This window comes from Armatimonadota bacterium (genome assembly GCA_017993055.1).
GTDB lineage: Bacteria > Armatimonadota > UBA5829 > DTJY01 > DTJY01 > JAGONM01.
Genome location: JAGONM010000002.1, coordinates 115,343 through 172,613, shown reverse-complemented (window position 1 = coordinate 172,613; position 57,271 = coordinate 115,343). Strand labels below are relative to the sequence as shown.

At 60.9% G+C, this 57,271-nt stretch carries 55 protein-coding genes and 5 tRNA genes (2 of these 60 cut by a window edge); 29 read left to right on the top strand and 31 right to left on the bottom strand.

Features of this window, described 5'->3' with window-relative positions:
- The 7 genes in view from KBC96_01650 to KBC96_01620 are tightly spaced (at most 50 nt apart) and all read left to right on the top strand, a layout consistent with a single transcriptional unit that may run on beyond the window.
- Positions 1 to 311, top strand: partial view of a VanZ family protein gene (locus KBC96_01650; protein MBP6963087.1) — the 3' portion only. It extends 127 nt beyond the left edge of the window; the window shows 311 of its 438 coding nt (coding positions 128–438); the start codon falls outside the window, past its left edge; the stop codon is at positions 309 to 311.
- Positions 286 to 723, top strand: a complete 438-nt coding sequence (locus KBC96_01645) for a DUF1844 domain-containing protein (protein ID MBP6963086.1) — start codon at positions 286 to 288, stop codon at positions 721 to 723. The genes KBC96_01650 and KBC96_01645 overlap by 26 nt, the downstream gene beginning before the upstream one ends.
- 50 nt (positions 724 to 773) lie before the next feature.
- On the top strand, positions 774 to 1,268 hold the full coding sequence (locus tag KBC96_01640; protein MBP6963085.1) for an HIT domain-containing protein: 495 nt from the start codon (positions 774 to 776) through the stop codon (positions 1,266 to 1,268).
- A 1-nt stretch (position 1,269) separates the two neighbouring features.
- A complete protein-coding gene (locus KBC96_01635) occupies positions 1,270 to 1,926 on the top strand; it encodes a uracil-DNA glycosylase (protein ID MBP6963084.1) in 657 nt (218 codons plus the stop codon).
- A 15-nt stretch (positions 1,927 to 1,941) separates the two neighbouring features.
- Positions 1,942 to 3,282 carry an aminodeoxychorismate synthase component I gene (pabB, locus tag KBC96_01630; GenBank protein MBP6963083.1) on the top strand — a complete coding sequence of 447 codons (1,341 nt, stop codon included), beginning with the start codon at positions 1,942 to 1,944 and terminating at the stop codon, positions 3,280 to 3,282.
- On the top strand, positions 3,279 to 4,187 hold the full coding sequence (locus tag KBC96_01625) for an aminotransferase class IV family protein (GenBank protein MBP6963082.1): 909 nt from the start codon (positions 3,279 to 3,281) through the stop codon (positions 4,185 to 4,187). The genes pabB and KBC96_01625 overlap by 4 nt, the downstream gene beginning before the upstream one ends.
- 32 nt (positions 4,188 to 4,219) lie before the next feature.
- Positions 4,220 to 4,435 (top strand): hypothetical protein, encoded by a 216-nt coding sequence (locus tag KBC96_01620; protein MBP6963081.1) that lies wholly within the window; start codon positions 4,220 to 4,222, stop codon positions 4,433 to 4,435.
- Positions 4,436 to 4,498: 63 nt separating this feature from the next.
- Here KBC96_01620 and KBC96_01615 read toward each other — a convergent pair whose 3' ends face one another.
- The 4 genes from KBC96_01615 to KBC96_01600 all read right to left on the bottom strand — a co-directional run bounded on the left by KBC96_01615 (position 4,499) and on the right by KBC96_01600 (position 8,819).
- Positions 4,499 to 5,392, bottom strand: coding sequence for a deoxyribonuclease IV (locus KBC96_01615; protein ID MBP6963080.1), 894 nt, complete (start codon positions 5,390 to 5,392; stop codon positions 4,499 to 4,501).
- Positions 5,379 to 5,696: a hypothetical protein gene (locus KBC96_01610; GenBank protein ID MBP6963079.1), complete on the bottom strand. Its 318-nt coding sequence runs from the start codon at positions 5,694 to 5,696 to the stop codon at positions 5,379 to 5,381. The genes KBC96_01615 and KBC96_01610 overlap by 14 nt, the downstream gene beginning before the upstream one ends.
- Positions 5,697 to 5,854: 158 nt before the next feature.
- Positions 5,855 to 7,096 (bottom strand): MFS transporter, encoded by a 1,242-nt coding sequence (locus KBC96_01605; protein MBP6963078.1) that lies wholly within the window; start codon positions 7,094 to 7,096, stop codon positions 5,855 to 5,857.
- A gap of 127 nt (positions 7,097 to 7,223) precedes the next feature.
- Positions 7,224 to 8,819 carry a phosphoglycerate dehydrogenase gene (locus KBC96_01600; GenBank protein MBP6963077.1) on the bottom strand — a complete coding sequence of 532 codons (1,596 nt, stop codon included), beginning with the start codon at positions 8,817 to 8,819 and terminating at the stop codon, positions 7,224 to 7,226.
- 314 nt (positions 8,820 to 9,133) lie between these two features.
- Between KBC96_01600 and KBC96_01595 the strand changes: the two genes are divergently transcribed.
- The 4 genes from KBC96_01595 (at position 9,134) to KBC96_01580 (ending at position 14,740) form a co-directional block, all read left to right on the top strand.
- Positions 9,134 to 9,754: a hypothetical protein gene (locus KBC96_01595; GenBank protein MBP6963076.1), complete on the top strand. Its 621-nt coding sequence runs from the start codon at positions 9,134 to 9,136 to the stop codon at positions 9,752 to 9,754.
- Entirely contained in the window at positions 9,742 to 10,353 is a 612-nt protein-coding gene (locus KBC96_01590) for a hypothetical protein (GenBank protein ID MBP6963075.1), read from the top strand. Before KBC96_01595 ends, KBC96_01590 begins: the two co-directional genes overlap by 13 nt.
- A 149-nt stretch (positions 10,354 to 10,502) precedes the next feature.
- Positions 10,503 to 11,099: a hypothetical protein gene (locus KBC96_01585; protein MBP6963074.1), complete on the top strand. Its 597-nt coding sequence runs from the start codon at positions 10,503 to 10,505 to the stop codon at positions 11,097 to 11,099.
- Positions 11,096 to 14,740 (top strand): hypothetical protein, encoded by a 3,645-nt coding sequence (locus KBC96_01580; protein MBP6963073.1) that lies wholly within the window; start codon positions 11,096 to 11,098, stop codon positions 14,738 to 14,740. The genes KBC96_01585 and KBC96_01580 overlap by 4 nt, the downstream gene beginning before the upstream one ends.
- An 18-nt stretch (positions 14,741 to 14,758) precedes the next feature.
- On the opposite strand, the gene tsaB is transcribed toward KBC96_01580, so the two are convergent.
- On the bottom strand, positions 14,759 to 15,538 hold the full coding sequence (tsaB, locus tag KBC96_01575; GenBank protein MBP6963072.1) for a tRNA (adenosine(37)-N6)-threonylcarbamoyltransferase complex dimerization subunit type 1 TsaB: 780 nt from the start codon (positions 15,536 to 15,538) through the stop codon (positions 14,759 to 14,761).
- 143 nt (positions 15,539 to 15,681) lie between these two features.
- Here tsaB and KBC96_01570 point away from each other — a divergent pair, with 143 nt between their 5' ends.
- Positions 15,682 to 16,347: a hypothetical protein gene (locus KBC96_01570; protein MBP6963071.1), complete on the top strand. Its 666-nt coding sequence runs from the start codon at positions 15,682 to 15,684 to the stop codon at positions 16,345 to 16,347.
- Positions 16,337 to 18,283, top strand: a complete 1,947-nt coding sequence (locus KBC96_01565) for a family 10 glycosylhydrolase (protein ID MBP6963070.1) — start codon at positions 16,337 to 16,339, stop codon at positions 18,281 to 18,283. The genes KBC96_01570 and KBC96_01565 overlap by 11 nt, the downstream gene beginning before the upstream one ends.
- A gap of 22 nt (positions 18,284 to 18,305) precedes the next feature.
- Here the strand turns inward: KBC96_01565 and KBC96_01560 are convergent, their stop codons facing one another.
- From KBC96_01560 to KBC96_01535, 6 genes are all read right to left on the bottom strand, one after another.
- Positions 18,306 to 18,482, bottom strand: coding sequence for a hypothetical protein (locus KBC96_01560; protein ID MBP6963069.1), 177 nt, complete (start codon positions 18,480 to 18,482; stop codon positions 18,306 to 18,308).
- 93 nt (positions 18,483 to 18,575) lie between these two features.
- Positions 18,576 to 21,317 (bottom strand): UPF0182 family protein, encoded by a 2,742-nt coding sequence (locus KBC96_01555; protein ID MBP6963068.1) that lies wholly within the window; start codon positions 21,315 to 21,317, stop codon positions 18,576 to 18,578.
- A 141-nt stretch (positions 21,318 to 21,458) separates the two neighbouring features.
- Entirely contained in the window at positions 21,459 to 21,671 is a 213-nt protein-coding gene (locus tag KBC96_01550) for a hypothetical protein (GenBank protein MBP6963067.1), read from the bottom strand.
- 139 nt (positions 21,672 to 21,810) lie between these two features.
- Positions 21,811 to 21,886 (bottom strand) — tRNA-Lys (locus tag KBC96_01545).
- A gap of 91 nt (positions 21,887 to 21,977) precedes the next feature.
- Positions 21,978 to 22,376: an STAS domain-containing protein gene (locus KBC96_01540; protein ID MBP6963066.1), complete on the bottom strand. Its 399-nt coding sequence runs from the start codon at positions 22,374 to 22,376 to the stop codon at positions 21,978 to 21,980.
- Between the two features lie 79 nt (positions 22,377 to 22,455).
- Positions 22,456 to 22,944, bottom strand: coding sequence for a 3'-phosphoesterase (locus KBC96_01535; GenBank protein ID MBP6963065.1), 489 nt, complete (start codon positions 22,942 to 22,944; stop codon positions 22,456 to 22,458).
- Between the two features lie 153 nt (positions 22,945 to 23,097).
- On the opposite strand from KBC96_01535, the gene KBC96_01530 reads away from it, so the two are divergent.
- The 9 genes from KBC96_01530 (at position 23,098) to KBC96_01490 (ending at position 31,913) form a co-directional block, all read left to right on the top strand.
- Entirely contained in the window at positions 23,098 to 24,396 is a 1,299-nt protein-coding gene (locus tag KBC96_01530) for a GGDEF domain-containing protein (GenBank protein MBP6963064.1), read from the top strand.
- A 204-nt stretch (positions 24,397 to 24,600) separates the two neighbouring features.
- A complete protein-coding gene (locus KBC96_01525; protein ID MBP6963063.1) occupies positions 24,601 to 25,332 on the top strand; it encodes a 16S rRNA (uracil(1498)-N(3))-methyltransferase in 732 nt (243 codons plus the stop codon).
- Between the two features lie 270 nt (positions 25,333 to 25,602).
- Complete coding sequence (locus KBC96_01520) at positions 25,603 to 26,433, top strand: prepilin-type N-terminal cleavage/methylation domain-containing protein (protein ID MBP6963062.1); 831 nt, start codon at positions 25,603 to 25,605, stop codon at positions 26,431 to 26,433.
- Between the two features lie 111 nt (positions 26,434 to 26,544).
- Positions 26,545 to 27,267 (top strand): prepilin-type N-terminal cleavage/methylation domain-containing protein, encoded by a 723-nt coding sequence (locus tag KBC96_01515; protein ID MBP6963061.1) that lies wholly within the window; start codon positions 26,545 to 26,547, stop codon positions 27,265 to 27,267.
- Between the two features lie 91 nt (positions 27,268 to 27,358).
- Positions 27,359 to 28,060, top strand: coding sequence for a prepilin-type N-terminal cleavage/methylation domain-containing protein (locus tag KBC96_01510; GenBank protein ID MBP6963060.1), 702 nt, complete (start codon positions 27,359 to 27,361; stop codon positions 28,058 to 28,060).
- Between the two features lie 289 nt (positions 28,061 to 28,349).
- A complete protein-coding gene (locus KBC96_01505; protein ID MBP6963059.1) occupies positions 28,350 to 29,882 on the top strand; it encodes an AAA family ATPase in 1,533 nt (510 codons plus the stop codon).
- Positions 29,883 to 29,891: 9 nt separating this feature from the next.
- The gene (locus tag KBC96_01500) at positions 29,892 to 30,530 is read left to right on the top strand and encodes a dTMP kinase (protein MBP6963058.1); all 639 of its coding nucleotides are present in this window, start codon (positions 29,892 to 29,894) and stop codon (positions 30,528 to 30,530) included.
- Complete coding sequence (locus tag KBC96_01495; GenBank protein MBP6963057.1) at positions 30,527 to 30,856, top strand: cyclic-di-AMP receptor; 330 nt, start codon at positions 30,527 to 30,529, stop codon at positions 30,854 to 30,856. Before KBC96_01500 ends, KBC96_01495 begins: the two co-directional genes overlap by 4 nt.
- A 1-nt stretch (position 30,857) precedes the next feature.
- Positions 30,858 to 31,913, top strand: coding sequence for a DNA polymerase III subunit delta' (locus KBC96_01490; GenBank protein MBP6963056.1), 1,056 nt, complete (start codon positions 30,858 to 30,860; stop codon positions 31,911 to 31,913).
- Here the strand turns inward: KBC96_01490 and KBC96_01485 are convergent.
- The 6 genes from KBC96_01485 to rpmE all read right to left on the bottom strand — a co-directional run bounded on the left by KBC96_01485 (position 31,895) and on the right by rpmE (position 36,529).
- Positions 31,895 to 32,545, bottom strand: coding sequence for a threonylcarbamoyl-AMP synthase (locus KBC96_01485; protein MBP6963055.1), 651 nt, complete (start codon positions 32,543 to 32,545; stop codon positions 31,895 to 31,897). The two genes, KBC96_01490 and KBC96_01485, sit on opposite strands and share 19 nt — an antisense overlap.
- Before the next feature lie 19 nt (positions 32,546 to 32,564).
- Positions 32,565 to 33,413, bottom strand: coding sequence for a peptide chain release factor N(5)-glutamine methyltransferase (gene prmC, locus KBC96_01480; protein MBP6963054.1), 849 nt, complete (start codon positions 33,411 to 33,413; stop codon positions 32,565 to 32,567).
- A 19-nt stretch (positions 33,414 to 33,432) separates the two neighbouring features.
- Positions 33,433 to 34,506 (bottom strand): peptide chain release factor 1, encoded by a 1,074-nt coding sequence (prfA, locus tag KBC96_01475; GenBank protein ID MBP6963053.1) that lies wholly within the window; start codon positions 34,504 to 34,506, stop codon positions 33,433 to 33,435.
- Positions 34,507 to 34,555: 49 nt separating this feature from the next.
- Positions 34,556 to 35,476 carry a DUF1385 domain-containing protein gene (locus tag KBC96_01470; GenBank protein ID MBP6963052.1) on the bottom strand — a complete coding sequence of 307 codons (921 nt, stop codon included), beginning with the start codon at positions 35,474 to 35,476 and terminating at the stop codon, positions 34,556 to 34,558.
- Positions 35,477 to 35,597: 121 nt separating this feature from the next.
- Positions 35,598 to 36,293 (bottom strand): FAD-dependent thymidylate synthase, encoded by a 696-nt coding sequence (locus tag KBC96_01465; GenBank protein ID MBP6963051.1) that lies wholly within the window; start codon positions 36,291 to 36,293, stop codon positions 35,598 to 35,600.
- Positions 36,294 to 36,295: 2 nt separating this feature from the next.
- Positions 36,296 to 36,529 carry a 50S ribosomal protein L31 gene (gene rpmE, locus KBC96_01460; GenBank protein ID MBP6963050.1) on the bottom strand — a complete coding sequence of 78 codons (234 nt, stop codon included), beginning with the start codon at positions 36,527 to 36,529 and terminating at the stop codon, positions 36,296 to 36,298.
- A gap of 251 nt (positions 36,530 to 36,780) precedes the next feature.
- Here rpmE and KBC96_01455 point away from each other — a divergent pair, with 251 nt between their 5' ends.
- The 3 genes from KBC96_01455 to KBC96_01445 are packed head-to-tail and all read left to right on the top strand — an operon-like array spanning position 36,781 to position 39,797.
- The gene (locus KBC96_01455; protein MBP6963049.1) at positions 36,781 to 37,872 is read left to right on the top strand and encodes an acetoin utilization protein AcuC; all 1,092 of its coding nucleotides are present in this window, start codon (positions 36,781 to 36,783) and stop codon (positions 37,870 to 37,872) included.
- A gap of 48 nt (positions 37,873 to 37,920) precedes the next feature.
- Positions 37,921 to 38,412: a DUF1232 domain-containing protein gene (locus KBC96_01450; GenBank protein ID MBP6963048.1), complete on the top strand. Its 492-nt coding sequence runs from the start codon at positions 37,921 to 37,923 to the stop codon at positions 38,410 to 38,412.
- Positions 38,413 to 38,417: 5 nt separating this feature from the next.
- The gene (locus tag KBC96_01445; GenBank protein MBP6963047.1) at positions 38,418 to 39,797 is read left to right on the top strand and encodes an MATE family efflux transporter; all 1,380 of its coding nucleotides are present in this window, start codon (positions 38,418 to 38,420) and stop codon (positions 39,795 to 39,797) included.
- A 16-nt stretch (positions 39,798 to 39,813) separates the two neighbouring features.
- Here the strand turns inward: KBC96_01445 and KBC96_01440 are convergent.
- The 7 genes from KBC96_01440 to KBC96_01410 all read right to left on the bottom strand — a co-directional run bounded on the left by KBC96_01440 (position 39,814) and on the right by KBC96_01410 (position 42,504).
- A tRNA-Cys gene (locus tag KBC96_01440) sits at positions 39,814 to 39,888 on the bottom strand.
- A 3-nt stretch (positions 39,889 to 39,891) separates the two neighbouring features.
- Positions 39,892 to 39,966, bottom strand: a tRNA-Gly gene (locus KBC96_01435).
- Between the two features lie 6 nt (positions 39,967 to 39,972).
- A tRNA-Val gene (locus tag KBC96_01430) sits at positions 39,973 to 40,047 on the bottom strand.
- Positions 40,048 to 40,055: 8 nt separating this feature from the next.
- Positions 40,056 to 40,141 (bottom strand) — tRNA-Leu (locus KBC96_01425).
- 61 nt (positions 40,142 to 40,202) lie between these two features.
- Positions 40,203 to 40,727, bottom strand: a complete 525-nt coding sequence (locus KBC96_01420; GenBank protein MBP6963046.1) for an adenine phosphoribosyltransferase — start codon at positions 40,725 to 40,727, stop codon at positions 40,203 to 40,205.
- A gap of 4 nt (positions 40,728 to 40,731) precedes the next feature.
- Positions 40,732 to 41,526: a carbohydrate ABC transporter permease gene (locus KBC96_01415; GenBank protein ID MBP6963045.1), complete on the bottom strand. Its 795-nt coding sequence runs from the start codon at positions 41,524 to 41,526 to the stop codon at positions 40,732 to 40,734.
- A gap of 90 nt (positions 41,527 to 41,616) precedes the next feature.
- Entirely contained in the window at positions 41,617 to 42,504 is an 888-nt protein-coding gene (locus KBC96_01410) for a sugar ABC transporter permease (protein ID MBP6963044.1), read from the bottom strand.
- A 177-nt stretch (positions 42,505 to 42,681) separates the two neighbouring features.
- Between KBC96_01410 and KBC96_01405 the strand changes: the two genes are divergently transcribed.
- Positions 42,682 to 43,176 carry a hypothetical protein gene (locus tag KBC96_01405; GenBank protein MBP6963043.1) on the top strand — a complete coding sequence of 165 codons (495 nt, stop codon included), beginning with the start codon at positions 42,682 to 42,684 and terminating at the stop codon, positions 43,174 to 43,176.
- A 45-nt stretch (positions 43,177 to 43,221) separates the two neighbouring features.
- Here the strand turns inward: KBC96_01405 and KBC96_01400 are convergent, their stop codons facing one another.
- Entirely contained in the window at positions 43,222 to 43,710 is a 489-nt protein-coding gene (locus KBC96_01400; GenBank protein MBP6963042.1) for an L-2-amino-thiazoline-4-carboxylic acid hydrolase, read from the bottom strand.
- A gap of 201 nt (positions 43,711 to 43,911) precedes the next feature.
- Here KBC96_01400 and KBC96_01395 point away from each other — a divergent pair, with 201 nt between their 5' ends.
- Positions 43,912 to 45,417, top strand: a complete 1,506-nt coding sequence (locus tag KBC96_01395) for a metallophosphoesterase (protein ID MBP6963041.1) — start codon at positions 43,912 to 43,914, stop codon at positions 45,415 to 45,417.
- A 45-nt stretch (positions 45,418 to 45,462) separates the two neighbouring features.
- On the opposite strand, the gene KBC96_01390 is transcribed toward KBC96_01395, so the two are convergent.
- The 6 genes from KBC96_01390 to KBC96_01365 form a co-directional block, all read right to left on the bottom strand.
- The gene (locus KBC96_01390) at positions 45,463 to 47,883 is read right to left on the bottom strand and encodes a S8 family serine peptidase (GenBank protein ID MBP6963040.1); all 2,421 of its coding nucleotides are present in this window, start codon (positions 47,881 to 47,883) and stop codon (positions 45,463 to 45,465) included.
- 195 nt (positions 47,884 to 48,078) lie between these two features.
- On the bottom strand, positions 48,079 to 49,455 hold the full coding sequence (locus KBC96_01385; protein ID MBP6963039.1) for an exo-alpha-sialidase: 1,377 nt from the start codon (positions 49,453 to 49,455) through the stop codon (positions 48,079 to 48,081).
- Positions 49,452 to 50,381 carry a DUF4838 domain-containing protein gene (locus KBC96_01380; protein MBP6963038.1) on the bottom strand — a complete coding sequence of 310 codons (930 nt, stop codon included), beginning with the start codon at positions 50,379 to 50,381 and terminating at the stop codon, positions 49,452 to 49,454. Before KBC96_01380 ends, KBC96_01385 begins: the two co-directional genes overlap by 4 nt.
- Positions 50,382 to 50,491: 110 nt before the next feature.
- Complete coding sequence (locus tag KBC96_01375) at positions 50,492 to 52,000, bottom strand: sulfatase-like hydrolase/transferase (protein ID MBP6963037.1); 1,509 nt, start codon at positions 51,998 to 52,000, stop codon at positions 50,492 to 50,494.
- A gap of 102 nt (positions 52,001 to 52,102) precedes the next feature.
- Complete coding sequence (locus KBC96_01370) at positions 52,103 to 53,482, bottom strand: BNR-4 repeat-containing protein (GenBank protein ID MBP6963036.1); 1,380 nt, start codon at positions 53,480 to 53,482, stop codon at positions 52,103 to 52,105.
- 19 nt (positions 53,483 to 53,501) lie between these two features.
- A complete protein-coding gene (locus KBC96_01365; protein MBP6963035.1) occupies positions 53,502 to 54,935 on the bottom strand; it encodes a sulfatase in 1,434 nt (477 codons plus the stop codon).
- Positions 54,936 to 55,084: 149 nt separating this feature from the next.
- Here KBC96_01365 and KBC96_01360 point away from each other — a divergent pair, with 149 nt between their 5' ends.
- Positions 55,085 to 56,368 (top strand): hypothetical protein, encoded by a 1,284-nt coding sequence (locus tag KBC96_01360; GenBank protein ID MBP6963034.1) that lies wholly within the window; start codon positions 55,085 to 55,087, stop codon positions 56,366 to 56,368.
- Between the two features lie 21 nt (positions 56,369 to 56,389).
- Positions 56,390 to 57,271 carry the beginning of a DUF2961 domain-containing protein gene (locus KBC96_01355; protein ID MBP6963033.1) on the top strand. The gene runs 1,380 nt beyond the window's last position, so only the first 882 of its 2,262 coding nucleotides appear in the window; it begins with the start codon at positions 56,390 to 56,392; the stop codon falls past the right edge of the window.

The window sequence follows — 57,271 nt, the reverse complement described above, 5'->3', positions numbered from 1 at the left end:
GGACTTCCCTCTCCGACAAGGCGATTCACGCAGGTGCGTACTTCGGACTGACGATGCTGGCCTACCGGGGGGCACTGATGGTTTCTCTAGGCGCGAAACTCACGGCAGTCGCTCAGGCGATGCTCGTGTCCATGCTGCACGGCCTCTCGGACGAGGCGCACCAGTACTTCGTTCCGGGACGCAACGCGGAGTTGAATGACTGGTTGGCCGACGCGACCGGAACACTCGCGGCGGTATCACTGATCGTTCTGATCGGTAGTATCTTGGGAAACGGAGGGACAACAAGTGTCCGAGGAAGAAAAAGGCTATGAAGTGATTGACAAACGCCGGGTGAGAGCCGACGCGCCGGATTCGGACGGTCCGGCGCCCGAGCCGCCCGATGAATCGCCAGAGATCGAGACGTTCGCAGAGGCCTCGTGCGACGAGACCGTCGAATCAGAGGGTCCCTCGGAGGAGACTCCTCCCGCAATGCCTCCGATAGATGTGTACACGCTCCTGATGTCATTCATCGGCATGCTGGGCGCGCAGGCATGGCAGTGGATGGGGCTTGTGACGGACCCTTCGACCGGAAAGATCGAGAAGGACCTCGTTCAGGCGAAGGTCGCGATTGACTCTATCGCGGCGCTGGCGACACAACTCGACGGCAAGATCTCTGACGCGGACTCCAAGGAGCTTCAGTCTATGCTTAGCGACCTGCGAATCAATTTCGTCCGGCAGAGTTGAGCGCCAGAAGAAAGGACCGATAAGTGTCCGACGACCAACGACGAGAACCGATGCGGACTCTCTGGGCGCCCTGGCGAATGGACTACATCGAGAAGGCGGACGATCTTCCCGGGTGCATATTCTGCGTGAAGCCCGCCGAGGCCAGGGATCGCGAGAACGGCATCCTGTATCGCGGCGAGACGGCGTTCGTCATGATGAACGCGTTCCCGTACAACACCGGCCACGCCATGGTCGCGCCTTACAGACACACCGCCGACCTGAACGAACTCAGCGACGAGGAGATGCTGGAGGTCAACCGCCTGGTAAGGTATGCTATAAACGCAGTCGGAACCGCTATGGGGCCGGACGGTTTCAACCTCGGCGTGAACCTCGGGCGCACTGCCGGCGCCGGGTTTGCGGATCACGTCCACTGGCACATCGTTCCCCGATGGAACGGAGACACCAACTTCATGCCGATAGTCGGCAACACAAAGGTACTGCCCGAGAGCATCGAGGCGACCTACGACAAACTCCTGCGCAGAATGGCCGAGTTGGGGGACCCATAGCATGACGGAAATCGAGGAGAGGCTGGAGGAAGTCAGACAGCAGGCGATCGTCTGCGAGTCCTGCGAGCTCTCGGAGACTCGCACGAACGTGGTCTTCGGAGAGGGCAATCCGAACACGCCGCTGGTGCTCGTCGGCGAGGGCCCCGGAGCAAACGAGGATGCTACGGGGAGGCCGTTCGTAGGACGCGCGGGGCAGCTTCTCGACGAGGTGCTGCGGGAGAACGGGATCACCAGAAAGCACGTCTATATCTGCAACGTCGTGAAGTGCAGGGCGAGTATCCGAGAGGGCGCCAGTGTGCGAAACCGTCCACCCCGCACGGAGGAAGTTACCGCCTGCCTCCCCTGGCTCCGACAGCAACTCGACATCATGAAGCCGCTCGTCATCCTGTGCCTCGGCGCGCCGGCCGCCAATGTGATAATTCACCGCGACTTCCGCATGACCAAGGAACGAGGCATCTGGTTCACCAGCACCTACGCCAGATACGCGATGGCGGCGCTTCACCCCGCGTACGTCCTTCGGCAGCACGGGGCCGAGTTCGAAACTGCGCGGCGACAGTTGTCGGACGACATCGCTTCGGCGCGTCGTAAGGTTATCGAACTGAAGAAGGAACCTAAGGCAGAGCCAAAGGCCGAGCCGCAGAACCTGACACTCTTCTAGAGAGATCACACCTCCATGCCGCTTAACCTCGCTATCACAGACAAGGACGCTCGACGGGTTGAGTTGCCGTGGGCCGATCCGGGCGATGTGTTTGCCGGGTTCGCCGGCCGGACCGGATCGGCGCTCCTCGAGAGCCAGCCCGGCTCCGGCGGGAGGCTCTCGGTGATTTGCGTCAGGCCGCACTCGGTGCTCGAGGGACGGAACGGCGCCGCGACTCTAACCTCTGGCAGCGGCAAGAAGTCGTATGATTCGATCCTCCAGGGACTCCGGTACGCTCTGCGGGAGGTTCCGCCCGGCACGACCGCCGTAGGGTATCTCGGGTACGAGGTTCACGACCACCTCAGAGACGACCCGATCCCCGCGCCTCCTCCGTCCGAGCCGCCGCTGCCCGACTGTTGGATCGGTTTCTACGAATCCGCTCTCGTCTTCGATCATGTGGAGCGGCGACTGACGCGGCACGGTTCGACCGATCCATTCGGACTGACGGACAGCCCCGGCCCGTTCCTCCGACGCGGATGGAGTTCCGGGAGGCCCGCATCCGGCTTCACCAGATCGGAGTACCGCGAGGCGGTCAGCAGGGTCAAGGCATACATCACCGCAGGCGACACGTACCAGGTGAACCTGTCGCAGAGGTACGCGATACCGACTGACGCACCGCCCTGGCAGACTTACCTTGCCCTGCGGGAGAGGAATCCCGCACCCTACGCGGCGTATCTGAACCTTGGAGGTGCGCAGATCGTCAGTTCCTCGCCCGAGTGTTTCCTGACGCTCGACGCGAACACCCGTCGGGTCGAAACGCGGCCCATCAAGGGCACGAGACCCAGGGGCACGACGAGCGGACTCGATCGGCGCCTGGCGGACGAACTGCTCGCCAGTGATAAGGACCGCGCCGAGAACGTGATGATCGTTGACCTGGAGCGAAACGACCTGGGCCGGATATGCGAGTTCGGGACGGTCGCTGTGCCCAACCTGTTCGCGCTGGAGAGCCATCCGACGGTGCACCATCTCGTGTCCACCATCACGGGCAGGCTCCGAGAGGACCGCGACCGGGTGGATCTGCTGGAGGCCTGCTTCCCGGGAGGCTCGATCACCGGCGCGCCGAAGATTCGCGCGATGGAGATCATCGCCGAACTGGAGCCGGTTCGCAGATACGTCTACTGCGGGGCGATCGGCTGCATGGATTGCGACGGCTCGATGAACTTGAGCATCGCGATCCGAACGGCAGTCTTCAAGGACGGTGTCTGCTATCTGCACGTAGGGGGCGGGATAGTGGCGGATTCCGACCCGGATATGGAATACGAGGAGACGCTCGACAAGGGGCGCGCCTTCTTCGAGGTACTGGGATGTCCGCAATGAGCAAGGACCTGGGAACGACCTGGGGCAGCGTTTACGTGGACGGCAGGCTGATGCCGGCGAGCGAGGGAATGGTCTCCGCCTGCAACCGAGGGCTGCTCTACGGCGACGGGATATTCGAGACAGTACGGGTCTACAACGGCATGCCGTTCATGCTGGACGCGCACATTGACCGCATGGCCGGCGGGTGTTCGGTAATCCGCATGACCCCGCCGGAAGCGGACGAGATTCGAGGAGCCGCGCGCCAGGTGCTGGACGCTAACGGGCTGACGGGCGATGCGTACCTGCGGATTACGGTTACGCGAGGAGCAACCGGGTTGATGTGGTATGACCTCGTCCACGACAAGCCCACGCTGATACTGCTGGCCAAGCCGTTTTCTCCACCGGACTTCGGCGATGGCTTGCGAATGACGGTATCGCCTTCGTTCCGCAGCGACGAGCGGAGTCCGCTCAGCCGGATCAAGCACACAGGAATACTCTGGAAGATCCTGCCGAGAAACGAAGCAAAGAGCCGGGGCTTCGATGATTCGCTGCTCCTGAATACTGCCGGGAACGTCTCCGAGGGAACTTCCGCAAACATCTTCTGGGCGAAGGACGACATGCTCTGCACTCCGTCGCTCGAATGCGGCATACTGCCGGGAGTCACGCGCGCGGTGATTGCCGACATCGCCCGAAAACATGGAATAACCGTCTCGGAGGGCGCGTTCCCGTTGGAAAACCTGCTCGCGGCGGATGAGGCATTCCTGACCAGTTCCACGGCGGAACTCTCGCCGATTCGTTCCATTGAGGACAAGGTCTTCGCCACGGGGGCGCCCGGGCCGACTACGATCAGACTGTCCGACCTGTACCGCGAACACGTGCGATCGCTGACTTCCGAGCCGCCGGCTTCCCGAGTCGGCAGGGCATGACATCATATAGAATATCACGGGGAGTATAGGAGATGGCAGACAGGAAACCGCTCGGTGAGATAATCGTGGATATGGGGTTCGCGTCCCGCGATCAGATAATCGAATGCCTGAACATGCAGACGGAGATACATCAGAAGGGGCTAGACAAGGTGCCGATCGGTTCACTCCTTATCAAGACCGGTTACCTGACGACCGGGCAACTCGAAAGGGCCCTCGAGAAACAGACCAGGAACCGGCTCCCCAGTTGACGCCAGTCAGACCCGCGGGCTGCAACTCTCGAGAGTCCGAAGCTTCCGTTGACAGTCTCTGGTCTACGGACTGATCCTCGAACGCATTTCCTTGAGAAGCGCGATGTCGCGCGCGTGGTCATCGTCTGTCTTCATCGGCGTCTCGATGATGATGGTCATCCCGGACATCGCCGGATGGCGCATCACGGCCTCGATCCCGACCATCCCGATCTCCCCCTGCCCTATGTTCGCATGACGGTCCGAGCGCGAGCCGAGGGCGCTCCGGCTGTCGTTGAGGTGCACGACCTTCAAGCGATCCAGCCCGACAAGACCGTCAAACTGGTCCAGGGTGCGCTCCACACCTTCGGAATCGGAGAGATCGAACCCGGCGCCCCACAGATGCGCGGTGTCCAGGCAGACCCCGAGACGATCGTCGAGCGGCGATAGTCCCTGCAGGATGGCGCGCAGGTCCTCGAACCTTCCCCCAAGAAGATCGCCCGCCCCGGCGGCGTTCTCGAGCAGCAGGACCGCCGGCGACTCGACTGATGAGAGGGCCTCTCGGACGGCATTCCGGACTCGCTCCAGGCCGAACTCCTCGCCGAGACCCCGATGGCTTCCGATATGCGTCACCACGAACTCCGCGCCCAGCACGTCCGCCCGAACCAGCGAGTCCGCGAGGGCATGCACTGACCTCCCGTGGATTTCGTCGTCGGGCGATGCGAGGTTGAGGAGATACTGCGTGTGGATCACCGCGGGACGCATAGCGCGCTCGGTCATCCCGGATCGGAACGCGGCCGCGATGTCCGACGGGATCGGACGCGTGTGCCAGGCGCTCGGATTCGCCGCGAAGACCTGGAGCGCCTCACATCCGATCTCGCCGGCACGTTCGACGGCTTCGTCGAGACCCTTTCCGGTGCGGACGTGCGCCCCGATTCTCATGCCCTTGGTTGGATTCGGCAGGGTTCTACTCGTCGTCAATCTCTTCGAGGCCGTCGGGCGCATAGCTGAACGCGTTGGTTTCCTCTCCCCGATAGACCGTCACGAGCATCTCCTCACGCTCGAAACTGGGAAGGTACGAGGACACCACATCGTCGTCAACCATAGCGAGAAGCTCTTCTTCCTCGGAGAGGGAGACGTCCACTTCGAAGATGAACGTGACGTGGATGGTGTAGTGCGCATAGTGCAGATGAAGCTGCCCGACGCGGCGCTCACCCTCCCAGATCACATATATCTCCGAGGCAACGGTGCGAACCACCCGGGACAGCTTGAAAGTATCGGACAACTGAATCGCTCCTTGACGGAAGTTCCCACGAGAAAACGTGACGAGGGTACGCTATGGATTATACGGCTTTGCGGTCATCTCCGCAAGGCTGTTCTCCCCGGTACGGCAGACTAACCAAGCCGCCGAAGCGGGGTGACGGTGCTCGGCCTTCCGTCTGATCAGCCTGGAAGGCCAGCGCTATGCGTTCCGTATCGCTCCCGCACGCCGACGACCTGCGCGACAAGCCCGGCCAGCATCACCACCAGCCCGATGAGAAAGACATACCGCATCTGCAGATCGTTGGCCTTGAAGAGCGATACCAGCGCCGCGCCCGCGAAGGGAGCAGTAGTTCCTCGGACACCCAGCCAGAAGGAGTGGAGCGCCTGATACTGCGATTCCTTTCCCTCATCCGCAAGCCTCAGGATGCTGTTGAAGTAGCTCAGGTCAATCCCCCCGGTGGTAATGCCTGCGATGACCGAGGCGGGCAGAAGCATCCATACGTTGTTCGACCAGAAGTAGATCAGCGGGATGAAGCAGATCAGCAGTACGTTGATCGTAACGGCCTTGAGCGGGCTCCGCAGGTCCACGTACTTGCCCCAGAACAAATAGGAGAGCATCCAGAAGACATTGGTGACATTGGAGAGGACGGCCACCTGGGTCGCCGTGATGCGGAGGCGATCCACCTGATACACGGGAAAGAGCGGCGCGATCAACAGATGGCCGAACCCGAAGATGAAGATCGAGATGGCGAACCAGCGGTAGTTGATGTCGTCGCGCAGTATGAGCATCGTGGACCGCAGGAACTGCCACGTAGGGGTCTTTCTGTTATCCGGATGGCTTGGATCAACATCGGCGGTCCTAATGGTGCTGAAGGCGATGGAGGATCCCACGCCGATCAGTCCCGCGATCGGGAATATGTACCTGAAGTTGTCGCCCGACAGTAGAGGTCCGACCAGCAACGTCGAGAAGAAGGTCATCATCGCCATGCCCACGCGTATGTAAGCCATGATCTGCCCGCGCTGTTCGTCCGGGTAGATCTCCTTCATCACGGCGGCATAGGCGGGGGTGGCTACCGTGGCGACGATCTGGATCACGGATACTATCAGCGCGAATCTGAGCGGAGTGGTCGCAAAGAGCATGAGGAAGAACAGGGCCCGCGCAACGCCGCCGGACCAGACGACGAACGGCTGTTTCTTCCGGCCCTCCATGGCATTGGCGTAGAAGAGCGCGAACATATTGCCGATAAACGGCGCCGCAGTCATAAGCGCGATGAGCGAAACGCTCGCGTGGAGCTTGTCTCTTGCGATGAAGCCTATGAACGGGAAGATGGCTCCGGTGTAGAAACCCACCAGCATGCCGCCGACGGAATCCCTCTTGTATGCGTCTCGAGCGTCGGCCCGCACCGCCTTCGCGAAGAACAACGTCTCAAATCCTTTCAGGAGAGGGACAAGGGAAGAGGGGCAAGGGTACAGAACCAGAGGGCGCCGGTCAGATGCCGCCCCTGCTCCATCCGCTTGCCCCTTACGTTGCATGCCTCATCGGTCGGAGCTAGATGTCGCCGAAGTGCACCTGTCTGGCGCTCTCGATACCGTCCATCTCCTGAATCTGCCGGATCACATCCTCCGACATGACGCCGTCAACGTTGAGCACCATCACGGCGTGCTTGCCGATACCCTCTCGTCCGACGTGCATGCCGCCGATGTTGACGCCCCGGCCGCCGAGAAGCGTACCCACGCGCCCGATGATGCCCGGCTTGTCTATGTGCGTGGTGACAAGCATCGCGCCGCTGGGAACGATATCAATGGAGTGGCCGTCGAGGTGGACGATCCGGATGTCCTTCTTGCCGAAGAGCGTTCCGGCGATCGTGAGAGCGCTCTTGCCGACCTTGGCCTTCACCGAGAGCAGGCTGTTGTAGTCCTCGCAGTCTTTCGTCTTGCTCTCCGTCACGCGGATTCCTCTCGACTCGGCGATCACGGGGGCGTTCACCATGTTGACCTGCTCCGTGAGAATCGGTTGGAAGAGGCCCTTGAGCACCGCGCGGCCGACGGGACCTGTCTCCAGAGAGGAAAGCTCGCCGCAGTACGAGATCTCGATTCCCTCGACCGGGCCGTCCGCCAACTGGGTGAGCATGGCGCCGATCCGCTCGCCGAGTGTGAGGTACGGACTGACCGCCGCCATGACTTCGGCGCTGAGGGCGGGCATATTGACCGCGCTGCGGGCCGGCTTGCCGTTCAGAACGTCCACGATCTGCTCGGAAATGTCTATCGCGACGTTCACCTGCGCCTCCTCGGTGGAAGCGCCGAGGTGCGGGGTCGTGACCGCGTGATCGAGGCTCAGCAGCGGGTTGTCCGCCTCAGGCGGCTCGGAGGAATAAACGTCGAACGCAATGCCCGCGACCTTGCCGGACTTGACGGCGTCGGCGAGCGCGGCCTCGTCAATGATCCCGCCGCGGGCGACGTTGACGATCCGCACGCCGTCTTTCATCATGGCGATCTGCTCGGCGTTGATCGAACCCTTGGTGTCCTTGTTCGCCGGGACGTGAAGAGTGATATAGTCGCTCTGCTTCAGCAGGTCCTCGAAGCCGACGAGTTCTATGCCGAGTCTGCCAGCGTATTCCTCGGAGACGAATGGGTCGCAGCCGATGACGTTCATCTCGAAGCTCTTTGCCCTCTTGGCGACCTCGGAGCCGATCTTGCCGAGGCCGAAGACGCCGAGGGTCTTGCCGTAGAGCTCGACGCCGATGAGCGCCTTGCGCGCGGCCTTCCACTCGCCCGCCCGAAGCATCTCATGCCCCTGGGGTACGTTCCTGGACATGGAGAGCATCATCGCCATCGTCAGTTCGGCGGCGGCGATGGTGTTGCCGGCCGGAGAGTTGACGACTATGATGCCCTTCTCCGTCGCGACCGGCACGTCAATGTTGTCTACTCCGACCCCGGCCCGGCCGATGATCTTCAGGTTCTTCGCGGCCTCCAGGACATCGGCTGTGACCTTCGTCTCACTTCTGACCGCGAGAGCATCATACTCACCGATACACGCGATGAGCTGGTCCTTCTCCATCCCGGTCTTGACGTCAACGTCGAAGTGTTTCTGAAGGATTTCGATTCCTTCCTTCGCTATCGGATCGCTAACCAGTACCTTCGGCATAGTCACCCGTCCTTCCGCTGTAAGATCGTGATGCACCGCAAGTCGAAAACGAAGTGCGTGCCTGAATCATACACCAGGCACGCACCCATGTCAACGGTTTCGGGAGGCATGTTGTGATTTTTTTCACAAAGTTTCGTGGGCGCGGGAACGGCCGGAGAGCGCTTAGCCGATGGACGTGATGGGCCGCATTGACGCGTTGAAACCGGAGCAGAACGGCCACGTAGCACTTGCCAACTCACACAAATGCGCGATAATGGCAAGCGTAAGCCACGCTCGACAAGCTTGCTGTCGATCCTTGGAAAGGAGCGCCGACGATGCAGAAGTTCACGCTGGTTCTGATCTTGGCTTCCATCATGGCGATGGGCCTCGCAGGCTCGTCCGATGCCGTGCAGCTTCGACAAGGGTGGTATGCGACTTTTGACTTCGTAACCTTGTATACCTCTGTGTGGAACGGTGACCATGAGGAGGAATGGCTGACCGGTTGGTATCCGACGAGTGCGCTCGTGTCGACCGGGCCAGTACGTGTGGAGGAATCCTATCCGGTATATGGTTTCGGACGCAGAGTTCAGATTGCGGAAAACGTCGACGTTGGCCCCGGAGTTCTCTTCGAGGATTCTGGGGCTTTCGCCTTCAGTGCACCCTACTACCAGCAGGTGCGGTTCAGCTGTGAAACGTCGTATGATGCCGGCAGAATGCAAGTGCAGATATGGCGTACAAGGACGGGGGGGCCGGCCGAGCTACTCTGGAGCCAGACGCAATCCGGTCATGCGCTGGGTCCAGGTCAGATCAATGTACCGGGGAACCTTCTGCCTGGTGACGGTATTGCCTTCCGTGTCACGGCTGTGCCGGAACGCCCTGGACTGATCAGTCTGTTGTTCATGACTAGCATCTTAGCCGTCGGAGTGGCAAGAAGGAACAGGTCATGCAGAGAATAACGATATGCCTAGCCAGCGCATTCCTTATTGCGCTGTGCTCTACTGCCTCCTCGGGTCTTGCGCCGCACAATATAGCAGTAATCGTCAACACGAACCCAAATCTCAACGCTGATCCCGAAGACCTGATAACGATGTCTCAGGCGGTAGGCTATTACTATAGTGCCCAGAGAGGTATTCCGGTAGGCAATATTATCGAAGTCTACTCGGACAAAGAGGAATATGTCCCGGCTGCAACATATCAGGCGCTCGCAGCCCAGATCCGCGCGAAGCTCGTGACCCAATTGGGCGTGGACCCGGACGATCCTGCCAGTGACCCGATCCAGGCGCTGGTTCTGTGCTACGGCGTACCGTTCAAGATCAATGCGCCCGTTCAGGATGATCAGAAATCGGTGGACTCATTCCTTACCCTGCTGTTCAACGAGGACCCGGACCTGGGCCCGTTGACCTTCGCAGGCGCCACAAATCCCTATCTTGGCAAGGACATTGACTTCGCATCCTTCCGGGCTTCCCCGGACAACAGCATCCCCTGCGGCGACGATACCTACAAGATGCGCTACCTTGTCTGCCGTCTGGATGGATATGGCGACGACCCGGCCTGAATACCGGTAGATTTACCTGTTTTCGCCGGCTATCGTTGACGGCAAGCAAGCCGTCAGCTATAATAAAATAGCTTCACCCGGTATTTCCGGCAGCCTCATCGCCGGGAGCGTTTTTCAACACAGTCGAATCCTGGAGAGGAGCGCCGACGATGAAGAAGTTCGCGCTTGTCCTGATTTTGGTTTTCACGATGGCCATCGGCCTCGCACCCTCATCCCACGCCGTGCAGCTCGAGGAGGGGTGGTATGCTGAGTTTGCCTATGTGTGGTTGATGGGATCAGCATACCCAGACCAATACTGGGAGTCTCCGTGGTATGCAACCAGTGCGATCGGCCAGTTCGGCCCGGTAACAGTCGCGGAGAGGTATTCACGAGGGCGAACCGTGACAATAGCTGAAACCTCTGACGTCGCGAGTGGAACTTTGTTCGAGGATTGGGGCACGTACTCATCTTCCGGTCCTTACTATGATAGCATAGACCTGGGCTGGGCAACGAACTATGATGCCCAGAAACTCCAGCTCAGGATCTATACACACCGGCCGGGGCGATCGAACGACGAACTGCTGTGGAGTCAGCTACAATCCGGAGCAGTAGTTGGTGGCGGACCAATATGGCTGAGCTCAACTATTCAACCGGGCGATGACCTTGTGTTTCGGCTTGTTGCCATCCCGGAACCGTCAGGACTTCTGGCTCTCGCATCCGGAGTGCTGATAGCCGCCGGCGTCATCAGAAGGAGGACGCCGCGATGAGACGCTTGCCCAACGCGATTGTTGTGCTCGCAGTGCTGCTGGCTCTCTCATGTTCCCTGGAAGCTGGCATCGCTCCGCACAACGTAGCAGTGATAGTGAACACGGACTCCTTTCTGGGCGGTAAGTCCACTGCTGTTGGTGAATACTACTGCGCGCAGGCAGGCATACCATCGTCGAATCTGATCCGTGTCCAGACTGCGAGGGTCGAGAGTGCAACCCCCTCCGAGTACGCCGAGCTTGCTGAGGATATTCGGAACGCCCTCGTCAACCAGATCGGTGTGGACCCGGAGGATCCGGCGAACGACCCGATCCAGTGCCTGGTGATGTGCTACGGCATACCGTTCAAGATCAATGCGCCCGTTCAGGATGATCAGAAATCGGTGGACTCATTCCTTACCCTGCTGTTCAACGAGGACCCGGACCTGGGCCCGTTGACCTTCGCAGGCGCCACAAATCCCTATCTTGGCAAGGACATTGACTTCGCATCCTTCCGGGCTTCCCCGGACAACAGCATCCCCTGCGGCGAGGATACCTACAAGATGCGCTACCTTGTCTGCCGTCTGGATGGATACACAGACCCGCTGGTGACCGTCACAGGCTACGATGGGCAGATTCCTCAGGACGTGATGGACATGATCGACCGGGCACACGACTCGGCTGGTCAGCGAGGCAGGTTTGTTCACGACTTGCCGTGGACCTGCGATTACCTGCCCGTTGACCACTCGGGCACCGACTGCTCGTGGCTTGATCCCATCCTGGAACCGGATCTCATCATCCATGACTGCGACGCGAGCACGTGCTATGTCAAGACCTTCGCGGATCAACTCGGCGTCATGGCGTACAGCAGCTACGGCATGCATGATACCGACATTCTGGAGAGTACCGAGTGGGGTCGTCCCTATTTCAACTGGAAACCGGGCGCGATATCGGTGATCCAGGAATCATACGGAGGTTCGAGCCTGCGGACCGGCTTGTTCGCATTCTGGGACGATGATAACGTCGAGACCCTGAACACGCCTGTGCTGCGGGTAGACGCGGGGATATACCTGTTTGGCGGCGTGCGCCACGTCGTCCCGCTCCCGAGCTACCGAGTCGGCATATTCGACAAGCACGACGACAGTCCGCTCCGCTGGATGCGCAACGGGCAGTTGTGCGACGTGGAGACGCACGTACCGGCTGGCGGAGTGGCCGAGATAGACCTGAGCGACCAAACGATAGAGTGGCCACAACAGAGCGAAGGTTTCCGGGTACGCGTGTTCTTCCCTACTGACGACAATGGATATCATGATAACGAACCGCTGCTGCGGTATTTCGACTGCGTAGGATCTCGGGACCTGCACATCCTCATGTCGCAGGGCCAGGGTTTGAGGCTGCCGCTGCTGCTCGGCAGACAGAAAGCATCGGAGTATATCCGCGGCGGTTGCACCGGCATTACCGCGGCGGTCTCCGAGCCCGGTGGCGGTTACGTGGATGGCGCGACGACGCTTGCTAGATATGCCAAGGGGTATTCCTGGGCTGAGTCGGCATACATGGCAACAAACCGCCTGGCGTACAAGGCTCTGATAATTGGTGACCCGCTTATGTCGCCCTTCGCTGACTATCTATCTGTCATTACTATGCAACCGACACCCAATGAAGGAGATACCGTCAAGGGCATAGTCCCGCTGGCGATCTCGGTCACACCCGACCTCGGCAGCATTGTCCGCGTTGAGGTTTGCGTCACGGACAGTGCGACGAGCACGCGGAGGCTCATAGGTACCGACACCATCGCGCCTTACGAGGCACGGTGGAACTCCCCCGAGTTGTCGGATGGCAATCCGGTCTATCCCGATGGCGGTTACACCATCGAGGTTGTGGTCTATCAGGATGAACGAGCCGGCGGCAGCGCCAGGATTTCCAAGTCTGTTACGCTCGACAATACCAGCCTGCCGTCGGTCTTGATCACCGCGCCTGACGCTGAGTACGCTATCGTATCCGAGTCAACGCCGGTTCAGGCGCAGCCTGACTGCTTGCCGCCGAAGGTCGAGTTCTGGTTGTTGGGACAGGGCAGTCCGATACTGGCAGGGACCGCGACCATCGCTCCATATCAGTGCGCCATAGCACCCTCGGTAGCCGACAACGGTGCATATGAGCTCCAGGCGGCTGCATACTATTACAGTGAGCACTCCATCTCGTTCAGTCCGCCCCGCAAGGTAGTGTTGGCGAACAACGCACTCGGCATCACCTCGGTTTCTCCGCTGTCCGATGCACTCGACGGCACTGATGTGTTTCTCGTAGGCGTCCCCGTGACATCGGGGACGTCACCTGCAAATGACGGTGGGTTCTATGTGCAGGACTACGATCGCGCCTCGGGGATTATGGTGCAGGCATCGAAGTCGGTATCCAGAGGTAGGGAGGTCGCTATCGGGGGCGTTCTGCACACAGTTGGCGGCGAACGGTATATCGAGGCAACGTATCCGATATGGGATATGGGGCCCGCAGAGATGCCCCGTGCACTCGCGATGGCGACTAGATCGATCGGCGGAATCTCGCCGGAGGGCATCACGGGTGTCTCTTCGGCGAACGGCGTGTACAACACAGGCTTGCTGGTCACGGCGTGCGGTCGGATAACGTGCGATGACTCCGGCTATGCCTATGTTGACGACGGGTGCAGCCTCGTAGATGCCAGTGGCGTCTATGAGCCGATACAGGTTCCTCTCGATGGAGCGCCGATCCCGCAGGCACCGAATCAGGCCAGGGGGCTTCGTGTATACTGCCCGGGTCTGGCTTCCGCACCGGGTGTTGGTGATTATGCGATCGTTACCGGCGTCAGCAGCCTGTATGAGGTCAACGAGGGCTCTTGCCCGATGCTCAGGGTGGAGGACGCTTCGGGTATCGTACTCCGTCGCCAGTACCCCAGAGCGTACGGCGCTTCCACGAGGCTCGTGTGGCCCGACAATTCCGATGTGCCTGTCGGCGCGGCCGTGCGCCTAGTGAATCAGTGCGTCGAGTACACGTCAGCCAGTGAGGTCTGGGTATCTGAGACAGATCCGGCTCACATGTATGCCTGCACTTCCATGGCAGCAACCACCGCCCTGGTGGTCGGCGACTACATCACTGTACTCAGCGACTTTGCCGGTCAGAACCAGTACGGATGGGCTCAGGTAACTCCTACGGCAATCTACCTGACATACAGGTCACAAGCATCAGGGCAGTCCCAGAGTTTCGAACTTCTAGCTCTCGATGATGTATACGTGACTTCGCCGGCTGATTCCCAGCGGGCTCTCTGGAGCGAAATCGACACTGTGCTGTCAAGACCCGTCGGCTCCACCGTCGAGCTGAACGGGGTGATGGTTGTCTCGGTATCTGACGACGGTATGACCTGGGGACTCAAGGATATCGGCGAGCCACTTCCTGAGCAGCCACGGCTAGTACTGCGACTCGACCAGCCGATCCAACGGCTCACGGCACGGTCGTTCGAGATAGACGTGCACGGTGCTACACGCACCACTCTACCCGACGGTCGGTCCGCGATCATCAGCCCTTCAGAAATTCTACTGTACACCGATGCGTCGGGGAAACCTTGCCCTCCAGTGCTGATACAGCGAGGGGTATCCGATATGTCCGACGACTGGCCGTGGAAGCGACGCGTAGCCCCGTAGATTCAGTCGGTGGGCGGTTCACTCGCAGGTATCGCCCAGGCGCATCTCCGGGGCTGAGCGGCGGATGTAAAACGGGACGAGCGAGAAAGGATCGCTCGCCTCCCCGGCCTCGATCTTCTCGACTGCGAGCCTTCCGACCGTAGAGGCCTTGGGGTACGAGAGCCACTCAGGCGCGGCGATAACCCGGCCGCCGAGAGCTTCCGTCAAGGCGGGAAGGTTGGCTCTGAGGGCATCGCCGCAGAAGATGATGGAGCTGCTACCCTCACCCCGGCCCTCTCCCTTCGAGGGAGAGGTGGTGGTGCTGGAAGACCCCTTTCCGCTTGCAGGTAAGGGGGCGGTCCGGGCCATGCTCACGACGTCCTCGATCGGACCTGCCTCGTACCCGGTGAGGCGGTGCACCGCGATGAGGCCGGTGCGGTAGAAGGAGTAGTAGACCTCGCCCTTGCGGACCTTGATGAGCGGGCAGACGAGCGCGCCGGGCAGGTAGTCGAACTGGCGGGCGAGGAGGTCGAGGGTGACGATCCCCGCGATAGGGATGCCGAGGGTCTGCGCGAGCGTCTTCGCAGTGACGACGCCGATCCGAAGCCCGGTGAATGACCCCGGCCCGAGCGAAACACCCACGGCCTGCAGGTCGCTCATCGCCAGCTTGCAGTCCTTCATCAGGTTGACGACGTTTGGCATCAGCCGCTGGGAGAGATCCATGTGGTGCGCGAAGTCGTACTCCCCGAGGATCTCCGCGCCGTCGGTGATCGCGATGCTGCTTATGTCAGTCGTAGTTTCGAGCGAGAGGCAGATCATGAACTCACTGCGATTATAGGCTTACCCGGATGCACAGTCAACATTGCCAATCCACCTCGCGGGTGATAGAATGCGTGCGGACTGCATGTATTGGGCATGATGGGCCTGACGCCGATGAACCTATAAGCAGAGGAGTAACTGCCGTGAAACTGCCCGTGTTCAGCAGGCTGGTTCTTGTCGCTCTCATCTTTTGGATGCCGGTGATGTGCGCCGGTGCGTTCGACTTCTCCAAGCTCGACGATCGCGTTGACCTCGTTCTGGACGGCACCTCGATGGGCGATGCGGCATGGGCGATCGGGCGCGCGGCCGGCGTCAGCATCGCGGCGCCGATCGAGCCGACCGGCCTCATCGCCTCATGGACCCGGGAGACCCTGCGCGAGGTCCTCAACGCTCTCGCCAAGATCAGCGGCCTGAGCTGGTATATAGAGGACACCGTGATCGTGTTCAAACGACCCGTCAAGCTTGAGAATGTCGCCACCCCGCCGAAGGAGAAGCTCACTCCGGAACAAGGAATGACCGCACTGCTCGCGTCGCTGAGCGAGATGCAGCTTTTCTACGTCTCTCGAGGAGCACCTCTTTCCTACGCGGACATGACTCCCGACCAGCAGCAGACTGTGACCGCGATCTTAGCACCGTTTGCCGACGATGTATCCGTTCCGAAGCCCGAGCAGACCGCGGTGTTCTTCCGCGTGATGCCCTACCTGAACATCCCGGCGACCGAAGGCGGCGACGGCCAGGCGCTCCCCCTCGATTCCACGCCGTACGCGAAACTGGCAGCCGAGAGGGAGGTGATTCAGAATGCCGAGTGAGAACGTCGCCAATCAGGCGCATCGTGTGCTGCCGGCGGTGCTGACGGTCCTGGTCGCGCTGGCATCCCTTCCCTCGAATGCGGACCGCAAGGCCGAACTCGACTGGCGGTCCGACCCCATGATGATCAGTCTGGTCACCGTATCCGGAAGGTCCATCTCCCTGCGCGAGATCTGCGCCCAGCTCGACCGGCAGACGTCCGCCGAGTTCAACGTTGACCGGCGGTTCGCCGAGTCCGCCATTTCGATACAGGCCTCCGCAGCACGCCTAGAGACTGTGATGACCTGCGTCGAGGAGGTCACGGGCCTGCAGTGGCGGCTTGTGGACGACATCTTCTTCCTGACGAAGGACGCACGGGGGACGGCGGTCGCCAGATGGGAGGAACGCTATGGCGAGGCCCGGAAGACCGAGATCGCCAGGACCGTGAAGACCGCTGTCAGCGAGTGGCTCTACGACACGATGCCGTTCCCTCCGAGCTTCGATCCCGAGTGGGAGTTGACCCCACTTCAGCGCGAGCAGATCGCCTATGACGGCGCGCTGACTGTCGCTACCATGACTCGTTCCCAACTCGAATGGCTCAACTCTGCGCTGCTCTCGAAGGGTTTCAAGCCGCGCGAGACGTGGATTCCAAGCAACCTGCTAGTGACGCAAGCGCCCCGCCTCGGAATCAGCATGACCGCGGCTATGGTGATTGACTCGCCGAGCGGCAGGTTCATGGTCGAGTCGCCGCTCACCGCGGTCCCGACCGAGCCCGACGACGACCTAACAACCACGGAAATGGGACCTAGAACCGTCACCGTAAACGTAGGCGAACCCACCAAGGAGGCATCGCTACCCGATCACCTGTACGGCATCTGGCTCACTGACGAGAAGCCGGGCGACCTGACCGCGCTGTTCGAGACTGCAAAGGAACGCAACTTCGAGAACGTTTTCGTGCCGGTCATCCGGCGCGGCCAGGCCATCTATCCCAGCAGGGTCCTCACGATCGGAGAGCCCGGATCCGGGGACGAAGACCGTCTGGCGGCGTTGATCCGCAGAGCAGACGAACACGGCATGAAGGTTCACGCCGTCGTGGACGCGACGCTCTGGGGCGATGCATCGCATCCCCCGCCGCCGCCCGCCAGATTCCGCGCGTCGGAGGACCGAAACCTGCTCGACCGAACGTACGCGGAGCAGTCGAAATGGCAGCAGTCGGCATCGGCCGAACTGGGTCCGAGCAACACGGCACCAGAATCGCCGGAGACGGAGGTATACCTTTGTCCGGCATCGTCTCAGACCGCGAGACTGCTTCGGTCAGTAGTGCGGGAGATCGCCTCGAAGTACGACATCTCGGGAGTATGCCTCGACCGGGTCGAGTACCCGAGGAGCGGGCCGTTCGTTGTGAACGGACGCGACATGTCCGTGCCCTTCGGCTACACCGTCGAGGTTCGCAAGGAGATGATCCGCGCGCACCAGGTGGACCCCATTGACGTGGATTCCGAGGGCGCGAGGTCGCCGGAGGACCTCGAGGCGCAGGCGATCTGGGACCGATTCCGCAGAGGAAAGCTGACAGGGTTGATCGGCGAAACGGGCACGGCGCTCAAGGCCATCAAACCGGATGCGGTATTCTCGGTGACGCTCGACTTCGATTCCGACGCTCAGTCGCCGGGACGCTGGGCGCAACTCCCAGGAGTCGGCGCAGTCCTGCCCGAGGTGCGGTTGGGCGCTACGGACCTGGGGCACGTTGCCGAACACCCGGACGTACAGTCGGTGAATGCGCTCTACGCGGCGGCATCCAAGTACGCTGCAGTCGTGCCGCTACTGCGAGATGGCGGCGACATGGCCCGGCTATTGGAACTCATACCGGTGATCAGCCCGCAACAACCCGAGAGAGGATGGATCTTCTACGGAGGTTCGTCGGAACTGGTGAAGACGCTAGAGGCCTTCATGAGTCCCTGACGACGAAGACCGAGCAGGTCGCCTATGCTCGCCCGAAACGTCTGCGGAGATACTGCCACGACACGAGGGCCAAGATCAGCACGAGGACGATGGCGACCGCACGCGGCGTCTCCTCCAGATAGAGGATCGAAAGGATTGCGCCCGTGCCGACCGCGAGCGCGAATATCAGGACTACCAGGAACTCTGTTATCTTGTCCACTTGCATCGGTGGTTCAGGGTGAAGCGTCGGCAACTCCGTCTGCGGGTGAGCCGCTACCCATAGTGCCGGTATGTCGCCCCTTCGCCCGAATCGTCACTTCCTGCTCAACGCGCGGAGGCGCTTCAAGGTGTCCTCCAGCTTATCGAGCTGCTGACCGTATCCTGCCCAGTCACCCTTCCGCTGAAGCTCCTTCGCCCGCTGGTATTCAGCGAACGCTTGCTCTGAGAGCCTGCCCGCATCGGTAGCCGGAGCGGCGGAAGGGGCGCCCGTAGCCGGGGCGGCGGGGCTGCTCGCCGGCTCGGATCGGCCGACTTCCCCTCCGAAGATGCGCGCCAGGGACGCGTCGAGAGTATCCTCCATCGCTATGCGGTCGCCGTACGCGACGATCACACGCCTCAGTTCGGGGATCTTGCTCGTATCCGACTCCAGGTACAGCGGCTCGACGTAGATGAGCGACTTCTCAATCGGGATCACCAGCAGGTTGCCGCGGTTGACTCGCGATCCCTGCTGATTCCACAGGTTCAACTGAGGCGAGATCGCCGGATCCTGGTTGATGCGCGCCTCGATCTGCGCCGGCCCCGATATCCACTTCTCCTTGGGGAAGTGATAGAGAATCATCCGGCCGTAGTCGTCGGGGCCGCATTTCGCCGCCATCCATGCAATCATGTTGTCTTTGTTCGCGGGAGTGAAGGGGAGCATCATCAGAAACTCCTCCTTCTTCTCACCGGGCAATCTGGTAACGACGTAGTAAGGCTCCACCGGCTGCTGTCCCCCACCCGTCTCGACGATCTCGTTCGGTATGTCCCACCGGTCGTTCTTGGCGTAGAACTCCCTTGGATCCTGCATGTGGTAGGTGAGCAGAACGTTCGACTGCGCCAGGAAGAGCTGTTCCGGGTACCGCACGTGCTGCCGCAGATCGGCCGGCATCGAGTCGAGAGGCCTGAACACGCCCGGAAAGATGCGGGCGTATGTCTTCAGCAACGGATCGTCCGCGTCGGCGGTGTAGAAATCTACTGTGCCATGATAGGCGTCCACGACGATCTTGACCGCATTGCGCATATAGTTGACAGGGTAGTTGCCTACTTGATGCGGCCGCGAGTAAGGGTATCTGCTCGAGACGGTATACGCGTCAATCATCCAGTACATCCGGCCGCCCGATATTACGAGGTACGGATCCGGGTCGTACATCAGGAAAGGAAAGATCGTCCTAACGCGCTCGGTGATCTCCCGGCGAAACATGATCCGGCTGTCCTTGGTGAGCGGGTTCGGCAAGATCATGTTGATGTCGGAGAATCGGGTAGAGAAAGCAAGCTTCTTGATGTACGAATCGAGTCGGATGCCGCCGTTGCCGGAATAGTTCGTGTATTTGGGATCGCCGGAGTGCGGATAGTCGAACTCCGCCTGCTTCGTGTTCGAGATGACGTAGTCGTAAGTTCTCTCGCCGAAGTAGATCTGAGGCACTTCAATGCTGATGCCGACGGGCGAGGTCGGAGGTATGCCACTGATGAAGAAGTCGGGAAGGCCCTCCCCGGCGACGCGGTTCACGGGGCTCATGACCGCCCCATAGCCGTGGGTGAACTGCAGGCGTTGATTCTGCCAGGTCGGCTCCGTAACCTTGTTCAACTGCTCGGATGAGAGTTCGCGCGCGGCCAGAGTGACCTGCCGGATCTCTCCGTTGATAGTGTAGCGGTCCACGTCAACGTTGGCGATATCGTATGCCTGCCACAACTCCTGAAGCTGGCCGTAGGTTCTGTTCAGCGGCCTGTAGTCCCAGAGCCGGATGCTGTTGATGGTGGCACGGTTGTTTTCGATGTCCTTCGCGGTCAGGTTGGTGAGCGCCGCAAAATCCTTCGACTCTATCCTGTTCAGATCAAAGGCCTTGCGAGTCGCCTGGATGCTGTGTTTGATATACGGCGACTCCAGCCTGATCTCATCCGGCTTGACCTTGGCAAACTGCACGCCGGCCGGGTATAGCGCACCCATAATGAGAGACCCGCCGACCAGCATCACCAGCGCGGCCGCCGGGAGCATTATGCCTCGGCGGAAGATGTTAATGAGCGCCAGAATCGCGGCCATAACGGCGATGACGATCAACACGTTGTAGGCCGGCAGACGCGCATGGATGTCTGTGTAACCGGCGCCAAAGACGACTCCGCTCGGCGAGTACAGCAGGTTGTATGCGTCGAGCCTGTACCCCCACGCCTTGACGAGCAGCGCTGCGGCGAAGAGCAGGGAGAGGTGGGCCTTGACGTGCGGCGCGAAGGTCGGCATCCCGGCGAGAATCTCTATCGCCCGGTCGAGGTAGTGGACCGCCGCGGTTGCGAGCGCGGTCACAACGACGGTGAACATCAGCCACCCGTAGGCGTACCTGAGGAAGCCGAGTTGAAACACGTAGAAGCCGACGTTACGGCCGAAGATCGGATCGGTATCCAGGAACTTCGTTCCGTTGGCGTACATCTGCCAACTCATCCAGTGAGAGGAGGCTTCAAGGCCGACCAGTACGCTTGCGGCGAGGGCCGCGCCGAAGATCAGAAACGTGAGCCCCTTCCGAGCTATCCTGCCAAACCGGGCGCGGAGGACGTTTCCGTCGTAGTGCTCGAGCACGGGCGGCGCGAGTTTCCGCGCGAGCCAGAGGTTGGTGAACATAATGAGGAAGAAGACGGCGCCCGCGATGAATCCCATCGCCAGCTTTGTCTTGATCGCCGTCCAGAACACCGTCCGGTAGACGACTTCGCCAAACCAGAGCCAGTCGGTGTAGAACCGGGCGATAGAGCCTCCAAAGACGAGGAGCAGAAGAGCGACAACGCCGACGATCGGCCAGAGGCTGCGTTTCATGGTGGGACTCCTTGCCAAACAGAACCCCTCGATCAGAGGCTGCACAATGCTAGCACAGGGCTAATACCGTGTCAAACGCGATACGGGGGACGACCGAAACTCGGCAGTCCCCCGCATCCGAAGACTCACGTGGCACACGGATTATTCGGTCCCGTGCTCCAGGGCGTGAATCAGCCGCTCTAGCCTCTCCCTGCACTGGGACTCCGCTTCTCTGCGGCTGGCCCCCGTGACATCCACTTGCTCATCACCCGGAAGTACGCCATCGTAGATGCGGCCGCGTGCAATCCAGCCGCCCTCCGGCGTCTTCGAGAGCCTGATGTCAACCGGGGTCCCTGCAATGGTCATCGGTGACAATCGCTACACCTCCTCTTTGAGTTGTACGATCCCACTCGGCGATTCGCCAGTCAGACGCCGAGCTTGGCTAACGTCATTATACTATACTTCGGCCGCGGGAACAATACCTGCTTTTCTTGGGGGGCGAACTGCAGAGGACTGGTGAGCCCGGTGCGACTCGAACGCACGACCCACGCCTTAAAAGGGCGTTGCTCTACCGGCTGAGCTACGGGCCCACAGATACGGAATTGTATCACATCCGCATCCAGGATTCAACCGTCGTGTTCATGGCGAACCACGCCGGAGAACCCTCCCGACCCGCCTTAGCTAGTCGGTCGCCGCGGCCAGTTTCTCGTAGGCTGCGGCCTGATCGTCGAATATGTCGAAGGCGCGTTCAAGACCGGTAACTTGAAGCGCACGCTTCACGGGATGCTCTTCCGGAAGTACCAGACCGAGACTCCCAGCCTTGGCGGACAGCGCGATCAGAATGCCGATCAGAGCCGCCAAGCCGACGTGGTCAATCTCGGTTACAGCACCCAAGTCGATGAGAAAGTCGTCCCCGATCGAGAAGCCCTTCTGATCGAAAACCACCTCGGACATCTCCCGAAGCTGCCCAACCGTGTGCTCGTCAAGGCTTCCGGCCAGTCTGGCGGTGTGGATGCCGCGGTTGTTGCCGAGATCGCCGACGATCCACCGGCCTTCCCTGATTCCGTTGATCTCAAGCATGACAGCATGACCTCCCAGGCACACTCCGCAAAGCGCATGAAGCATCTTGTCGGTAGATCATGCCCTTCCAAAATACCTTCTACGCGCGATCGCTCTCTTCCTGCCCCGACACGCTGTCATGCTTCCGTTTGAGCATCAGCCAGTTTTCGTCCCCGGTGTGGACAAGTACATAGTCGCCCGAGAGCCGCTCCCCGCGCAGGACAAACACGAGCTTCTTCTCGTCCCTCTCCTCAAGATCGTACGTGCCTGTATCCCAGATCATCACGGATCCCGCGCCGTACTGGCCCTCTTCTATCTCGCCCTCGAAGTCGATGTACGCCACGGGGTGGTCCTCCGTCTGCACGGCCAGTCGCCGCACGCCTGACTCCTCAGGAGGGCCTTTGGGAACGGCCCAGCTCTTCAGCACGCCGTCCATCTCAAGCCGGAAATCCCAGTGCAGCCTGGACGCATGGTGCTCCTGCACCACAAAACGGCGCAGGCCGGTATCCCGAACCTCCGGCACGGGTTCAGGCGTCTTGTCGAACTGACGCTTCTCCGTATACTCTTTCAGGAAACCCTTTTCGGACATCATATGGCCTCCGCTACCCATGGCACTCATTACTCCGATTGCCCCGTAACAACCTTCAATCCCGTATTTCTGCGGGTACACAATTCCTGCCAAGCGTGATATACTACAGCAGGGTAACTTGCACATAACTTCACGAAAGGTTCCTTCCACCTCATGGGCACAGTTCGCGATATTATGGCCGGGGACGGCGTCTCACTTGGTCCCGAAAACAAGGTAAAGACCGCTATTCTCCTTATGAAGAACCATAATGTCAGCGGGCTGCCGGTCATCGAAGGCGAGCGCATCGTCGGCGTCGTCGAACACATGAACCTTCTCGGCAAGGACAACGACATCCCCATCGAGCACGTGATGGACCGCGAGTTCGTGACCATACCTCCAGAACTGAGCGTCTCCAACGCCGCCGACCTGATGGCCAAGACCGCCGCCGAACGACTGCTCGTGGTTCAGGACGGCCGGCTGATCGGAGTCGTCACCGCCGCCATGCTGCTGCCGGAACTCGGAAAGTCACTCGACGAACTGACGAGACTCCCGAGAGCTGACGCTATGCGAGACTGGGGAATCGCGGCACTCAAGGGCGGCTCGGAGATTACCGTCATATTCGTAGACCTGGACAGGTTCGGCCACTTCAATAAGCAGTACGGACATATCGTCGGCGACAAGGTGCTGAAACACGTTGCCGACGTTCTGCTGGCGAACACCGACGAGGACACGGACATGCTCTGCCGCTACGCAGGCGACGAGTTCGCGATCGTTACCCTGAGAAACCGGGACGACGCCCGCGAACTGGCAGCTCTGCTCGACGGGAAGCTCAGGAACGCCGTCAACCACGAACTCCCCGAGCCGGTTACCGCTTCATTCGGGATTTTCGGCGGCAAGCGCACGAAGGAACGCGAGGACATGCACTATGCGGCCACCCTGGACAACCTGATCAACCTCGCGAGCAAAGCCTGCACCGAAAACAAACCCGGCGCGGCCGCAACGGCAACCCAGGCCGCTCGCGCCGCTGAACGGCCCGCTGCAGCCGCGATCGAGCCCGCATCGGAGCACGATAAGCCGACGGTCGGCACGCGGCTCGAGATCAGATCGCTCAACTTTTCCTGGGAAAGCGGCTCAATCGCCCGGGTGGAAGTGCACCTTGCTCACGGAGACGTCACCGAGTCTCAGGTCTCCGGCGGATTCGCTCTGGGAAACAACGCACTCCGCCTGGTCGGGGAGGCGGTTGCCGGCGCGATACACAAGTTCCTTCCCGAAGGCTACGGCATCGTTGTGGACAGCGTGCATCCGATAAACAGCGGACTGGGGGACGAGGTCGTGCTCGTCGAGGCCGTGTTGGTGACGCCTCAGACCGAGATCAGGCTGACCGGCAGCGCGATCGTGAGGCAGGACAGATACCGCACGACCGCCGCCGCACTCCTCGACGCGGTCAACCGCCAGCTGTCCGGCATCATCTGAGTCCCGCGCACTGACCGTTCATCAAGATATCCTCCGCACAAAAGAACCTCCGAGACACCCCGGCTATCGCAGGAGGAGTCCCGCACACCGCCGCGGAACACATCTTCGTTCGTGTGTAGTCGTTTTCGGCAGAGCAAGCACGGGCGTTAGTGGGGCATACCGGGGTCAACGGTGAGGTCGACCCGTGCCGCGGACTCTACGACCATGCACAGATTCTACGTCCCCCAAAACAGCATCGCGGCGGGTCGAGCATCGTTCTCGCAGGATCAGCAGCGGCAGCTGCGGAACGTACTCCGCATGAAGCCCGGCGACCGCGCGGCGATCTTCGATGGATCCGGACGGGAGTACGGCGTCGAGATCGAACTCGACGAGTCAGGCCGGCCGGCCGCCCGAGTACTGGACACATCTTGCCCTGACACCGAGCCGCGCGTCAGCCTTGCGATCATCCAGAGCCTTCCCAGAAGCGACAAGCTCGATCTTATCCTCCAGAAGTGCACCGAGCTTGGGGCCGCTGAGTTCATTGTAACGACAACCGAACGCTCTGTCGCCAGAATCGCCTCAGACAAGGTGGAAGCGAAGATGGAACGATGGCGGGCAATAGTCAGGGAGGCGGCCGAGCAGTCCGGCAGGGTCCGCCTGCCTTCCGTCGAGAGCGTTCTCGAGTATCGAGAGGCACTGGACCGGACGCTAGGCTCAGGCGCCGTTCTCGTCGCTTGGGAACGGGAACGGGATGTGGAACTGTTTTCGATGCTACCTCGTCTAAGGGGTGAGACTCGGGTCACGATGATAGTCGGACCCGAAGGCGGACTCACGGCCGGGGAAGTCGAAGCGGCAAGAGAGTCCGGGGCGACACCGATATCACTTGGGGCACGAACGCTGAGAACCGAGACGGCCGCGATAGCGGCCTCGGCGATACTGATTTCGGCTCTGGGGTAGCACGTATCGCCGCGGAAATACCGCGAAGGAATCCTCGGTTACAGGGGCAAAAACTTCCTTGACAAAACGATCCGCGTATGCTAGATTGTGCGTGGAATAATTGGTTTTCAGAGGTTTACGCGCACGCCCCGGCGTTTCTCCTGCAGGGGCGTAACCTTTGTCCGACCAAATCCGTTATTGTCATTGGAGCGAAGAGTATCATCGCAGGTTCGGTGATGTACTGCTTCAGGCATCCGCCATCATTTCACACCTTGAAGGAGGAGGTGACTCATGATCAGAGACAGGAAAGGATTCACACTGATCGAACTGCTGGTCGTCATAGCAATCATCGCTATCCTGGCTGCTATACTGTTCCCGGTCTTCGCAGCCGCCAGAGCCAAGGCCCGAGCGAGCAGTTGTATGGCGAATATGGGCCAGCTCTCGAAGTCGATTCTATCGTACGCGGGAGATAACGACGACAAGTTCCCGTGCACCAGATGGCCATCCACCCCGACAGCCGGCGAGAAGAACATCTCTGCCAATGCGGTCGGAGCGACATGGGTCGAACGGATTGACCCTTACGTACAAAAGGGTTCCATCGTCAACGGCCCCGAGGGCTTGATGGGAGGCGTGTTCAACTGCGCCGAACGCGAGAGGAAATGGAAGGTATACAACCTGCCTCCCGACTGGCACAGTTACGGCTATAACTTCCTATATCTCGGACTGCCGATCAACCCTCGCTCGACCGGCGGAGGTCTAACCAATCCGTCGCAGTACGGCTCCTGGCAGTTCAGATCAGCCGCGACCAGGGTATCCCGCCTCGAGAGCAGCTCGGACACGATTCTGCTGGTTGAAGGCAGGTCAATCTGGGCGTTCCCGCCCTATGCGAATACTCCGGTCGGCGACAACACACTTGGGGCACAAATCGCGGAGAACTCCCTGTTCGTCAGCCCCAGGCACAACGACAAGACAAACGTCGCGTTCTGCGACGGGCATGTCAAGGCGTTCGATGCCCAAGACCTCGTTACCAACAACCGCTGGCTGAAGAGCGGCAGCCGCAGAGGCGCGGCCCTCAACAACAAGCTGTGGGATGTTATCAAGGACAAGCCCATATACTACTAGCAGGCGAGGCATCGTCCGCTTGCGCTGATGAGACTAGCGGCAGGAGCAGTCCTTGTGGCCGCTCCTGCCTGACCACCCGATGTGAATCGGAGTGATGGGAGGTAAATCAAAATGGTTCGCAGACAAAGGGGTTTCACCCTTATTGAACTGCTGGTTGTAATCGCAATCATCCTTATACTGGCCGCCATCCTGTTCCCGGTGTTTGCGAAAGTCAGGTCGAAGGCACTGCAGACAACGTGCCTCAACAACCTGAAGCAGCTCGGCATCGCGTGCGAGATGTACCAGAGCGCCTGGGGTGACGTCCTGGTACCGTACGGCGCTCCGTTCGCATGGACACCAAACGGCATGTGGCCTATGCTGCTCAACCCTTACCTGAAGCAGATCACAGCCGATAACATGGCCGTTGCCGGCAATCTCGGCAAGCTGTTCAGATGCCCCGCCGCGCAGGAAGAAGAGATTGCGGGCTGGGCTTTCGAGCGCTCATACGGCATGAACACGTACTGCGGCGGCTGGCAGGCCGTCAACCCGACGCCGGCGCAGGCCATAGTCGTCTCCACCTCCAAAGCCAAGTATCCGTCACAGACGATACGAATCGCAGAAACCGAGTGGAGAGCCGTCGGCGGATCGTTCTTTGCCGCGTTGCCTTCGGCCTACGTTGACAATGATCCGACATGCCACAGATTCGCAACCAGGCACAACGACCAAGGCTGCGTGCTGTGGATTGACGGCCACGTGTCAACCATGACAATGGCGACGTACCTCGCGCCGGCCGGGTACACCCGAGCCTCTGCGGTGTGGCTACGACTGACTGGTCCCAAACCGAACCCTTCGTAGGCACGCATTGCTCGGTTTGTTGAGGGCGGCGGGCATCCTCAGAGATGTCCGTCGCTCAGATTCCTCTAACTCTTACCTGGAGGACACGACGATGCGCAGAACCCAGCGAGGATTCACCCTCATCGAGCTTCTGGTTGTCATCGCCATCATTCTCATTCTGGCGGCGATTCTCTTCCCCGTTTTTGCCAAGGTCAGAGCGAAAGCCCTACAGACTACATGCCTGAACAACATGAAGCAGTTGGGCGTCGCATGCGAGATGTACCAATCCGCATGGGGCGACGTGCTGGTCCCCTGGGGCGCCCCCTTCAATGCCATGACGGGCATATGGTACTCGCTTCTCGACCCCTATCTCAGACAGATTGAAGGCGGAACGTTCAACAATGCCAACCTCGGCAAGATTTTCCGCTGTCCGGCCGCCGCCGAGGAAGAACTGCTCGGATGGGCTTACCAGAGGTCGTACGGCATGAGCAGCCGCGTCGGAGGCTGGCTCAACGCGGGAAACAACCCTATCGTCTACTCGGTGTCAAAGGCGAAATATCCATCCCAGACAGTCCGCATCGCAGAAAGTGACTGGGAGCCCGCCCCCGGACAGGGACAGGGGGGAAGCGCATTCGCGCCGGATCCGACCGTCAATGACGGGCGCAAGTTCCCCGGCAGGCACAACGGCACAGGAAGCGTCCTCTGGATAGACGGCCATGCCAGTTCGATGACGCCGGACCGATACGGTCTTCTGGACAATCAGACTGACAGAGCGGTCTGGCTGAGGCTCACCGGACCGAAGCCAAACCCATAGATAGCTTGGGCGAGTTTGCCGAACGAAGGGACAGCAGGGCCCGCTCCGGGTTGCTGTCCCTTGTCACAAGTGGCACGGCCGTTTCGCACTCGCAGGGCGTCCGACGGTGATGACCTCTTGCCCGCTATCGGTCGAGTCCCTGTGACCGGCCGTTCCCGGAGTCCGTCCTTGTGCCGACCTCCTCGCAAAGGAATTCCGCGTCCTTGGTCGAAACGTACAGAGACAGGCTGCGATGGAACTGGCGCCCGCAACGATTCCTGCGAGACGCCTGTTGGGGGACTATATCCTGATGCGACAGGAGAGGATTACCGACAATCTGGCCCAGTTGCTTGACGTGCTGCCGCCGCCGATCCGCGAATGCCTCGACAAGCAACCGGACCTAGAAGACCTCCTGGAGATCGTGATGGACTTGGGGCGTCCGGCTGAGGCGCGATTTCCGACAAGAACCCTCGAACTCTGCGAGATCGAGATTTCGCCGCAGGACATTGACTGCGTCGTGTCACGAGTCGGCGAGTTCGGCAAGGACAACCGCGCCGGAATCGAGCGAACCCTACACCGCATATCGGCGATACGCAACCGCCAGTCGAAGATCGTCGGCCTGACGTGCCGGATAGGTCGAGCGGTCTACGGCACGATAGACATTATCCGGGACGTTGTCGAGAGCGGCAGGAGCATCCTGCTGCTGGGCCGACCGGGCGTCGGCAAGACCACCAAGCTGCGCGAGGTCGCCCGGGTCCTGAGCGACGAGTTCAGGAAGCGGGTGGTGATCGTCGATACCTCAAACGAGATCGCGGGGGACGGTGACATCCCCCACCCCGCGATCGGCCACGCGCGCCGGATGCAGGTCGCGACACCGGAAATGCAGCACGCCGTGATGATCGAGGCAGTCGAGAACCACATGCCGCAGGTCGTGGTCATTGACGAGATCGGCGTGGAGGCGGAGGCATTTGCCGCGCGGACGATCGCCGAGCGCGGCGTACAGCTCATCGGCACCGCGCACGGAAACTCCCTGGAGAACCTGCTCATGAACCCCACACTATCGGACCTCATCGGAGGAATCCAGGCGGTGACGCTGAGCGACGAGGAGGCCAAGCGGCGGGGTACTCAGAAAACCGTGCTCGAGCGAAAAGCGCCACCGACGTTCGACGCCGTCATCGAGATCATGGACATGGACAAGCTGGCGATCCACCACGACGTGGCGATGGTGGTAGACCGACTGCTCAGGGGATCGCCTCCCAGGCCCGAGATACGAGTCCGCAACCCGGAGGGCGAGGTCGAGGTTCTTCAGCAGGCCGATATCGAGACCAGAACGGTTGAGGAGCTCTCGCTGGACGAGCAACCGATATCAGGGACAAAACCCCTGCCCGCGACAGTGCGTATCTTCCCCTACGGGGTCAGCAGGAACCGACTCGAACGCGCGATACGCGAGATGAAGGTGCCTGCCTACATCACCAAGGACGCGGGAAGCGCCGACGTCGTGATAACCCTCAAAGCGCACTCTCGGAAGGAACCCACAAGGCTGCGCGAGGCATCATCCGGCGATGTCCCGGTCTACGTCGTCAAGAGCAATACTTACACACAGATCGCGAACGTCGTCAGGTCCATCTTCCGCGTGTCCGATTTCGGCGACGAGGATGCCGCACTCTCCCAGGCCAGGACAGCGATCGAACGGATTCTCGACGGCGACGAAGACCATATCGAACTGATGCCTCAGACGAGCTACGTCCGCAGGCTCCAGCACCAGCTTGCAGGAGAGCACGGTCTGGTCTCGGAGAGTATCGGCACGGAGCCGTACCGACACGTACGCATATCGCGACCATAGGAGGACAGCTTGCCGTCCTGCTTCATCACCCTGGAGGGACCGGAAGGCTGCGGGAAGTCCACGCAGGCCCGACTGCTGGCCGACGCCTTACTGGAACGGGGAGTATCGGTCAAGCTCACGAGAGAGCCGGGGGGCGATCCGGTCGGCGAGGAGATCAGAAAGATCCTCCTCGACGGCGCCGACCACTCGGTCGCCGACAGGACGGAGGTCCTGCTCTACGAGGCGGCGCGCGCTCAGCACACCGAGTCCGTGATACGACCGCATCTCGCGCAGGGATGCGTCGTCATCTGCGACCGATTCGCGGATTCCACAGTGGCCTATCAGGGCTACGGAAGCGGAGTTGATCTCGACGTCATCCGCCGACTCAACTCGTTCGCCACCGGCGGACTCGAGCCGGACATGACGTTTCTGCTCGACATTGACACGGAGACCGGACTGAAGCGCCAACAGGAATGGAACAGGATGGAGCGCAAGGCCCTGAACTATCATGAGAGAGTGAGGCAGGGCTTCCTGCGAGAGGCTTCGCTGAACCCCGAGCGCATTACGATACTGGACGCTATGAGTGATATCGAGACGATTCACCAGCAGATCCTCGCCATTGTCGAGCGGAAGCTGGAACTCAGCACACAACCGGGAGGCGAACGATGAAACTGGTCATCACCGTCATACACGATCGAGACAAGAACAGGATTTCGGAAGCGCTCCTTCGCAACAACTTCAAGTTTACCAAGCTGGCGAGCACCGGCGGTTTCCTGAGGGACGGAAACGTCACGTTTCTGATCGGCGTGGAGGCCAAGCGCCTTGACGAACTGGTAGATGTCATCAAGGAGAGCTGCAAGACACGAGAGCAGTACGCGAACTTCGTACCGCCTGATGCGGGCCCCGTCGGGGTGTTCATGCCGAGCCCGGTCAAGGTGCTTGTCGGCGGTGCGGTCATCTTCGTCGTTGACGTGGAGAGGTTCGAGCGGTTCTAGCATGAGGTTCGCCGATATTCATGGGCAGGACGCGGCTGTCCAGGCCCTTAGATCCTCGCTGCACAGGGAATCCGGCACGGTCGGCCTCGCGCATGCGTATCTGTTCGCCGGACCGAAGAGCGTGGGCAAGACCTCGACGGCTCTCGCATTCGCGGCCGCCCTGAACTGCGAAGACCCCGGGCCCGACGGTGACTCCTGCGGCAACTGCCTCTCCTGCATTCGGATCGAGGCAGGCACGGACCTCGACGTGCGGGTGATATGCCCGGAGAAGAACCAGACGCTCATCAAGCAGACGGGCGACATGGTCGCGAATCTCGTATACGCTCCCGTGAACGGCAAACGCCGGGTCTACATCATCGAACAGGCGGACACTCTCAACACTCATGCCGAGAACAGCATCCTGAAGGCTCTTGAGGAGCCTCCGGACTACGCGATCATCATACTGCTCTCCCGAAACCCCAGTTCGCTGCTTCAGACGATCCGCTCCAGGTGCCGGCTGGTCAGATTCCACACCACGAGCGCGTCCGAAATCGAGGCCGTCCTCCGCTTGAGATGCGACCTTCCCGACGAGCAGATCCGGATCATCGCCGCGTCGGCCGAGGGTGCCGTCGGGCGGGCCATAGGCATGGCCGAAGACCCGAGGACGATGGAGGACCGACGGGCGGCACTGGAAGCAGTCAGGTGGTGGGCGGAGTCCCCTCCGATTGCGACTCTGAGGGCGGCGGAGATGCTGCGCAAGATCGCCGAGCCGAGCAAGAGCGAAAAGGAGGAAGGCCTGACATCGGCGCGAAGGCTGCAGGTGCTCCTCGACCACGTGCAATCGTGGTACGCGGATATGCTTTCCATAGCGGTGCGCGGCGATAGCGCCGTCCTCTGCAACGTGGATTTCGCGGATGCTCTGGCCGACCACGCCGCGATGTACTCCCGGAAGCGCATAAGCTCGGGGATCGAGGGGATCATGAGGACGAGGCGGTACCTCGAGGGCAACATCACCGCACAACTCGCGCTCGAGAACATGCTGTTCGGCCTGCGTCCCGATCAGCGCTCCCGAGCCTGACCCAGGAACTCCAGCAGTTCATCTCGACTGAGCGAGCCATCGCGCAGAATCCTCGGCGAATCGGCAGTCAGGTCAATGACGGTCGACGCAACTCCAAGAGGCGATTCGCCGGCATCGAGAATGCACCCTATGCGGCCTCCCAGATACGCGTGCACTTCCTCCGCGTTGAGCGGCGGCGGTTGGCCCGACGGGTTCGCGCTCGGGGCAACGATGGGAGTTCGGGCCGCCCTGAGCAACGCCAGCGCGACGGGATGGGCTGGAACTCGGATGCCGACCGTGCCAGTACCTGCAGTGACAGATTCGGGCAACTCGGATCGAGATCTAAGGACTATGGTAAGCGGTCCGGGCATGAACCGACGAGCGAGTTCGAAGGCGATCTCAGGAATCTCGGCGGCGACTCCCCACAGCCTGTCAACGCCCGCGACCTGGACGGGAAGCGGGTTGTCTGCAGGACGTCCCTTGACTTCGCAGACACGGGCGACGGCGACGGGGTTGAGCGCATCGGCGGCGAGTCCATAGACGGTCTCGGTCGGGAAAGCGACGAGTTCACCACGCCGGATCGCCTCGGCGGCAAATCGAATGGCCTCGGGAGCAGGGTGTTGAGCATCCACCTTCAGAATCGCCGTATCCATTCCGACACCTCCAGTCCGGTCACATATGCCCAAGAACAACCCGCTCGAGGCCCGCATAGTCGTTGACTACCTGCAATTCTTCGTACCCGCTTTCGCGAAACATCTCGCATACATCCTTCGCCTGGTTCGAGCCGACCTCCACCAACAGCCATCCCCCTGGCTGAAGGAACGTCCTCGCCGACGGAATGATGCGCCGGTAGTAGTCAAGTCCGTCCCGGCCTCCGTCGAGCGCGTCCTTCGGTTCGTACAGCGATATCTCAGGCTGAAGGCCGGCAATGTCGGCAGACGGAATGTACGGCGGGTTCGAGACTACGGCATCGAACCGCAGTCCTATGAGGGGCTGGAACAGATCGCCCAGACCTAGATGCACACGATCCGCCACCCGGTGCCGCTCCGCATTCCTTCGGGCCATGTCGAGCGAAACCTGAGTAGTGTCCGTACCGTAGACCTGCGCATTCGGGAGCGAGACGGCGAGGGAAACAGCTATCGCGCCGCTTCCGACACCGATATCGGCGATTGCCCGCTGCGCGCCGCTCAGCACGGCGACGGCGGTCTCGACGAGTCTCTCCGTCTCGGGCCGAGGCACCAGCACGCCGGGTCCGACCTCGAACTCGAGGCCGTAGAACTCGCGGCGGCGCAGAATATAGGCGAGCGGCATTCTCTCGGAGCGCCTATTCAACAGCTCAAGGAAACGGACTCGGTGTTCGCCCGAAGGGACGTACTCCGGGTGGGCAATCACGAAGGTGCGCGACAAGCCGACGGTTTCGGCAAGCAGAAGCTCGGCATCGAGCGCGGGGGTATCTACTCCTGACTTGATGAGCAGCGCGACCGCGTCACTCAGGAGATCGTGGACGGTCGAATCACCCACACTCCCCTCCTCTCAATCTCTAGCTTCCTTCCGCTCCCTTGAGGCGCTCAGCCTGGTCGGCCGCGATGAGGTGATCGAGCATGTCCTGGATGTCGCCCTCCATGAAGGCGTCCATGCTGAAGACGCTGTACCCGATACGATGATCTGTGATGCGACCCTGAGGAAAGTTGTAGGTGCGGATCTTCTCGCTTCGATCGCCGCTACCGACCATGCTCTTGCGGGAAGCGCTGATCTCGGCCTGCTGCTCCCGGATCATTCGCTCGAGCAGCATGGCTCGAAGCATGCGCATCGCCTTCTCCTTGTTCTGGAGCTGGGAGCGCTCGTCCTGACAGCTCACGATGATCCCTGACGGCCTGTGGGTGATCCGAATCGCCGAGTCCGTCTTGTTCACGTGCTGTCCGCCGGCACTCGACGAGCGGAAGGTATCTACCTCGAGATCGTCCGTGTTTATCTCGACTTCAACTTCCTCCGCCTCCGGCATGACGGCAACCGTCGCCGCCGAGGTGTGAATCCGGCCGCCGCTCTCGGTCTCCGGCACCCGCTGAACACGGTGCACGCCGCTCTCGTACTTGAGAACGCTGTATGCTCCCCGACCGTCAACCGCGAGGACGGCTTCCTTGAATCCACCGATACCGGTCTCATTCGCACTCATCAGTTCGGTTTTCCAATGCCGTCGCTCTGCATATCGCATATACATCCGCAGAAGCTCCCCGGCAAAAAGGGCGGCTTCCTCCCCTCCGGTACCGGCTCGAATCTCGATCATGACGCTCCTATCGTCGTTCGGGTCGGTCGGCAGAAGCAGGACCCTCAACCGCTCCTCGATCTTCGACTCCCTCTCCTTGAGTTCATCGAGTTCGGCCTGGGCCATTGCGTGCATCTCCTCGTCGAGCTGTTCGTGCAGGAGTTCCTCGGTATCGAGCTTCTGCTGTCGGACGCTGCTGTACTCCCGATACTTGGTGACGAGTTCCGTCAGGCTCGAGTGCTCCTTGGCCACCTGCTGATACGCCTTTGGATCGTTGAAGACCCCCGGATCACTCATCCTGCGGGTGAGTTCCTCGTATCGCGTTTCGACTTCCTTCAATCGCTCGTACAAGGCGGAATGCCCCCTATAGGTAGTCCGGCCGGTGCCAAGGGCGAGTTCGCTAAACGGTCTCCTGCTGAGGAGCGGACTCGCGCTCCTTCTCGAACACGGCGTTCAGCGCAGCAAGCGCAACCTCTACCTGATCGTCCGACGGCGGGCGAGTCGTAACTCTTTGGAGCAGCAGCCCGGGAGAGAGAAGCGCGTTCAGTACCCTGGACTCCTTGTGCTTCCCGGCGTAGCGGATCGTCTCGTACGCGATTCCGGCTATGACGGGCAGAAACGCCAGCCTGATCGGGACCCTCAGGTACCAGGCCGAGTGCCAGCCCAGGAACATATGGACAATGATGCTCACGACCAGCACGATCAGTATGAAACTCGTTCCACAGCGCTGATGGATGGTGCCGTACTTGTCTATGTTCTCGGCAGTCAGATCCAGCCCGGCCTCGTAAGTGTTTATCACCCTGTGTTCCGCGCCGTGGAACTCGAACACCCTGCGGATGTCCTTCATCATCGAGATCGCTAGGATGTACCCGATGAATATCACGAACTTCACCAGCCCCTCGATAGCATTCAACCAGTAAGGGTTCTTGATCGTGTTCTGAAAGAGTCCGGTGATCAGGTGAGGCAGAACGAAGAAGATTCCGACAGCCAGCGCGAGAGCGAAAACCATCGTACCCCAGACGGCGATGTCATTGATGTTCTGGACGCCGGGCTTCCTGGCCTTGACCTTCCTCGGCTTGCCCGACTTATCGGGCTTCTCAGCCTCGGCCTTCTCGACGTCCTCCATCGCAAGGTTCGCGGAGAACATGAGGGCTTTCATCCCCAAGGCCATCGCATCAATTATCGCCAGAGTGCCGCGAAGGAAGGGCTTGTTCAGCCATTGAAACCTGCCAAGGATCGCATCCACCGATTCCTGACGGACGGTTATCTCGTTGTTCGCGCGGCGGCACGCGACGGCGTAGAACTTCGGGCCGCGCATCATGACACCTTCGATGACCGCCTGTCCGCCGTATGCGGTATTCTCTGACACGTTCCCTCCTATGCAGCGGCCGAGCCTCGGTACAGACCATACTGCGTCGAAGATTGAGATGGAGTCAAAACCGCTAGGACTGATCGTCGTCCGAAGGATGCCCGAGCGGTTCGGCGCGACCACAGGTCATCTCGCCTTCGGAGCAATACCCACGGGATTCGCAGGCCGGCCCCGCGTTAGCAAAGAGAATCGGAGCCGCCTTCCGGACCTCCGCGAGCATCAGGGCCGCAAGCTCCCTGATCTCGTGCTGCGCTCGGGTACACATTCGCAACTCAAAGAAGTTGAGAAGGCTTCGCGCGTTGGCGGTCATGATGATGTTCGTCTCGGCCGCACTCGGCAGGACGTACCTGGCGTCCTCGGCCTCGATCCCGGACGCGAGCAGTTCATCATAGCACTGCCTGCACTGGGCCATAAGCGAATAGTACCGCTCGGCGATATGCTCGTCGGCGGCGACAGCAGGCGGGGCGAAGAACTCAAGGTTCTTCATCGTGACGTAGCGCTGGCTCTGCTGAGAGTAGGAAGCAAGCCGGTGACGCACCAGTTGATGCGAGCAGGCCCGGGATATTCCCTCGATGCCGAGGGTGAACGACGCATGCTCCAGCACGGAGAAATGGCCCAGCCCGAGCACCTTCTCAATCAGCCGAGCCGCTTCTGCATCGTCCATGCGGTCTCGAATGCTCTCGATGCCGGCGGAAGAATAGCACAGCCTTATCGCCGCGGCAACCGTCTTCTCCGGCTGCTGGGTGTGACTGAGCAGCAAGACCCGCAAGACTACTTCTCCGACTTCGGAGCTTCGGAGCCCTTGTCGGCCATCTTGTACTTCTGCAGGAACTTCTCGACGCGTCCCTCGGTGTCCACAATCTTCTGCCGACCGGTAAAGAACGGGTGACACGCGGAGCAAATCTCGACTCTTATATCAGTGGTAGTAGACTGAGTCTCGAAGTTGTTGCCGCACGCGCAATGCACCGTAGCCGGCCCGTATGTTGGATGTATGCCCTTCTTCAAACGAATCTCTCCCTCGTCAGCGATTGCCGGGTTTCAAGGCAGTCCGGCGATGCGATCTGCGCTCCCCGGAAACAAGGTATTATACCACAATGGCGCGCGCATGGCAACCCTCCCTGGGACTCGGACGGCGGTGCGGCCGGCGGTTTCGGGTATGAAGGACTTGTGTCGCTCGGGATTGAACAGATACTCATAGTTGGATCGCGAAGTTGCACCGAAACATGCCGAAGACTGCTCTCATATACAGCCGCGAAATGACCTGCTACGACCTGGGGCGCAATCACCCTCTGAGACCGGAAAGGCTGAGGCTCGTATACGAACTCGTCTCCGCGTGCGGGTTCATCGGCGGCGATTCCGTGCTCGTGCCACCCGAACCAGCCACGCGCGAGGACCTGGAAACCGTGCACCTTCCAGCCTACATTGACGTCGTGAAGGCCCTCAGCGACGGCGACTACAGCCCTGCCAGGACCAGGAGCGGGTTCGGTTCGCTGGACAACCCTCCGTTCCCAGGGATGTACGAGGCGTCTCTGATCTATACCGGTGCATCCGTGCTTGCCGCCGAACTGGTAGCGAGCGGAGAATGCGACCGTGCGTTCAACGTCTCGGGCGGTCTACACCATGCGCTGCCTGACCGCGCCAGCGGCTTCTGCGTGTTCAATGACGCGGCGATCGCGGTCGAGCGTCTCAGACCCAGGTTCAAGCGCATCGCGTACATAGACCTGGACGCGCATCACGGCGACGGCGTGCAATCCATCTTCTACGACACCGACCAAGTTCTGACAATCTCGCTTCACGAGTCCGGCGACTACCTCTTTCCCGGCACGGGCTACCCGAGAGAGATCGGGGTCGGGGCCGGCAAGGGCTGCTCTGTGAACATCCCGTTCACGCCTTCCACGCCCGACGACGTGTACCTCTGGGCCTTCGACCAGATCGTACCGCCACTCATCGAGGCATATCAGCCAGACGCGATAGTGGCCCAACTCGGCGTCGATGCCCACTTCGACGACCCTCTGGCACACCTCATTCTCACGAGCAGCGGTTTCACGTCGCTGGTGGATCGAATCCTCTCATTCGGGCGGCCCGTGGTCGCCCTCGGCGGCGGGGGCTACAATCTTCTGGCGGTCCCCCGACTCTGGACGCTCGCGTACGGCCTCATGGCCGGCCGAGATCTCCCGGACCAGATTCCCGAAGAGTACGCCCGCAAGTACGGCACCGCTCGACTGCACGACACGGTCCGCCCTCCGGTTTCGCGCCACCAGAGGCACAACGTAAGGCCCGACGCGGAGGAGGCGGTGGCCGCGATCAAACGCCTCGTCTTCCCGCTGCACGGCCTGAGTCCTGACTGAACGGCAACCGTCTTGACACTGCTCCGCATCAGCGACTAGAATCTCCGCATGCACGACAAGGACCCGACCTCAAGACGCAGCAACCCACTGCTCGCCCGCGACGTCTCTGAGATAGTACAACGGCTGCCGAAGTACGCCAAGCTCTCGTGGCTGCTAATCCGTGATTCCAGTCTCTCCACAAGGCAGCGCGCGGCGCTGATGGGCGCGCTCGGCTACTCCGTCAGCCCGATTGATGCCATACCGGGCATCATTCCCGTAATCGGCCAGATGGACGACCTAGCGGTGGTCCTTCTCGCCCTTCGTTACATCCTCCGATCCCTCCCGCCGGGCCGCTCGAGCGCACTCCTGGAGCAGTGCGGGCTCGGCCCGGAGACCTTGGACGCCGACCTCGAAACCGTCAAACTCCACGGCCTGCGGGTACTGAAACGCATACGCCTCAGCCTCTCGCTCGGAGCGGCGTTCACGCTCGGCGTGGGCAGGTACGCCGGCAGGGAGATCCGCGACAGCCTGAAGGCCGGCCGCGAGTCCGAGGGGTCTTGACCATTATGGAAACAAGACCAGATTCCGCCGTGACTACGAGAGACCGCATCGTCGGCGAAGACCGAGTCTGGGCTACGGTCTGGTGGCTGTCCTGGCCGACGATGATCACCATGTTCCTGATGACTATGAACGGGATGCTCGACGGCATCTTCGTCGGGCAGCTCGGACCGGCGGCCTTGAGCGGAGTCGGACTCGCCAGCCAGGTCAACATGGTGCTGATGGCGCTGGTCACGGCGGTCGGGGTCGGCACTACCGCGCTCGTGGCACGGTTCATCGGCGCCGGCGAGCCGGAAGAGGCCGAGGAGAGCGTCCGGCAGTCGATCCTGTTGGGCGTGATCGCTTCCATCGTCTCGGGGCTGCTGCTCGTCGGTATCGGGAGGCCGCTACTCAGGTTCATGGGCGCGGAGGGCGATGCGCTCCGTCTCGGACTCAGCTATCTGTATATCCTGATGCTCTCGGTGACGCCCTACTACCTACTGCTGATCCTCACCGGCGTATTTCGCGGCATGGGCGACATGTGGACGCCGCTGATCGTCATGGCGGTCGTGACATCGGTGAGCGTCGGCGGCGACTATCTGCTGATCTTCGGCATAGGACCTCTCCCCCGGCTTGAGGTCGCAGGTGCGGCAATCGCGAACGGAATCTCACGTCTGATGGGCGCGCTGATGCTCTCTGTATACCTGGCGCGGTCCCCGCTTCGCGGATCGCTCATGCGCGGATGGTCGCCGGACTGGGGATGGTTCAGGCGCATCCTGAGCATCGGGCTGCCGGCTGCCGTCCAGGGAGTCCTGCGGACGGGCGCGTCCATGACCTACTACTCGATACTCGGGCTGACCTCTCAGGGCTATCTCGCCATCGCAGCGCTGACGGCGGGGATCAGGACCGAGGCGCTGGCATTCATGCTCGGGTTCGCCTTCAGCACGGCGGCGACCTCGATGGTCGGGCAGAACCTCGGGGCCGATCAACCGAAGCGAGCCACCGCGAGCGCATGGGCGGCCGCGTGGCAGGGCATATGGGTGATGAGCATTGCGGGGGTGATATTCTTCGTGCTGGCCGCGCCGATCGCGGGGCTCTTCACCAATGATGCGGTAGTTCGGTCGCTGATCGTGAGCTACCTGCGGATCAACGCGATCTCCGAGCCGTTCCTCGCGCTCTCAATGATCCTCACGGGCGCGATGCAGGGGGCGGGCGCGACTCGCGTTCCGGCGATTGCGACGATAGCAACACTCTGGTTCGCACGGCTGCCGCTGACCTATTACCTGGCGATCACGCTTCAAATGGGCGCAAACGGGGCGTGGATCGCGATGTCTGCGACGGCTATACTCTCCGGGCTGGTGATGCTGGCGGTCTTCAGGTGCAGCAGGTGGCAGGAGACGGCGGTCTAGGCGTAAAGAAGATGGATGGAGGCGTGGACGAGATTCGAACTCGTGCATAACGGTTTTGCAGACCGCTCCCTTACCACTTGGGTACCACGCCTCATGGAGCGGGAGACGGGATTCGAACCCGCGACAACCTGCTTGGGAAGCAGGTGCTCTACCACTGAACTACTCCCGCATCTGTTGGTGGGCGATGTTGGATTTGAACCAACGACCTCTTCCGTGTGAAGGAAGCGCTCTCCCCCTGAGCCAATCGCCCGTCAGGCCTGGTGGGGATGGAGAGAGTTGAACTCTCATGCCCTTGCGGGCACTTGGCCCTCAACCAAGCGCGTCTGCCATTCCGCCACATCCCCACGTTGGTAACAGGATTGTACCACAGAGCCTGGGGCTTGTCAACGCGGAGTTCGATGCCAATCAGTACCTGATGAAGCTCTTGATATCGTAGCCACGGAGTTGGTCGCGCCCCCTGAGGAAGTCGAGTTCGACGAGGAAAGACAACCCGACCACCAGGCCGCCGAGTTCCTCGATGAGCCGGGCCGACGCCGACGCCGTGCCGCCGGTCGCGAGAAGATCGTCAATGACGAGCGCCCGATGGCCGGGGCGGATGGCATCACGGTGCATCTCGACGGTGTTCGTGCCGTACTCGAGGGCGTACTCGCACTTGACGGTCTGGTGGGGAAGTTTCCCGATCTTGCGGACCGGCACGAAGCCCTTTGCGAGCCTGACCGCCACCGGCGCGCCCAGGATGAAGCCCCGCGACTCGATTCCGACGATCACGTCCGGCTTGGTCTCAGAAGCGTACTCGCTCATCGCGTCCACAACCTCGGCCAGAGCCGCCGGGTCCTGCAGGACGGGCGTGATGTCCTTGAAGATGATACCCGGCTTCGGAAAATCCGGGATGTCCCGGATGAGAGACCACGCGCGCAGGACTTGTGACATATCGTTATCCTTTGAGCGCCCCCGCGGTGAGCCCGGCGGTGATCTGACGCTGGAAGAACATGTACACGATGAGCGTCGGCAGCATCACCATTACGAGCCCCGCGAAGAGCGCGCCCCAGTCCGTCTCGTAGTGCTGAACCATCAGCAGATTGGCGATCCCGAGCGGTAGTGTGCGGAGCTTGCTGTCGGCAATGATGACGAGAGCCAGGGGATACTCGTTCCAGATACCGAAGAAGTTGAATATCCCTGCGGTGATCAGCCCGGGCTTGGCAAGAGGAAGCATGATTCGCCAGAAGGCCGAGAAGTGCGAGCAGCCGTCTATCAGCCCTGCCTCCGCAAGTTCGCCGGGAAGCGTCTTGAAGAAGCCGGTCATGATGAAGACAGTGAACGACAGCGAGTAGGCCACATAGGCGGTGATCAGGCCGAAGTAGTTGTTCCACATGCCCAGGCTTCTGAGCAGCAGGAACAGGGGGACGATGCTCAGGAAGACGGGGAACATCATGCCGCTGACGAAGACCGTGTGCACGGCCCCGCTGCCTGGAAATACGAACCGGGCGAGAGCATAGGCCGCCATCGAGCCGATGAGCAGTATGAAGAACATCGAGACGGCCGTCACGAACACGCTGTTCATGAAGTACTGCCCGATGCCCGCCTCCGTCCATGCTTTCGCGTAGTTCGCCCACTGCGCGGCCGAGGGGGGCGACCAGGGATTCTCGAACAGCTCGATCGAGGTCTTGAGAGACGCCGAGGCGAGCCAGATCATCGGGTAGATGACGATCGCCGCATACAGAAGCAACATCCCGTGGAGCAATACGCTCTTCAGGAGGCCGAATGCCGAGAGTCGGTTCGTCGTTGCGCGTCCTCGCATAGCCTACCGTGGGACTCCTCGCTAGTACTCCACCACTTCCCTCCGCATCAGGCGGATGGAGGTGATCGAGATGATGAATATAAGTATGAATGCGACGACTCCGAGCGCCGTCGCATAGCCGAAGTTGCTCTCCTCGAAGGCCAGACGGTACAGGTAGCTCAGCATCACCTCCGTCTGGTTGTCCGGACCGCCGTCGGTCATGATGAACACCAGTCCGAAGATGTTGAGCGTGTGAATAATCAGGTAGACGATCGCCATCTTCAGGATCTCCCACACCAGCGGGAGAGTCACATGGCGAAATGACTGCCAGTTGCTAGCGCCGTCAATGCACGCGGCCTCATAGAAGGTCTGCGGGATGCTCTGGACACCGGCAAGGAACAGAACGATGTAGAAACCCATCGAGTACCAGATTGTGGTGGCGATCAGCGCGGGAAGGGCCAGGTCCGGCTCGCCGAGCCAACCGGTGGACGCAAACTGCTCGAGGCCGACCAGTTTCAGAAAAGCGTTCAGGATACCCATACGAGGGTGATAGATGAACGACCAGAGAACCGCGACGGCGACTACGGATATTATGTTGGGGAACAGGAAGACCGCGCGATACGTCTCGGAGCCCCGCACCTTCTTGCTCAGCGCAACCGCGATCAACAGAGCAACCGGGATGATGATCACGAGCGCGACGACCATGAAGATCAGGTTGTGCTGAAGGGCCTTCCAGAAGATCGGATCCCGAAAGAGCAATTCGCGGAAATTCTCGAGGCCGACGAACTCTCTGTTCATGGATAGCCCCCGCCATCGGAACATGGCGATATAGAACGCCTGCGCCATCGGGAAGAGGAAGAACCCCGCATAGAGAAGCGCCGCCGGGAGGAGAAACGCGATTATGGTAAGGTGTTTGTCTCGTTTGAGCATGGATACCGCCAGCCGCACCGCTCTGGGACGCGAGCGCACACTATCGGTATTTCCATGCGTGCCGCGCGGTTTCCTCCAGGCCTTCGGCCTGATACATTGTTGCCGCTCATCCGATAATAATGGTAGAATCCGGAAGCAGACTACTGGGACGGCGCGCTTCCCGGAGGGCGATTGCTCATGAGGAAAAAGCAACCTTGGTACAGCTTCTGGCTGATCCTGCCTGCGCTGGTCGTCTTCGCCCCGCTGGGCTTGTTCATGCTGTGGAAGTCACCGCGGAAGTCGCGGGCGAAGGCCGTGCTTACCATTCTTTATGCGTTCTTTCTTACTGCTGGCTTAGTTTGGGCGGTCAAGACCGACTTCTACGGGCGATACATTGACCGCACGCCGCCGCCGGAAGACGTGTTCGACGTGCGTCTCAACTCGCGCAACAGGTATGTGACGCCGGAAGTGATGCCTTTCGAGGGAAGGGTCTTCGCAGCCGTAGTGAAAGAGATGAGGTCGGAGCGTCCAGGCCTTGACGTGGACATGAACCGCGACATCGTAGACGTCGAGTCTCTCGGCACCCACACCAGGGCATTCGAGACGGTCGCCGAACAATACAACCTGGACTCCGACGATGTGCAACGCATCTACCGCAAGGTGGCGTTCCTGCTGGCCGGGAAGGTGAAGTAACCATCGCGGACCTGCCCGGTCACGCGGAGCATCACCAATCCGGATTCACGGGCGCGAGAACACCAGCCTGCAGATCGAACCTCCGTCCGACAGCCGTTCTTCGAACTCGACCGACAGTTCGGTATCGAACTCCGCGGCCCAGACCACCGCTTCACGAAGACAGATTCGGTTGCACACGTCGAGGGCCAGTCCGTCCCTGCCCGACTTCCGCAGCGCTTCCAACCAAGGGCACTCAGTGATCTCGACAACCACACGATCCGCAGAGTTCTCGGCGACCCGGTACGCGTGACCCTCCGAGGCAAACTTCAGTTCGAGGCAGAGAGCCATCTCGGCCAGCGAGTCGCCCTTCAGCTTCAGAATCTCCACTGCCTTCCGCGCCTGAATTTTCGGGACGACTTCCCACACGTGCTCGTCCAGTCTCATGGCGTCATCGTAGCCGTGCGCCTCCTCGACCTTGACGAACCAGAGACCATCCGTGACGAAATACGAACGTCTCAGAAACTCGATCAGCGATCTGTCGTCGAATACAGGCATTCTCGCTCTCCGCGTATTGGCAGGCTACTCAGTTCCGCCGGGTAGTCGCTCATTCGTTCTGCGCGACAGGGCAAGTTCCCTCTCGACACAGCACCCCGCTCGGAACGTCAGGTATTATTACTGATGGGAAATACGGCAAAAATGATGTAGAATGTAGATAAGATCGTGGACTCCCGCCCGACCCGTCCGGAGGCGGCGGAGATGAAGGATATGACCCGAAAACCGAGTTTCGCACCGCTCATCGTCGTCTTGTTCGCGGCATCGTTAGCCCCGGCCTTTGCCTGGAAGTTCGTTTCGATGGCGGACAGCCGCGGAAGCGACAACGGCGTCAATACAGCCGAGTTGACAAAAATTGTAGGCCTTGTCAACCTGGAGAACGCCGATCTGGTCATATTCCAGGGTGATGCAGTGAACGGGTCGAGTTCCGACGCGACGTTGGCGTCCCAGATGGACACATGGCTGAGCGTCATGAATACCCTCAACTGCCCATGGTATTTCGTACCCGGCAATCACGAGGTATCGACCGCAACGTCGGAGAACGTCATACGCGCCAAAGTCAATATGCCGACGAACGGTCCGACCGTATACTCGGAAACCGTGTTCTCATTCGACCACGAGAACGCTCATTTCGTCGGTTTGAACAGCAACCACTACGGTGAGAACCACCGCGTGCAGAGATCGTGGCTGATCACCGACCTCGCGGCCACGCTGAAGCCGCACAGATTCGTCATGGCTCACGAGCCCGCATATCCTGTTGACGGCCACATCGGAAGTTCGCTCGACACATACCCCGCTGAGAGGGACGACTTCTGGAGCATCATGACCAATGCCGGCGTCAGGATGTATTTTACGGGCCACGAGCACCTGTATTCGAGATCGCTGCACGGCAGCATCTACGAGGTGATCAACGGCTCCTGCGGCGCGCCACTCTACGCGGCCCCTCCGGGTGCGATATCGGCCTACCACTACGTGCTGGTTGATATCAGTGGCCTCAGCGTATCATGCCAGGCCAAGAACGATACGGGTGGCGTGCTGGACACATGGTCCTATTCGCTCCCACCGCCTCCTGAGGTAACGATCTCGGCGGTCAAGCAACTACCGGATGGTTCAGCGGTATCCCTGAGCGGTAAGACCGTTACCACCGGCACGAACCAGTTAGCCTCGACGTTCTACATCGAGGAAGCCGACCGATCGTCTGCGATCAAGGTGTATGGATCCGGGCTGTCGGTAGCCGATGGAACGGGCACACTCGTACAAGGGACGCTCGGCACTTCAAACGGCGAACGGGTGATCAACACCCCAACGGTCACTCCCATTGCGCTGCCCTATCCCGTACCCGAGCCTGTAGGGATGCTGACGAGGGACGTGTCCGGAGGTCCGCTGAACGAGTTTACCCCCGGAGTAAGCGGCAATCCCAATCTGAACAGCACGGGGCTTCTGGTTCGAGTGTGGGGAATCGTGACTCACGTCAACACCACGCTGAAATACTTCTACATGGATGACGGGTGCGGCCTGCAGGACGGTTCGGGACAGACTGGTTTGCAGGTGTACTGCGGCGGACGTCCGGCTGGAAGTGACATAACGCTGCCTGCGCTGAACTCCATAGTACGAGTGACCGGGATTGCATCGAGCAGAACTGCGGGTGCGAACATAATACCGGCGCTGCGCCCCCGGAGCCAGTCGGATATCTCGGTGTATGCCCCTTAGCGCCCTGCTTGAGTAGGAGGGACTGCTTCCACACGAGGCTGCCTCTCAGTAGTACTTCAGATCCGACTGCTTGCGCACTCGAACGACCGGCACCGTGGCGGAACCGTCGAAACTCAGCGTACTGATGCCCGTGACCAAGGCGTACTTGCCGACCGTGGGCTTCGAGAGACCCGGGCAGAGAATCTTCAACGGTTGGGAAGAACCGTCAGCCAAGAGAAAGTGATCCGCTCCCAGGTTCGTGACCTTGCCGTAGACCCTCACAAGCAATCCTACGTTGTTGAGGCCGACCCTGCCCGAAACACCGGGCACTTCGCCCACCGAAGCGCCGCCCACCGATCCGTTGGGCAGCGCGAGCGGTCCCGGCACAGTGCCGCTGCCTGCCGGAGTGACCGTAGGTCGGAGCACCGCGCGTTCCCCGTCGGCAATCCCGACATGCCCGTACACCGTCACTCTGCCGCCTTCCTCCGCCTGAATACCGCTTCCCGCGCCGGTGCGAACCTGGATGCCAGCGCTTCTGTCCGGGCTCTCGATGTAGAACCTGTCTGAGAACTGACTGAGCCCGGCACTCACCACCTGCGCAGGGAGCTTGACTGGAGTGCCGGCGGGCTGAATCCTGGCGGTACCGATGTCTGTATAGAGCGCCACCAGATCAATCGCGGCCGAAACATCGAGTTTGCCTGCACCCCAACATTCGTTCGGCACCTGCCCGGTGAACAGATCGCCGCGGGCGGTTGAGATAACGGCGTTCTTGACGTCGGAAGCCGTTGCAGTCGGGTCGCGCTGCAGGCAGAGGGCGGCCGCTCCGGTCATGTGCGGAGAAGCCATGCTGGTGCCTCCCTGAACGAGATGAACGCCGTCCTCCACAATATTGTCCGGGTTAGCTGCGAAGTTCGTGGATAAACTGCATGCGATCCTGGTGCTGGGGACACACAGCTCCGGCCTTTGACGACCATCCCGGGTCGGCCCGGCCCCGGTCGCGGTGTAGAACGCGCCAAGGCTGCCCATCCAGCCCTGAAGTGTGCCGTTTGGATTCGTCCATTGTGTTTTGGTCTGGTAACCACCGACTGCGATCACGGAGTTGGATGTGCTCGGCACCGTGCAGGAACCCGCGTTAGTCCCGTATGACGACCAGAAGACATTCTGTCCGGCCTCTATCCAAGCATCGCACTTGCCCCCGGAGACGATAGTCCTGCCGATTGCGGTGACGGACCAGGCCCCGGACACGGCGTTCTGTACTACGACCATACACTCGCGGTCCCCATTGTACGGGTACACACCTCCGGAAGCGTTGTCAATCCAGATGCCCCCGTCGGGCGTAGACTGGTAGCCGCCGGTGGTCTGACCCGTCTGCCTCGTCACGCTGTAACCGTTCGGAGTGGTCACACTGAGGTCAATAGAGTCCTCACCCTCGTACCAGATATCCATATAGAATGGATTCGAGCGCGTCGCGGAGACGCCCAAGCCGGCGGTCACCTGGGCGTTCTTCGCGGGCAACGTCCATACTGCGTGGACGTACCGGGTGGGATCGGTAGTGCCGCTGTTGCCGGTGGCGGTACAGACGACGACTCCGGGACCGACGATCTGGTCTATCGCACGCTCAACCGGGTCGGTCCCATCATGGGCGCCCATATGTGTGCCGATGCTCAGGTTGATAGCACAGGGCTTGCCCAGGGAGGCGGCCTTGCTTTTAATATAGTTCATGCCATCAATGATGGCCACGTCAGTCAGAGTGCACTTCACGACAACCAGGTCGGCTTCCGGAGCCATGCCCACGTAACGGTACGCCGGCCATCCGTTGCCTGTAGCGGAGCCGTTCCCTGCAGCGATGCCTGCAACGGATGTCCCGTGGCCTCCCGTATCTACCTGGGTACAGAGGCCAGCATTGATCTGCACCTTGGTCCACTCAGTGCCGTAGTTGTAGGGAGCCGGATGATTTGCCCCGGACACGCCGGTTGTCTGATCCCATAGGAAGAGAATGCGGCTCCCGCCTCGAGCATCTCGGAAGTCCGCGTGATTGACGTCGATCCCGAGGTCCACAACGCCGACAACGACGCCCTTGCCGGTGTAGCCACTCCAGTTTGGAGGAATGCCCCAACGGATGTCGGAGGTTCGCGTGTCCGGCACGCTGAGGTTCAGCATCGGCTGGAACCGCCTTCCGAGCCGCATGTACTTCATGCCGGGCAGCGAAGCAACCGCATCGAGTCGGTCCAAGGGGACGGTGGCGGTGATCAGTGAGTCCAAGTGGGTTCGCGTCGTCACTCCAAGCGCACGAAGTTCCCGGACATCGCCGGAGAAGTCGAGTACAACGCCAAGGTCGTCTTCTGCAATGTCGGGGGCATTGAATCCGTGGACGAACGTGTCCCTCTCCGACGTCGTCATCGCGGATGCGAAGCGCAGCATCGGGTCGGCGCAGGCGAGAGGGAAGTCTGCTGATCCGGAGAACGCAGCCTCAGCCCCTGCCAGCAATAGGATACATGCCAGAAGTATTGATCGAAGACGGTGTTTCATGACCGAGCAAGTGTCTGCTGGCAGGGCAGATCGCTAGTACAAGCTATGTCCTATGTACCCAGGGATTCGCTCAGTGACAACATTGCGGGCGAAAATCAGGTAAATTTACCTGGTTCTCGCGAGAACTGGCCGAGGACGGAGGTAGAGCCAGGACTACGGATGCGGCACGCGGAGATCGATCAGCCACTCGTCCGCGATCTTCTTGCCGAGGAGAAAGAACTTCCGGTCGGGGTGCCACAAGACGAAGTTGCCCTTGCGATTCGTCACGCTCGGATAGACGCCTATGTCGAGGCGGTTCAGCGGACCGATGCCCTGACCGCCGTTGTCCATAAGCTGCTTCGATTCGCTGAACCAGATCGGCTGCTCGGCTCCCGGACGGAACTCGCCTAGAGCGACAAACGCGGGGTGGCGGTTGAAGTGAGTTTCCTCGGCGGCATGCCCGTCTACGCGACCATCGTTGTTGTGATGCAGCAGAATGTACCGACCCGGCGAATACTCGTAGATAGGGCAGCAGCAGAGAGGCTGCAGGACGGGAAGCCCGTGATCCCTGCGGAGGAGCGGCCTCGGAGCGCACCACGTCTTGCCGTCGTCGTCGGAGAGGCTGTACCAGACGCAGCCTGCCATCGTGCGCATCGTGCAGAAGAGCCGTGTGTCGGGCAGGCGCACCAGGCTAGGCTCCTGGGCGATACTCAGCAGCGGATTCGTGTAGTGCGGCACCCGGAGCGCATCATCTCCCCAGGCAGAACAGGTAATCTTGATGTCTTTCGGCTCGGGATTCGAGTCTATGTTCTCGAAGCGCATGAACTCCACGACCGTCTCCCAAGCAGTCCATGACTTGTTGTGAGGGGGAGTGCGTACCGCCTTGCTGACCCAGCGAGAGAAGCCGGTGAACCACCTGCCCTTCAGATCCTTGATCGGCTTCTGCCACACGATCCAGTTGCTCGGCACGGAGGGATCGGTGTGGTCGTGAGGGCTGCGCTTCATGGGAATCGTCTGAGGCTGGGACCACGACATGCCCATGTCGTCGCTGTAGAGGCAGTCCATCGTACCGGTGTGCTGGTGGACGACGTCGTCAATGCCCTGGTACTGGTTGTAGATAACGTAGATCCGCCCGGACGTGGAGGTGATCGGAAAGCCCCAACTCGACATATGCCCGTCGCCGGGCTTCTTCGGACCGACGAGACGCTTCGGCGGCGTCCAGGTCTTGCCCTCATCGTCCGAGCGGGCGAAGACGATGCGGTGATCCCCTGCTCCCTCATAGCTGCTCTGCGTCCAGACGCACATCAGCGAGCCGTCCGGGCCGTCGAACACGAGGAAGTGCTCGTTGCCGGTGTCGAAGGTCGAACCGTCGAGGCTGCCCGGCACGTAGACAACGTAATCGGACCCCGAGCGCAGGATCTCGCGGTCCAGAATGGCCTTGGTGTCGTTCATGATCGTTACACCCTTTTCCTCGGCGCGCGTTCCAGACGCCGCCACGAGTGCGGCGGAAGCGCCGATGAGGAAATCGCGCCTGCTGCACGTCGGTTTCATCTCGCGGCCCGAAGGGCACGCCCGTAGATCTCTATCGGCGGATCTCCATGGCTCCTGACGTACTCCGCGTCCATGAAGACCGCGAAGGTCGTCACGCTTCTGATGCCCCGTTCCGCGTACGCGGACAAATCCTCCTTGAGCAGACTCTCGTCGAACGGAAGCCGGACGGCCGGTTTCTTCCATGACGAGAAGAGGGAGACGTCGAGCCAGTACTCAAGCACGTGGGCATCGGAGGCGGAGAAAACCTTCAGGTTGGCATCCAGCGCGTCACGGTCCGGGCTGTTCGATGGATCGGAGAGCGGTGCCTTGTAACTTCGAGTGAAGGGCGCGAACTCCAGGAAGATCCCGGGGCATGGCTTGACCTTCACAGGCGCGCTCAAGGTCCGCGTATATGCCAGATGCGCCAGGCTAGCCTTGCTGTCGAGCTTCCTGATCTCCCGCAGCATTCTGTTCTCAACGATCAAGGCCTGCTCGCTGTCCGAGAACTCGCGGCATTTCGGACATCGGCATCCGGGCAGGCCGTCGTCGGACCACAGGAAGTAGCGGTGGGTCGTCGGTCTCAGCAACCGGCAGATCCTCACCGCATTGCGGCAGACGATCGCCAGCGCCCGCTCCGAATGTACACAGAGGTTGCCTTCCCGCACCCGCCGGCCGTCGTCATCCATGCGGAACAGGCTGGGAGATTCGTCGTACAGCGATCGCGGGAGCAGTTCGAACATCGCGTGCATCTCATACTCGACTTCGATACCCAGCTTCCGGCATTGCGCCAGGAACGACTTGCCCGAACTCGTGCCGACGAAACTGACCAACCACGATGGCGCCCCGCCCAGCGCAATCACCGTGAGCCCGGCTCGCGCTGCTCGCTCCGGCCAGTCGAGCGTCAGATCGTCCGGCGATATCACCACTCCGCGAGTCTCAAACCGCATCGTATCCCTCCCTTGTGCCGGGCCAGCCGGGGACAGACCCATGACCAAGCCTGCCGAGGCGCCTCCAGCCAGCTTCACGAACTCCCGGCGTGTCATCATCTGGAATCGCCTCACGCCCCCGCGATGCGCGGCATCCGCGTCGGCTCATCCTGGAGAGCCGCCTGCAAGAACCTCAGGAACAGTTCCGACTTGATGCCGGCATACGACGGATCATTCCACCGGTTGCGGACCTCGCCCGGATCTTCCTGGAGATCGAACAACTCGCCGTAGTCCTTGTCGCGGTAGACGGTGATCTTGTATCGCTCGTCCACGTAGGTGCGCAGGTGAACGAGCGTCGGCTCGTGGCGGTTCTCGACGATGATGTGCTCCCGTGGAGCCTTCTCCCGGCCGCACCATGCGTCGAACTGGTTGACGCCGGTCATGAAGCCGGGGACTTCGATGCCCGCCACTCCGAGGGCGGTCGGCGCGAAGTCCACCAGGCTCTGGAGGTCGGAGCAGACGGCGTTCTGGGCCACATGGCCGGGATACCAGACGATCATCGGCACACGAATCATGTCCTCGTAGTGGAATGCACCCTTCGCTCGAAGACCGTGCTGACCGAGGAAGTGGCCGTGGTCGGTGCTGAAGACGATCATCGTGTTGTCGGCGATTCCCAGGCGGTCGAGCGACTCGAAGATGCGGCCGATGTGGTGATCCATCAGGCTGATCATGCCGTAGTAGATCGCCATGTCCTTCTTCAGAGCATCTTCGCTGATCAGATGAGAGTGGAAGCCGTGCGCCCCAAAGGTCTCCTTGTACATAGAGAAGTCGGGCTTGGCCTCCTGCGTCTTGCCGAAGTGCGGCGGATTCAGATCGTGCTCGCCGGGCGTGAGCCTGCCGGGAACCATGTCGGCGGGATCGTACATCGAGGCCCACGGCTCGGGCACGAGATACGGCGGATGAGGATCCTGGAAGCTGCTCCACAGGAAGAAGGGCCTGTCCTCCTGCGTGCACTTCTCCATGTATGCTATCGAGCGATCGGCTGTCCATCGGGAGTAATGAAACTCCTCGGGCAGGTCCCAGCTATGCTCGCGCTTCGGTTCGTTCTCCGGCCACTTCCAGAAGTAGTCCCGCCAGTTCTTGAGGCCCTGTTCCTCCATCCAGATAGCGTAGTGCTGGCCGGCGTGAGATTCGTCCGCATGATTCCGGGCGGTCTCGACATGCTGGAACCCGTACCACGGGCCGTGGAACTTGCGCCAGAAGTCGAGGTCGCGCAGGATCGGCTGGCACTCGATTGACTCGCTGCCGGGCTGGGACTTGAGCGGCTGGAAGTGCGCCTTGCCGATGAGACCGGTCGCGTATCCATTCCGCTGGAAGATACCGCCGACGGTCGGGACATCCTCCGGGAGCTTGCATCCGATCGTCCACGCGCCGTGCTGCGAGGGATAGACTCCCGTTATAAGGGTCGCCCGGGTCGGCGTGCAGACGGGATTCGGACAGTAGGCGCGGTCGAACCGCGTGCCCTCGTAGCACAATCGGTTGAGCGCGGGCGTCTTGATCCTGGGATTGGTGACGCCGAGCGTGTCGTAGTGCTGCTGGTCACTGGTGATCAGAAGTATGTTCGGGCGCTTGTCGGACATTCGTTCCTCCCGGATGCGGTCAACGCTACAGGTTGCATGGGAGCGCCTCGTGCCGCCAGCCACGGTCTTGTCAGCGGCACAAGGCACTCCCATGGTATCAAATCATCGCTTTCTAAGTCGCGGTTTCTGATTGTCCCGAGTCATCTTCTCGGGGAGGACACGGACGGCGGTGCCGGACCTGTTTGAGAAGTAGAGGCTCGACTCCGAGAGTTTGAACGCATGCCCGTCCGCCCAGAACGCATAGAAGTCGGGATGAGCGTCGAGCACGCGGCGTACGTAATGGTGGTTCATTTCGCTGTTCGGGGTCAGGTTGCGGATCTTGCGCCACGTCCTGCCCTGATCGCTCGACTTCCACATACCCACCTCGCCGCCGGTGCTCCAAGGCTGCGGTCCGACCGTCGGAGCAATCACTCGCCAGGAGCCGTCGGCCTCGACGTAGAGCGAGCCCATGTCGTAGTTGTGGTCGGTCTTCGTCACCTCACTGTAGTCCCAATCCACGCCAGTCCAATGAGCGGTCATCATGACGCGCTCGCCGAACGCGGGGCCGGACTCATATCCCTTGCTGAGGTTGTAGAAGATGATCGGGTTGCCCTCTCTGTCGTAGTTGACGTCGTTGATGTAGACGAGCCAGCCCTCTTTCTGGTAGTCGCGGACGAGGGCGCCGTTCACGTGATCGCTCAAGGGAATATCGAGCTTCTTGCCCGCTGCGTCCGCCCAGGTGGCGCCGAAGTCGCGTGTCTCCATGTAGTAGAGGTTCGTTCGCGCGTTCAAACCGCCGACCGGAGGGTGCCAGTTGAACGATGTGCCGACCTTGTTCCCCCACTTCCAGCTCGACTGGTAGTGTCCGTCGAAGCCGGCATATTTCTGATCGGGCGTCCAGGTGATGCCGTCCTTGCTGGTGCTCACATACAGCTCCCGACCGCGGGTGTACTTGGTGAATATGAACACGAACCCGAAGTCGTCGAAGTACCAGATCTGCGGATATGAGAACTCGCGCTGCATGACGAGTTCGAAACCGTCTATCGAGTACGGCGACTTGCTCTTGTAGATGAACCCGTCCTTGCCGCCGTGAGAGGCACAGAATACCCAGAGGTATCCATCCTTGTCGATGGTCAGCGCAGGATTGTGGTGAGCGTCATCGGTGCCTTTCTCCCGGATCAGGGTCGGCTTCGGTACGGTCCCGGTGTTGTGATCGTAGTAGGAGACCATCTCGAGCAGCCGGTTGGTCTGGTCGATCGGTTTCGAGCCGCCGTAGACGAAGAACGTCTTGTTGACTTCGGGAACGTAGACGGCAATCGGGACGTGGTTCGCGGTGTATGTGCCGAGTCCGCCGCTGTATTTCCACACATACTCGTCGTTCGAGGCCTGATTGGCGTACCAGATTCCCCGGTAGCCGTCCTCCTTGCGGACCGAGGCATCCTGGGCGGCGACGGAAGACAATACGAGACCGACAAGACAGAGGGCCAACAAGATGCGTTCCATGGGGCGAGACAATCCTTTCTTACTTCCCAATCTGCTTCCTGAACCTGTAGATGACGGAATCCCTGGTGGACTCCATCATATCGAGCATCTCGGCGCGCATAGTGGCGATCTGCTCCTTGTACTTCCGATCGGCGATCAGGTTCTTCCGCTCGCCGGGATCGGACTCCAGGTCGTAGAACTCCTCGGGCACGCGGCGGAGGAAGAAATCGGCCCGCTCCTTGATCTTGGGGTCGGCGGAGGCGACCATCGCCTTCCACGCGAGTCCGCCCATCGGCTCGTTCTGGAACTGAGTCTTCCCGTCCGACCAGGCGTTGTACAGATAGCTGTACCTCTTCGTCCGCACGCAGCGCATCGGGAACTCCTTCTTCGCCGATGTCTCGAAGAGGAACGTGAAGACCTTGTCGTGCCCGGCTTCCTTCTGCCCCTTCAGCAACGGGAGGTATGAGCGGCCGTCCATGCCCGCGACTTGCTTGATCCCAGCGATATCGAGCACCGTCGGCATGAAGTCGATCCCCGACACGAGGTCGTCATCGTTCCGCCCGGGCTTGATCTTCCCCGGCCAGCGGACGATCAGCGGTGTCTGAGTGCTCACCCGGTAGCAATTCGTCTTGGCGAAGGGCTCAGAGATGCCGTTGTCGCTGAGGAAGAAGACGACGGTGTTCTCCTCCAGGCTGCTCTCCCTGAGGGCGCGCAGGACCTGGCCGACGATCTCGTCGCAGCGGTGGACAGAGGTGTAGTACTGCGCCATCTCCTTGCGCACGTCCGGCAGATCGGGCAGGAAGTCGGGGATGGCGATCTCCTCCGGCTTGTAGGTCCGAGATGCGCCCGGGAATCCGGCGATCTTGCGCTTCTCCGCGGTGGCACCCTCACCTGCGCTTCCTGCGAATGGACGATGCGGGTCCTGGGAGTTCGCCATCATGAAGAACGGCTTGCCCTCGGCCTTCGCGCGCTCAAAGAACTGCTTCGAGGACTTGTAGTAGAGATCGGGATCGCGACCCTGACCCAACTCCTTGGCGTCGGCGACGAAGTCCCACATGAAGCATTCCTGCGGGCGCAGATGACCGACCTTCGCCATAATCCCGTTCAGGTAGCCGGCCTTGTTCAGCGCCTGCTGGAGGGTCGGCACCTCGGGGTTGATAGGCTCGAACCCCATCGCTCCGTTCCCGTGAGGGAATCGCCCGGTCATGAGCACGGACCGGCAGGGTTGGCAGACGGCGGAGGTGACGTGCGCCTGGGTGAAGAGCACACCTTGCTTCGCGAGGGCATCGAGGTTCGGCGTGATGTTCGTGACCTTGCAGCCGGTCGCGCCGAGGGAATGGTAGTCCATGTCGTCGGCGGTGATCAGCAGTATGTTGGGGCGAGACTCGGCGGAGATATAGGGCGACAATGCAAGGCTCGCAGCCGACGCTCCCAATCCTGCCAGGAAGCAGCGGCGCGTGTATCCGTTGGTCATATGTCCCACTCCCAAGGTCAACGGACAATGCCGTAGTGCGTTCGTAGTAACACAAGACTAACACCGGAGGGGAGTGATGTCAAGCATCATGGAGGGCATGCGTACCGGCTGGGCGAACAGAAGATATAGAGTCGGACTAGGAGGAACACATGCGGACACTATTCCTGATACCGGCGGCGGTGATCCTGGCAGCGTTGACGTCATCGGCATCGCCCGCGGAGGACAGACCCATGCTCGAAGGCATATTCAGCGTGAAGGACTTCGGCGCGAGGGCCGACGGCACGACCGACGACACCGCACCGATCCAGGCGGCGATGGACTCGGCATCGAAACTCGGCGGCAGGGTATACCTCCCGCCCGGGAAGTACCTGGTCAAGGGGAGCCTCAACGTCCCCGCGGGCGTTCACGTCGAGGGAGCAGCCAACGCGCCCCAGTACAGTGAGCCGCTCAAAGGATCGATCATCCTCGCGACCGGGGGGCGCGACAAGGAGGACGCCCCCGCCCTCTTCGAGATGGTCGACTGCACATCGGTAAGCGGCGTCACCGTATACTACCCCGAGCAGAAAGTGACCGACATCCGCCCCTACTCCTGGACCTTCCACCTCAAGGGGATCGACAACACCGTCGAGAATGTGACGCTCGTCAACAGCTACAACGGCATCAAGGTCGGGCCCGAGCCGAACGTCCGCCACCGCATCCGGAGCGTATACGGATGCGTTCTCCGCCGGGGGATTTTCGTTGACGCCTGCACGGACATCGGGCGGATAGACAACGTGCAGTTCCACGGCCACTGGTGGTGGGCGGGCGAGGTCGGCGGCAACGCGGAGATCGTCAACAAGTATATGATAGACAACTGCGAGGCGTTCATCTTCGGGCGAACCGACTGGGAATATGTGAACAATACGTTCGTCTTCCCGGTGAATATCGGCTACAGGTTCATTCGGACCACGAGCGGCGCGTGCAACGGGCAGTTCACCGGGATCGGCGCCGACTGGGCACAGAGGTGCATCGTCGTCGAGGAGATCCAGAACATGGGGCTGCTGATCACCGGTGGGCAGTTCGTAGCGTTTGCTGGCGAGAACCCGATCCAGATCGAGATCCCGCCGACCTGCAAGGGCTCGGTGCGGCTCGTCAACTGCTCGTTCTGGGGGCCGGCGGTGCAGAACGTCGTCTCGCACAACCAAAACTTCACGTCGCTCTCCGACTGCTACCTGAGCAGCCCGCACGGGGCGCTCAAACCGCTCGTCGAGGCGGATGCGGGACGCCTCCAGGTTCGCGGATGCAGTTTCGAGGGCGGCCCGCGAACCGACATCCTGCTCGGCAAGGGATTGAAGTACGCCATCATCTCCGAGAACAACGGCGAACTCGGGGTGAAGGTGGAGAACGAGATCGGCGACAAGGCAATCGTCGTCAACAACGAGCCGAAGGATTAGGAGTCCAGGAGCAAAGGAGCAATGGGAATGGGACATGGAGTGCTGATCCTCGTCATGGTTCTGCTGGCCACGTTGGCGGCGAAAGCTGATGAAACGCCGATGGTGCCGGTGGGACTCGACGCGTATCGGATGTGGGAGCGGTGGCCGTACCAGCGGATCGGCGTACGGGCCTACATGCGCAGTACCTACGATCGGACGGGCGGGAATCGGTCGGCCGACGCGAGCCATTTCCTGTATCAGCTCGCCGATGACTTCAGCGTAACTCTCGATACCGTCGGGCCGGGTATCCTCTACTTCGCGCGGTACAATCACTGGCACGGAAGCCCCTGGCATTACGAGGTGGACGGCGGCGACCACATCGTCAGGGAGTCGAGCACCGCAGACCCGACGAAGCCGCTCGAGGGCTCGGTCTTCCTCCCCGAGAAGCTCTTCCCCAACCCGTTGACGTGGACCTGGGCGACGACCAAAGGCGCGGACCTGATGTGGGTCCCGATCCCGTTCGAGGATTCGTTCCGCATGGCGTACACCCGAACGCGGTACGGCACCGGCTACTACCTTTATCACCTCTTCGATCCCGGCGCGAACCTCTCGCAGCCGATCAAGTCGTGGGACGGCAAGACGCCCCCGTCGAAGGACGTGCTCGACCTGATCTCGAGGTCGGGAAACGACCCCGATCCGGTTACCCGCTATGCAGGGACATCGCGGACTACCTCGATACCGAAGGGCAAGACCCTTACCCTCATTGAGTTGACCGGTCCGAGTATGATCCGCGAACTGCAGTTCTCCGCACCGAAAGAGCACGCACTTGCGCTCTCGGACGTAAGGCTCAAGATCACCTGGGACGGCAGGGAACACCCGTCAGTCGATGCCCCCCTCGCCCTCTTCTTCGGCGCAGGAACGTTC

Excerpts from the sequence above, each read along its gene's own strand:
- KBC96_01640 (MBP6963085.1), top strand. The coding sequence starts at position 774 with ATGCGGACTCTCTGGGCGCCCTGGCGAATGGACTACATCGAGAAGGCG.
- KBC96_01635 (MBP6963084.1), top strand. The coding sequence starts at position 1,270 with ATGACGGAAATCGAGGAGAGGCTGGAGGAAGTCAGACAGCAGGCGATC.
- pabB (MBP6963083.1), top strand. The coding sequence starts at position 1,942 with ATGCCGCTTAACCTCGCTATCACAGACAAGGACGCTCGACGGGTTGAG.
- KBC96_01625 (MBP6963082.1), top strand. The coding sequence starts at position 3,279 with ATGAGCAAGGACCTGGGAACGACCTGGGGCAGCGTTTACGTGGACGGC.
- KBC96_01620 (MBP6963081.1), top strand. The coding sequence starts at position 4,220 with ATGGCAGACAGGAAACCGCTCGGTGAGATAATCGTGGATATGGGGTTC.
- KBC96_01600 (MBP6963077.1), bottom strand. The coding sequence starts at position 8,819 with ATGCCGAAGGTACTGGTTAGCGATCCGATAGCGAAGGAAGGAATCGAA.
- KBC96_01595 (MBP6963076.1), top strand. The coding sequence starts at position 9,134 with ATGCAGAAGTTCACGCTGGTTCTGATCTTGGCTTCCATCATGGCGATG.
- KBC96_01590 (MBP6963075.1), top strand. The coding sequence starts at position 9,742 with ATGCAGAGAATAACGATATGCCTAGCCAGCGCATTCCTTATTGCGCTG.
- KBC96_01585 (MBP6963074.1), top strand. The coding sequence starts at position 10,503 with ATGAAGAAGTTCGCGCTTGTCCTGATTTTGGTTTTCACGATGGCCATC.
- KBC96_01580 (MBP6963073.1), top strand. The coding sequence starts at position 11,096 with ATGAGACGCTTGCCCAACGCGATTGTTGTGCTCGCAGTGCTGCTGGCT.
- tsaB (MBP6963072.1), bottom strand. The coding sequence starts at position 15,538 with ATGATCTGCCTCTCGCTCGAAACTACGACTGACATAAGCAGCATCGCG.
- KBC96_01565 (MBP6963070.1), top strand. The coding sequence starts at position 16,337 with ATGCCGAGTGAGAACGTCGCCAATCAGGCGCATCGTGTGCTGCCGGCG.
- KBC96_01555 (MBP6963068.1), bottom strand. The coding sequence starts at position 21,317 with ATGAAACGCAGCCTCTGGCCGATCGTCGGCGTTGTCGCTCTTCTGCTC.
- KBC96_01540 (MBP6963066.1), bottom strand. The coding sequence starts at position 22,376 with ATGCTTGAGATCAACGGAATCAGGGAAGGCCGGTGGATCGTCGGCGAT.
- KBC96_01535 (MBP6963065.1), bottom strand. The coding sequence starts at position 22,944 with ATGTCCGAAAAGGGTTTCCTGAAAGAGTATACGGAGAAGCGTCAGTTC.
- KBC96_01530 (MBP6963064.1), top strand. The coding sequence starts at position 23,098 with ATGGGCACAGTTCGCGATATTATGGCCGGGGACGGCGTCTCACTTGGT.
- KBC96_01525 (MBP6963063.1), top strand. The coding sequence starts at position 24,601 with ATGCACAGATTCTACGTCCCCCAAAACAGCATCGCGGCGGGTCGAGCA.
- KBC96_01520 (MBP6963062.1), top strand. The coding sequence starts at position 25,603 with ATGATCAGAGACAGGAAAGGATTCACACTGATCGAACTGCTGGTCGTC.
- KBC96_01515 (MBP6963061.1), top strand. The coding sequence starts at position 26,545 with ATGGTTCGCAGACAAAGGGGTTTCACCCTTATTGAACTGCTGGTTGTA.
- KBC96_01510 (MBP6963060.1), top strand. The coding sequence starts at position 27,359 with ATGCGCAGAACCCAGCGAGGATTCACCCTCATCGAGCTTCTGGTTGTC.
- KBC96_01505 (MBP6963059.1), top strand. The coding sequence starts at position 28,350 with ATGCGACAGGAGAGGATTACCGACAATCTGGCCCAGTTGCTTGACGTG.
- KBC96_01495 (MBP6963057.1), top strand. The coding sequence starts at position 30,527 with ATGAAACTGGTCATCACCGTCATACACGATCGAGACAAGAACAGGATT.
- KBC96_01490 (MBP6963056.1), top strand. The coding sequence starts at position 30,858 with ATGAGGTTCGCCGATATTCATGGGCAGGACGCGGCTGTCCAGGCCCTT.
- KBC96_01485 (MBP6963055.1), bottom strand. The coding sequence starts at position 32,545 with ATGGATACGGCGATTCTGAAGGTGGATGCTCAACACCCTGCTCCCGAG.
- KBC96_01470 (MBP6963052.1), bottom strand. The coding sequence starts at position 35,476 with ATGATGCGCGGCCCGAAGTTCTACGCCGTCGCGTGCCGCCGCGCGAAC.
- KBC96_01455 (MBP6963049.1), top strand. The coding sequence starts at position 36,781 with ATGACCTGCTACGACCTGGGGCGCAATCACCCTCTGAGACCGGAAAGG.
- KBC96_01450 (MBP6963048.1), top strand. The coding sequence starts at position 37,921 with ATGCACGACAAGGACCCGACCTCAAGACGCAGCAACCCACTGCTCGCC.
- KBC96_01445 (MBP6963047.1), top strand. The coding sequence starts at position 38,418 with ATGGAAACAAGACCAGATTCCGCCGTGACTACGAGAGACCGCATCGTC.
- KBC96_01420 (MBP6963046.1), bottom strand. The coding sequence starts at position 40,727 with ATGTCACAAGTCCTGCGCGCGTGGTCTCTCATCCGGGACATCCCGGAT.
- KBC96_01415 (MBP6963045.1), bottom strand. The coding sequence starts at position 41,526 with ATGTTGCTTCTGTATGCGGCGATCGTCATCTACCCGATGATCTGGCTC.
- KBC96_01410 (MBP6963044.1), bottom strand. The coding sequence starts at position 42,504 with ATGCTCAAACGAGACAAACACCTTACCATAATCGCGTTTCTCCTCCCG.
- KBC96_01405 (MBP6963043.1), top strand. The coding sequence starts at position 42,682 with ATGAGGAAAAAGCAACCTTGGTACAGCTTCTGGCTGATCCTGCCTGCG.
- KBC96_01400 (MBP6963042.1), bottom strand. The coding sequence starts at position 43,710 with ATGCCTGTATTCGACGACAGATCGCTGATCGAGTTTCTGAGACGTTCG.
- KBC96_01395 (MBP6963041.1), top strand. The coding sequence starts at position 43,912 with ATGAAGGATATGACCCGAAAACCGAGTTTCGCACCGCTCATCGTCGTC.
- KBC96_01385 (MBP6963039.1), bottom strand. The coding sequence starts at position 49,455 with ATGAAACCGACGTGCAGCAGGCGCGATTTCCTCATCGGCGCTTCCGCC.
- KBC96_01380 (MBP6963038.1), bottom strand. The coding sequence starts at position 50,381 with ATGCGGTTTGAGACTCGCGGAGTGGTGATATCGCCGGACGATCTGACG.
- KBC96_01375 (MBP6963037.1), bottom strand. The coding sequence starts at position 52,000 with ATGTCCGACAAGCGCCCGAACATACTTCTGATCACCAGTGACCAGCAG.
- KBC96_01370 (MBP6963036.1), bottom strand. The coding sequence starts at position 53,482 with ATGGAACGCATCTTGTTGGCCCTCTGTCTTGTCGGTCTCGTATTGTCT.
- KBC96_01365 (MBP6963035.1), bottom strand. The coding sequence starts at position 54,935 with ATGACCAACGGATACACGCGCCGCTGCTTCCTGGCAGGATTGGGAGCG.
- KBC96_01360 (MBP6963034.1), top strand. The coding sequence starts at position 55,085 with ATGCGGACACTATTCCTGATACCGGCGGCGGTGATCCTGGCAGCGTTG.